The sequence below is a fragment of the Rhodococcus sp. MALMAid1271 genome, assembly GCF_049195265.1.
Taxonomy (GTDB): domain Bacteria; phylum Actinomycetota; class Actinomycetes; order Mycobacteriales; family Mycobacteriaceae; genus Rhodococcoides.
The window spans coordinates 1-56,126 of the sequence record NZ_JBMIRQ010000117.1; the positions used below are offsets into that span (position 1 = coordinate 1).

Sequence of the window (56,126 nt, forward strand, 5' to 3'; positions counted from 1 at the left end):
CAGCCTATCCCAGCTTGGTCTCGGACACAAGGCCCGACTCTTGGGGGATACAACCTGCCAAGCCACACGTCCAACCTCGTTCACCCAATCAACCAAGACCGGGTCGGTGTCCGTCGCTCTGACTCGACAAAAGTTACGCGACCGACCCCACCCGCGCAAATCGGCTGGTGAATCCGGCTGTCGACGGCATATGCGCAGGTCCGAGCGCGTATGTGCGCCCGTCTGCTCCGCCACGCGAACAGATCCTGCCGTGTGACGCCAGCCATATTTCGCGAAACGCCGGAGAATCGGGTTTCAGGCGCGCGCCAACGCGGCGACATGATCCGGCTCTACCAGGTGCGGTTCTACATCATCGGCACGTTCTGCCCGCCCGAGGCTTTCACCGATCGGAACTACTCCGGCCCACACTCCCCCGGCGGCAACGTCGGAGTCATCGTCGATCGGTCCGCCGGCACGTGCCTTCACCGAGGCTTCGTACAGCGGAAGCGCCAGCACGCTGGTCGCCGCAAGTTCCTTTCTGGAATGCGCCCGCAGGTGCGCACTCCTCCCAGGAACGACCTGATCGACGATCGCGTCCAACGCGCGTATGCGCTCGTCCTCGTCCGCGACTCGACGTGGCCGACCCACGACAACGGCACTTCGATAGTTCATCGAGTGATGAAACGCCGAACGCGCCAGGACCAGGCCATCGACGACCGTCACCGTCACACAGATGTCCTGCGTCGGAGCCTCCACCAGGCTTCGCGAGGCCACCGAACCATGGAGATACAGGGTGCCGGCCCGGTCCGGACCCTCCGGATCCACGCCGAACACCGTCGGAAGCACGCGCGGAAGATGATCCACCACCACACCGATATGGCAGAAGCGCGCAGAGCGAAGAACATCGAGCAGCGCCGCCCGCTCCTGCTGTGCGCGATGCCGACCCCGGATCACTGTGGTTCTGGGCGTCGGGGACAGCAGCAGCTCGTCATCGGTCATGCTCTTACGATGGACCGCATGTGGCTTTCTGTCACGGTCCAATATTGAAGAAAATAGCTAGGCCACTTACCGGGCCGGAACGGGGATCGTTCGATGGGAATGCCACCGAACTCACTGTCCGTAGCCGTCGATCGGTCCGACCGGCGAACGCTGCCCGTTCAGGTGGCCGATGGAATCCGTGCGGCCATCGATCGCGGAGCCCTCGTGCCGGGTGCCCGATTACCCAGTACCAGAGCACTTTCCGACGAACTCGGCTTGGCTCGAGCGGTAGCGGAGAAAGCGTACGAACAGTTGATCGCCGAGGGATGGCTCGACGCACGCCGCGGATCGGGAACCTACGTTCGAGACATTCCGCATGCAGTTCGGTCACGCCGCACTTCACGCCGAACCCCGCACACCCCTCTCCCTTCGGAGCGAATTTCGCTGCGCCCGGGAATACCGTGGACTCCACCCCGAGCGTCCGAGGCGTGGAGGCGGGCCTGGCGCGATGTCGGCACTGCGCCTCCGCCGGGTGCCTATCCCGATCCGGCAGGCTCGCTCGAACTGAGACGTCGCATCGCGGATCTGCTGGGACGTACGCGTGGACTGCACACCGACCCGGATTCGATCGTCGTCACCACCGGCAGCATTCACGGTCTCGATCTGGCGCTCGGCGCCCTGTCGACGACTGATTGCGTCGAACACGTTCTAGCACTGGAGAATCCAGGATATCGAGCGGCCGCCGCTCTCGCGGCGCATCGTGGTTGGGCCGTTCACGATGTCCCTGTCGATCGCGAGGGCCTCGTCATCGAAAGGCTCCGATCGGCGCCTCGCGGCACACCCGCCGTCTACGTCACCCCGTCACATCAGTACCCCACCGGCGGACTCATGCCCATCGGTCGCCGGCGTGCATTGGCAGACTGGGCACGACAGACCGGATCGACCATCATCGAGGACGATTACGATTCCGAATTCCGTTACGGCATAGCACCTTTACCCACAGTGACTGAACTCGTTCCGGACCGTGCCGTCTACCTGGGCACCGTTTCGAAGACCTTGGGTGCCGGTGTGCGGTTGGGATGGATGGTCGCTCCCCCGACATTGGTCGATCGCATCACCGAAACGCGACGCGCGATCGGCGACCACCCATCGGTTCCCATCCAGCACGCCATGACAGCCCTGCTGCGCGACGGCGAATGGGACCGATCCGTACGCGCTGCACGTCGGATCTATCGAGCGCGTGATCGCGTTGTTGCCGCCGCGCTCTCACGATTCGGCGAACTTCGGGGCGTCGGTGCCGGTCTGCACACAGTGCTCGTACTCGATCCCGCCGTCGCACGCGAGATTGCAGCCGTATGTGCCGACAACGGGGTCGACCTGCCCACTCTCGCGCACTCGACCCGCTCGCCGACTTCGGACGGCGGAATCGTCGTCGGCTACGGGGCTCTGGCGGAGGATCAATTCGAGCGCGCACTACAAGTGTTGGTCGACGCTCTCCACGACAGATCGGTCAGCTGACCCGTTCGATGCTCCCTCCGAGAGCAGTCAGATTCTCCACGAATCGTGGATAGCCCCTGTCGATGTGGAACACATCGTGCACCTCGGTCGTACCGTCCGCGACGAGCCCCGCAAGCACCAGACCGGCCCCGGCCCGAATGTCGGAGGACCACACCGGCGCGCTGGAAAGCTGCGGCACACCCCGCACCACGGCATGGTGGCCATCGGTACGAGCGTCGGCGCCGAGTCGGATCATTTCCTCGACGAACCGGAACCGGGCCTCGAACACGTTCTCGGTGATCATCGACGTCCCGTCTGCGACGGTCGCGAGTCCAATCGCCATCGGCTGAAGATCGGTGGGGAAACCCGGATACGGGAGGGTCGCAAAGTTCACTGCCCGTGGACGCTCGTGCTGAACGACGCGGAAACCGTCCGGTTCGCTGCTCACCTCGGCACCAGCAGATCGCAACTTGTCCAGTACCAGCGACAGATGCTTCGGGTTCACCCCGCGCACACGCACGTCACCCCGCGTCATAGCGGCCGCGATGCCCCACGTAGCGGCCACGATTCGATCACCGATCACCCGGTGAGTCGTCGGCTTCAGCGCGCTGACACCACGGATGGTCAGGGTCGAGGTACCCGCGCCGCGAACATCGGCACCCATCTCGTTGAGCATGTTGCACACGTCGACGATGTCCGGTTCGCGGGCGGCGTTGTCGATGACCGTCTCGCCTGTGGCGAGTACTGCGGCCATCAGAATGTTCTCGGTGGCTCCGACGGACGGAAAAGCCAGCCTGATGTTCGCACCCCGTAGTTCGTCTGCTTCTGCCACGACACACCCGTGCTGAATTTCGCTGCGCGCTCCCAGCAATTGCAGTCCGGACTGGTGCATGTCGAGTGGGCGCGAGCCGATCGCATCGCCGCCGGGTAGAGCTACGACGGCTCTCTTGCAGCGCGCGACCAGCGGACCCAGAACGCATACCGACGCCCGGAACTGCCGAACGGCCGCAAAATCGGCGTGATATTTCGGCATGGCAGGCGTTGTTATGTGAACGACCGAACCTTCCAGCACGACCTCGCAGCCGAGCCCGCGCAACACCTCGGCCATGAGCGGCACATCCAGGATGTCGGGGCAATTGGTGATCGTGCTGGTTCCTTCGGCGAGCAGCGCCGCGGCCATCAATTTGAGGACGCTGTTTTTCGCACCACCGACCGACACCTCACCGACGAGGCGGTTACCACCGTTGACCAAAAAGCGTTCACTCACTTCGACAGAGTAGCCAGCGGGACCGGCCGACACCCGCGCGGTACCGTAGCGGCCATGGCAGTTCATCTCACTCGCATCTACACGCGAACCGGCGACGACGGAACGACCGGCCTCAGCGACTTCTCGCGGGTGTCCAAGAACGACCAACGACTGGTTGCCTACGCAGATTGCGACGAGACCAATGCGAGTCTCGGAGTCGTACTGGCACTGGGCAATCCGCCAGAATCGGTGCAGTCCGTGATCCGGACGATCCAGAGCGATCTGTTCGACGCGGGGGCCGATCTGTCGACCCCGGTAGTCGAGAATCCGCAGTACCCACCGCTGCGGATCGACCAGAGCTACATCGACCGCATCGAAGGCTGGTGCGACGAATTCAACGAAGACCTCCCCGCGCTGACATCGTTCATCCTGCCGGGGGGAACGCCATTGGGTGCGCTGCTGCACGTGTCTCGAACGGTGGCCAGACGCGCAGAACGGTCGGCCTGGGCTGCGGTGCACGCGAGTCCGGAGACGACGAGCGAGTTGCCGGCGAAATACCTCAACCGTCTGTCTGACCTGCTGTTCATTCTGAGCCGATACGCCAATCCGGACGGCGATGTTCAGTGGGTTCCCGGATCGAGCCGTACATCCAGCGGGCCCACCGAGAACTCCTGATCAGACCGCCGGACGGGGGCGTCGCGAGCGTCCGGAGGGCCGAGACTCGACCCAGGACAGGAACGCGGTCAGTGCACTTCTGTCCAGCGCGATCTCGTACTGCTTTCCGCTGCCGGACAGTTCCAATACAGCGATGTCGGCTGTCATGATGTCGAATTCGGTATCCCGTGGGGACCGTCTATCCCCTACGTGAATATCCTGGCGACCCAGCCGATGATCCGGGCCCGGACGCAAACTCGACAGTTTGAAGAACACGAGTGTGTTGTCGCCGTAGCGAATGATGCCGTGCCGCCAGCCGGTGCCACCCTCGGAAGGCAACACCCGCATGATCGCTGCGGTGCCCCCACGTCGCAGAACCATCAGGCGGTACGCAAAAGCCGCGACGAGCCCCGCGAGCAGCACAACCAGAATGATCAGAACAATCAATCCGATGTGCATCGCAGGTCTCGTCGCGGCTTCTCGTGAACCTAGGACCGCTCGACAGCGCGGATACGACCCTTGGCCACAGCGATGGCCTCGAGGTCGTCACCGTTCTCTGCCACTACGGCCCGTGCCGCCTCGACATCGATGTCGTCGGCGAAATCGGCCGATTCTGCCAGCACGGTGACCGTCTTGCCCGTCACCGACAGGAATCCACCGTGGACGGCCGCAATGAGCTTCTCGCCGTCCGTGGTCGTGATCGACACCGTGCCGCCCTCGATCAACTGCCCGAGGACGGGCTCGTGGCCGACCATGATGCCGATCTCACCTTCGGTGGTCTGAGCGCTGACGATGGTCGCGGTACCGGACCACAGCTTTTGCTCCACAGCGACCAGAGAGACCTCCATGCCGCTCTTCTCGGAAGAAGTCACGTCGGTCTACTTTCCGGCCATCTTCTTCGCGGCCGCCTCGACGTCGTCGAGACCACCGCAGCTGTTGAAGGCCTGCTCGGGAAGGTGGTCGTACTCACCCTTGGTGACCTTGTCGAACGCCTCGATGGTGTCCGAGAGGGACACGACCGAACCGGCCTCGCCGGTGAACTTCTCGGCAACGATGAAGTTCTGGCCGAGGAACTTCTGGAGACGGCGTGCGCGGCCGACCAGAACCTTGTCCTCTTCCTGAAGCTCGTCCATGCCGAGGATGGCGATGATGTCCTGCAGCTCCTTGTACTTCTGCAGGATGCGCTTGACCTCGTTGGCCACGCGGAAGTGCTCGGCACCGACGATGCCGGGCTCGAGGATGCGCGAGGTCGAGCTCAGCGGGTCCACAGCGGGGTAGATACCCATCTGCGAGATCGGACGCGACAGCTCGGTCGTCGCATCGAGGTGCGCGAACGTCGTGGCCGGAGCCGGGTCGGTGTAGTCGTCGGCGGGGACGTAGATCGCCTGCAGCGAGGTGATCGAGCGGCCACGGGTCGAGGTGATGCGCTCCTGGAGCTCACCCATCTCGTCCGCCAGGGTGGGCTGGTAACCGACGGCAGACGGCATACGCCCGAGAAGGGTCGATACCTCCGAACCGGCCTGGGTGAAGCGGAAGATGTTGTCGATGAACAGCAGAACGTCCTGTCCCTGAACATCGCGGAAGTACTCCGCCATGGTCAGTGCCGACAACGCCACGCGCATACGGGTGCCGGGCGGCTCGTCCATCTGACCGAAGACGAGGGCGGTGTCCTGGAGGACGCCCATCTCTTCCATCTCGAGGTGAAGGTCGGTGCCCTCACGAGTACGCTCGCCGACTCCTGCGAACACCGAGGTGCCCGAGAACTCGCGTGCGATACGCGTGATCATTTCCTGAATCAGCACGGTCTTGCCGACGCCTGCACCGCCGAACAGACCGATCTTTCCGCCCTTGACGTACGGCGTCAGCAGGTCGATGACCTTGATGCCGGTCTCGAGGATCTCGGTCTTGCCTTCGAGCTGATCGAAGGCTGGTGGCTTCCGGTGGATGCCCCACTGCTCGCCGTCGCGGCCGAGTCCTGGGGTGTCCAGGCAGTCACCGAGGGCATTGAACACGTGGCCCTTGACGACATCGCCGACGGGAACCGAGATCGGCTTGCCGGAGTCGATGACGGCCGTGCCGCGGACGAGGCCGTCGGTGGGCTGCATCGAGATGGTGCGAACCAAGTTGTCGCCGAGGTGCTGTGCGACCTCGAGCGTCAGGGTCTTGGCCACGGTCGGCAGAGTGATCTCTGCGTTGAGGGCATTGAACAGTGCGGGAATCGAGCCGCGCGGGAACTCGACGTCCACAACGGGGCCGATGACCCGAACGACACGGCCGGACTGTGTGTCCGCTCCGCTCGCGTTCTCTTGGGCTACTGCTGCGGTCATTGCTTAGTCACTTCCTGCGCTGTCGGCCAACGCGTTGGCGCCACCGACGATTTCGCTGATTTCCTGGGTGATCTGGGCCTGCCGAGCCTGGTTGGCCTGACGGCTCAAGGTCTCGACCAATTCGTTCGCGTTGTCCGTCGCTGCCTTCATGGCGGTACGACGCGCCGCGGACTCCGACGCTGCAGCATCGAGCAACGATGCATAGATCCGGGTGCTGATGTACTTCGGGAGCAGGGCCGAGAGCAACGTTCCCGCTTCCGGCTCGAACTCGTACTGTGCCTGGATGTCCGCATCGGGTGCATCCGTCAGCCCGTCCGGTCCCTTTTTGATCTCCTCGTCGGTGTACGAGATCTCCAACGGAGCCATCCGGCGAACTTCCGGCTTCTGCGTCAGCATCGACACGAACCGGGTGTAGACGATATGCAGCTCGTCCACGCCCTCGACGGTGCCTTCACCGTTGGGGGCGTCGACCTCGGTACCCGAACCGGCCATGAACAGCTCGACCAGATGCTTGCTGGCCTTGGCCGCGTCGGCGTAGCCGGGCTCCTGGGAAAAGCCGGTCCAGGAGCCTTTCACATCGCGCTCACGGAACGTGTAGTAGCCGAGACCTTTGGCACCCAACACGTAGATGACCGGATCCTTGCCCTCGGAGCGAAGCAGCTGGAACAGCTCCTCGGACTCCTTGAGGACGTTGGAGTTGTAGCCGCCGCACATGCCGCGGTCACTGGTCACGACCAGAACCGCAGCGCGCTTGGGCTCGGCCCGCTCGTTGAGCAGCGGGTGGTCGAGCGCACTCGATGCACTTGCCAACGCGGAGAGCACCTTGGTGATCTCTTCCGCGTACGGCTTGGACGCAGCAACACGGGCCTGAGCTTTGGTGATCCGCGACGTGGCGATCAGCTCTTGCGCCTTGGTGATCTTCTTGGTCGAGTTGACCGACTTGATGCGGGAGCGAAGCTCGAGAATGCTTGCCATCTAGCTGTTCACGCTCCCTTCTGTGCTCGTGGTGTCACCTGTCATCGCCGGCCTACTTGCTGACTGTCTTGCGGGTGACGTTGACCTGCTCCTGGCTGACCTCGTCGGCGTCGAGGGTGTCCGCCTCCGCCTCGTTGACGACACGGTTACCCTCCGAGTCGACGAATCCGGCCTTGAACTTGTCGGTCGCCTCGACGAGCGCCTTCTGGTTGTCCTCGTCGAGCGCCTTGCCACCGGCGATGCTGTCGTACACGCCGCTTGCGTTGCGGTGCAGGTCCTCGAGCAGCTCGGTCTCGAAACGGCGGACGTCACCGACCGGCACCGAGTCGAACGTGCCCTGGCCCGCGAGCCAGATCGACACGATCTGATCCTCGACGGCAACCGGCGAGTACTGATCCTGCTTGAGCAGCTCCACCAGGCGTGCGCCGCGCTCGAGCTGCGCCTTGGAGGCCGCGTCGAGATCGGATGCGAACGCCGAGAAGGCTTCCAGCTCGCGGAACTGAGCGAGCTCGAGACGGAGGGATCCGGAGACCTTCTTCATGCCCTTGGTCTGCGCAGCGCCACCGACTCGGGACACCGAGATACCGACGTTGATGGCCGGTCGAACGCCCTTGTTGAACAGGTCCGACTCGAGGAAGACCTGGCCGTCGGTGATGGAGATGACGTTGGTCGGGATGTACGCCGAGACGTCGTTGGCCTTGGTCTCGATGATCGGCAGTGCCGTCAACGATCCGCCACCGAGCTCGTCGGAGAGCTTCGCCGAACGCTCCAGCAGACGGGAGTGCAGGTAGAAGACGTCACCGGGGTATGCCTCGCGGCCCGGCGGGCGACGCAGCAGCAGCGAGATGGCACGGTAGGCCTCGGCCTGCTTGGTCAGGTCGTCGAACACGATCAGGACGTGCTTACCCTGGTACATCCAGTGCTGGCCGATGGCCGAGCCGGTGTACGGGGCGAGCCACTTGAAGCCGGCGGAGTCCGAGGCGGGAGCAGCAACGATGGTGGTGTATTCGAGTGCGCCGCGCTCTTCGAGTGCAGCCTTGACGCCTGCAATCGTGGAGCCCTTCTGGCCGATGGCGACGTAGATGCAGCGAACCTGCTTCTTCTCGTCGCCGCTCTCCCAGTTGGCCTTCTGGTTCAAGATCGCATCGACGCAGACCGCGGTCTTGCCGGTCTTGCGGTCGCCGATGATGAGCTGACGCTGGCCGCGTCCGATCGGGGTCATGGCGTCGATGGCCTTGATGCCGGTCTGCAGCGGCTCCTCGACGGGCTGGCGCTCGAGCACCGACGCTGCCTGCAATTCGAGGGCGCGGGTCTCGGAGGACTCGATATCGCCGAGTCCGTCGATGGGCTTGCCGAGGGGGTCCACGACGCGACCGAGATAGCCGTCGCCCACGGGGACCGACAGCACGTCTCCGGTGCGCTTGACTTCCTGGCCCTCTTCGATGTGCTCGTAGTCACCGAGGACAACGGCACCGATCTCGGTGGCATCCAGGTTCAGCGCGACACCGAGGACTCCCCCAGGAAATTCCAGGAGTTCGTTGGACATCGCCGACGGCAATCCGGACACGTGAGCGATTCCGTCGCTCGTGTCCGTAACCGTGCCGACCTCCTCGCGGGAAGACTCCGGTGAGTAGCTCGCGGTGAAGTTATCGATCGCGCTACGGATCTCGTCGGAGGAGATCGTCAGCTCCGCCATAGTGTTTCCTGCTCTTCCTTCAAATGATCGCGGGGTGAAATGTCTCGAAAGTCGAGACGCTTCTTCTCGTTACTGTGTCCGTGTCGGACTATTTGAGCGTCTTTCGCAATGCAGCGAGGCGACCTGCCCCGCTACCGTCGATGACCTCGTCGCCGATACGAACGACAAGTCCGCTGAGCAGTTCGGTATCGACCTCTACGTGCACCGTGATCTGCTTGCCGTAGGTACGGGTCAAGGTTGCGGTCAGCTTCTCGAGCTGGCTCTCGTTCAGCGGGGCTGCGCTACGTACGTGAGCGACTGCCCGATCGCGCTGCTGTGCAGCCAGATCGGCGAGTTCGTTCAGCACATCGGCCGGAGCCGTCTTGCGCGGACGCGTCACAGCCTGAACTGCCAACGCCTCCGTGACCGCGGTGACCTTGCCGTAGAGCAGGCGACCGAGCAGTTCACGCTTGGCCTGTGACGGCTTCGAGCGATCCGACAGTGCCTGTTCGAGCTGCGGGTTGGCCGCCACGATGCGTCCGAGCCGGAACAACTCATCCTCGACCGTGTCCAGCTGATCCTGATCTGCTGCGGCGCGCAGCAAGGCCTCACGCCCCAGCTCGACGAGAGAGTTCAGCAGGTCGCGAGCCGTGGACCAGTTTTGACCGGCCGCAGCTTTGACGATCGTCGCCGTCACATCGGACACCTGGCCGGAGAAGACCTCTCCGGCCAGATCGCTTCGCCGAGCGCCCTCGACCGACGAATCGGACAGGGCGGTACGCAACGTGCGCTGCGCGTCGAGTGTCTCGACGACGGCGAACAACTCGGTACCGGTCTGCGCAGCGACGGCTGTCGCCTCGCCTCCCGACGCGGATCCCAGAGCTTCGTCGGCAGCCGACCGCGTGCGGGCGAGCGCCTCACGAGAGGTTGCGTACATGGTCCGACTCACTTTCCGGCTGCGGAGTCCGCGGTGACGGAATCCAGCTCATTGAGGAAGCGATCGATCGAACTGGATCGCTTCGCGTCGTCGGACAGCTGCTCTCCGATGACCTTCTCTGCGAGTTCGACGGCCGTGCGTCCCAGATCTCCACGAAGCTCGGTGACGATCTGCTGACGCTGGGCAACGAGCTGACTGTGACCGGCGGCCACGATCCGGTCGCTTTCTTCCTGCGCCTTTTCCTTCATCTCGGCCAGAATCGCCTGCCCCTGGGTACGCGCTTCCTCACGGATCTGCGCGGCCTCGGAGCGAGCGTCGGCCAGCTGAGCGTGGTACTGCTCGAGAGCAGCCTTGGCCTCGGCCTGTGCCTGCTCGGCCTTCTTGATTCCACCCTCGATCAGCTCCGAACGCTCGGAGAGGACCGTCTGAAAACGCGGAACCACGTACTTCCAGAAGAGGAAACCGATGACGGCGACACAGACGAGCGACCAAACGATGTCGTATGTTGCGGGCAGCAGCGGGTTGTAGTCTCCCTCACCCTCCGCTGCCAGCAGCTCAATCGCGTTTGTCATCGCGCTCTCAGAGAATGAAGCCGGCAACGAGGCCGATCAGGGCGAGGGACTCGGTGAATGCGATGCCGAGGAACATGGTCGTACGGAGCTGACCGGCCAGCTCGGGCTGGCGAGCGGTGGCTTCCATGTTCTTGGCGACGACGAGGCCGAGGCCGATACCGCCGCCGATCGCTGCAAGGCCGTAGCCGATGGCGCCGTATCCGGTGGCGTTGATTTCCTGCGCCTGGGCCAGAACTTCAAGGCTCATTGGGTTTTCCGTTCCCTTTCTTCGGTCCACATCCGGGTGTCGGAGGTGGCGGTGTAGCTGGTTCGGTCGGTTGGTCGGTCAGTGCGAGTCGGCGTGCAGCGACAGATCGATGTAGATCGCCGTGAGCAGCGCGAAGATGTACGCCTGTAGGAAGATCACCAGCATCTCGAACATGGTGAACAGGAAGCCCATGATCAACGAGGGTGCAGCGAAGATCTTCAGGCCTGCGGAGGCCTCGAAGAGGAAGAACTGCGTGGCACTGAAGAACAGCACGAGCATGATGTGGCCGGCGAGCATGTTGGCCAGCAGACGCACCGTCAGCGTGAACGGGCGAAGGACGAAGTTCGAGATGAACTCGAGCGGGATCAGCAGCACGTGCATGGCCGGCGGGATGCCGGGGATGACGATCGTGCCCTTGACGAACTTGCCGAGGCCGAACTTCTTGACACCGGCGTACACGAAGGCGACGTATGCGACCGCGGCCAGCACGATCGGCAGCCCGATTCGGGCGTTGGACGAGATGTTCAGGAACGGAATGATCGCACTGAGATTCAACGCGAACACCGTGAAGAAGATCGTCATGATGACAGGCAGGAATCGACGTCCCTGTTCCTTACCGAGCACGTCCTCCGCGACGTGGATCCGGACGAAGTCGAGAGCGATCTCGGCGACGTTCTGGACTCCACGAGGAACGATCTTGGGGCTGCGCAAGGCGATCAGCATGAAGACGATCAGCAGCGCCGACATCAGGATGCGAATGAGCATCAGTCGGTCGAGCTCGAACGGGGTTCCCTCGAACAGCACCGCGGGAGGAAAGAAATCGGATAGTGACGGCGGATGGAACTCCGCAGCCAGGTTGGTGACGCTCAGCGGTCTCTCCCGTGTTCGGGCCGCAGCCGGTGACGACTGCGGTTCGATCGGACAATGACGATCTATCAAGTCGACGAAAATCGGCTCGCAATCGTCAGAGGCTGAGGCCCGGTCTTCATCGGCCAAGCGTCTGTCGGGTGTCGGCGACTCACGTCGACTCGGCAACTCTCAGGGCAGAACCTTACGTTGCCGAAGTCGGTGACTCCGGGCCTACTGTAAGGAAGCTCACGCTGACTGCTACCTGCGGGGGTCGAGTCCGGGGAAAAAGTCTCTTTCGTCCCGGTCTTGCCCACCGCTTGATGCAAACTTTATCAACAGAACTACGACGTTGTGTAGGCGGGCCTCAGCTTAACCGATTACGACGCCTTGTCGTACTACGTGTTGTCGGTGGTGCCGTCACCGGGAACGCTGTCGACGTAGGCGACCTTGGTCTTGACGACGCCGAACACTTCGGCACCGAGGACCGCCACCAGAGCACCCAAGATGGTCAGCCCCAGTGAGTACTTGTTGTAGAAGTCTGCGTCCTTGAGTGCAACGAGCACGATCAACGCGATGACCATCTTGACCAACCATCCACCGAGCAGCAGCGCTCCGACTGCCGAGGCCGGAAAACGCGTGGTCAGAGCCACCGACAATGCAGTTGTGATGACGAATCCTCCACCGATCGCCAGACCGATGAGAGAACCCCACAACCCCGGTGTTCCCGCAGCAGCAACCGATATCCCGAGGCTCACCACCGTCAACACCACCAGGCCGATGAGGCCGTAGCGGACCGCGGCACGGAGCGGCGCGAATTGGTCGGGCATGGGCTGCGGGGTGAAGGTCACAGTTGTCGAGAGTACCCAGTGACCGGACGAGCCCGAGAATCGCAGAGCGAATCAGCGCCGTCGAGTGCTGGGACGATCGAATCCGCGCGATCGATCCACCCGCAAGGTCGGCACAGCGGTGACGACCAGGGCGAACACGAGACCCGCCGCGACCAGCAGCACGACGATGCGCCGGTCGAGCAGCGATGAACCGACCGCACCGAAGGCGAGAACTCCCACCCACAGGTAGATCACCAACACCACCCGACGATGCGAGTGGCCGATCTGTAGCAATCGATGGTGCAGATGCATTTTGTCCGGGCTGAACGGGCTCCGACCCGCCCGAGTGCGACGAATGACAGCCAGCAACAGGTCGAGGATCGGGATGAGCATCACGGCACCGACCAGCAGAATCGGCGACAAGAGTCCGAGCAGATCTCGCGGGCCGTATGCCGTGAGCGGAATCCGACCCGACGCGCTCGTCGAGATCGTGGCCAGCGTCAGCCCGATGAGCATCGAGCCCGAATCACCCATGAAAATGCGTGCGGGCTGAAAATTGTGTGGCAGGAACCCCAGGCACGCACCGGCCAGGGCTGCCGCGATCAACGCGGGAGGGTAGACGCCGACATCGCCGCCCTGTTCCTGCAGCAGTCCCACCGAGAAGATGCAGATCGCCACCGAGGAGATGAGCCCCAGCCCGGCCGCCAACCCGTCGAGACCGTCGACGAAATTCATGGCGTTGACGATCACGACGGTGATCAGCACCGTCACCAATCCGGCTTGCAGCTGGTCCAGTACGAGCGTGGTACCCGGCTGCCCCGGCTCACCGCCCCACGGCTGGTACAGCACCACCCAGCTCACGCCCATGATGACCAGTACACCGGCGGCGGTCACCTGGCCGACGAACTTGGTCAGGGCATCCAGACCCCACCTGTCGTCGATGACGCCGACCAATACGATCACGAAGCCCGCGACGAGTGCCGCCGGAATGTCGCGGTTGTATGCGACGTCGAAGCCACGCGCCAACGCCGGCAACTGTGACGCGAACAGCAGCGCGGCGAGCATGCCTGCGTACATTCCTACTCCCCCGAGCCTGGGGGTGGCCTGCACGTGGACGTCGCGATCACGAGGAACGGCCACGGCCCCGAACTTGATCGCCGCCACTCTCACTCCCCCGGTGGCGAAGAACGTGACCACGGCAGCCGTGAGGAAAACCAGCAGCAGCTCACGAATGGGAACACCTGCGCCCAAGTTCGACTGAGCAAGCACCTCGCCGCTCATGCGGGACGGTCGGTCATGTCAGGAAGCCCCCGGGACCAGGCTTTCGGCGGTGACACCGAGAACCTCGGCAATCTTTTCGGTGGGAATGGCGCCGACCCGAAGAATTCGGGCGCGATCACTCGTGAGATCGACAATCGTCGACGCGACCGCGTGCTCGGCCGCTCCACCGTCCAAATACACCGCAGCAGAACCACCGAGTTGCTCTCGAGCCTCGGCCACAGTGGTGGCAGGCGGGCTGCCCGAGATGTTGGCGCTCGAGACAGCGAGCGGTCCGACCTCACGCAGGAGCTCCAGAGCCACCGGATGCAATGGCATACGCAACATCACCGTGCCCTGCGCGTCGCCCAGATCCCAGGCCAAGGACGGCGCCTGTTGCACGACGATGCTCAATGCGCCGGGCCAGAACGCGCGTATCAGATCTCGGGTTCTGGGCCGAACGCCGGCGACCAGGCCGTCGATGGTGCTCCAGGAGCCGACGAGTACGGGGACCGGCATATCGCGCCCGCGGCCCTTGGCACGCAGCAAATCGGTGACGGAACTGCCGTCGAAGGCATCGGCCGCAATTCCGTAGAGGGTGTCGGTGGGCATCACGATGAGTCGGCCGGACTTGAGTGCACCGCGGGCTGCGGTCAACCCGGCAGCGCGCGCATCGGCTTCACGGCAGTCGTAAACGGTACTCACGGCCACCATCCTTCCACCTCCGGTAACGAAGTGATGTCAGGTGCCGCCCGCCTGCCGCTCCCGCCATCAGGCCGAAGGCGGTTGGGCCCTCGTTGCGACGACGAACCTGGGCCTGCCCGCCAGATCCGGATGGGCAGTGACCTCGGTGAACACACGCCGCGCCGAGAGCAGCGCTTCCACGGCGCTCCCGTTGGTGTCGTCGTGCTCGATCGCGACTCCGCCGCCGACCCGTAGCCAGCGAGCAATATTGCGCACCATCGGCTCGATGACCGACAGTCCGTCCGCACCACCGAAAAGCGCCATGTGCGGATCGTGATCGATCACCTCTGGGTCGAGATCGGTTCCTTCGGGAATGTAGGGCGGGTTCGCGACGATCATGTCGACTGCACCGTCGAGTTCGGTGAGCACATCGCGTGCTGTGACGTCGCCGTGGTGCAGCGTGATCGGAGTATCGCCTTCGCCGCTGCGCAGATCGGCGTTGCGCCGCGCCCATGCCAACGCCGATGGATCGAGTTCGACGGCATGAACGACGGCGTCGGGCCGAGCGTTGGCGATGGCGAGGGCGAGCGCTCCTGAGCCCGTGCACAGATCGAGAATCACCGGCGGATGATGATCGACATTTTCGAGAAATGCCAACGCCCAAGCCAACAACAACTCGGTTTCCGGTCGCGGAACGAACACGCCGGGTCCGACTTCCACGTCGATGTTCCCCAGCGAGGTTCTACCGGTGATGTATTGCAGCGGAATGCGTTTCGCGCGCTGAGCAACGGTACGGAAATACGCTTCGACGAGCTCGGGTTCGACGAGGGGCACCAGGCCGAGACGGCCACGATCGACGCCGACGAGGTGCGCAGCAAGTAGCTCCGCATCGACCCTGGCACTCGGCACACCTGCCTCCTCGAGTACAGACGTTGCTTCGAGGATGGCTAGGCGTAACGGCTTTCGGCTCACATGTACAGACTGCCACGAGCTACCGAAGGCCCACTCACACCCGCCCGAGCAGCTCGGCTTTCTTCGAGAAGAATTCGTCGTCGGTCAGAAAGCCCTTCGCATGCAGACCGGCGAGAGCCTCGATCGCAGCAGTGATATCGGAGATGTTCGCTCCGGCGTTGTTGTCACCGGACCCGGACGGGTTCGAGCCAGGCTGATTCGGAGACTGCGGGGCCGAGGACTGCGGGGCCGAAGACTGCTGGGCCGAAGACCGAGGCGGGGAGGACACCTGCGGCCCAGGCTGGATCTGCTGGCCGGTTCCCGTCGAGTGCAGATCGACCCGAGGCAAGCTTCCAGCACTGAACGTGCCGTACTGGCTGGTGAATTCCAGCGATCCCGGCCCGCCGCCCTGCTGTTGCTGAACTCCTCCGATGGAGTGATCGAGCGTGTCGTACACCGCCAACTCGCCGCCCGAGAGCACGGCGAGGCGCCTGCTCGAGGGGAACACCGCGTACTGCGAGCCGTTCTGACCACCGCTCGAGCTCGGCGAACCGAGCTCCGACGGCCACCACGAACCGGAGCCGAACGAGTTGCCGCCGAACGAACCGCCGCTGGTGTCCCTCGGTGGGTACACCTGATGTTGCGACAACACCTCGGACAGATCACGGCACAGGCCGTCGACCCGCGCCTTGAGGCCGTGGTCGAACATGTTGCCGACCATGGTCATCCCGCCGCGCATCCATTGGCCGCTACCACCGAGCTCGGGAATGTTGAACTGCGCCATGGTGCCGCGGCCGTTGTTGACGGCGTCGAGCATGGTGCGGACCGCATCGGTCGAGACGCCGTAGCGCGAGGACAGCTCGGACACGGCATTCTCGCCTGCGGGGGTAAGGGCCTGGTTCATTTCTGGTGTGCCTCTCGGGCGCTCGTACTGGGGTCGAACCTGGCCGCCAGGGTATCGCACCGAGCGGCGGACCGACCCGGTGAAATCCGTAAAGCCTTGTGCCGCAGCTACTCTGCCTGCATTCTGGCGTCACGGTCTGCTTTGGCGAGCGCGTCGAGCAATGCATCGATCTCACCGTCGAGCACCGCATCGAGATTGTGCGCTTTGAAGCCGATCCGGTGGTCGGTGATGCGGTTCTCGGGGTAGTTGTAGGTTCTGATCCGCTCCGAGCGGTCCACGGTGCGCACCTGACTCGCCCGGCCTGCTGCGGCCTCTTCGTCCGCTGCCTCTTCCGCAGCCGCCTGCAGCCGGGCGGCGAGCACCTGCATCGCGCGCGCCTTGTTCTGCAACTGCGAGCGCTCGTTCTGACAGGTCACCACGATGCCGGTGGGCAGGTGGGTGAGCCGGACGGCGGAGTCGGTTGTGTTGACGCCCTGGCCGCCCTTGCCGGACGACCGGTAGACGTCGATACGCAGATCGGCTTCGTCGATCTGGACTTCTTCCACTTCGTCGGGCTCGGGGTACACCAGAATGCCCGCTGCCGAGGTGTGCACGCGTCCCTGCGATTCGGTGACCGGCACCCGCTGCACGCGGTGGACGCCGCCCTCGAACTTCAGTCGTGCCCAGACGCCGTCGAGTGGGTCCTTGGCCTTGATCGACAGCGTCGCATCCTTGTATCCACCCAGGTCGGATACGTTCGCGTCGAGCACTTCGACGCGCCAGCCACGGCGTTCTGCGTAGCGCACGTACATCCGCGCGAGATCGGCTGCGAACAGCGCCGATTCCTCACCGCCCTCACCCGATTTGACCTCCATCACGATGTCGTCGCCGTCGTGCGGATCGCGCGGTGCCAACAGATCGGTCAGAGTCTGCTCCAGCTGCACCACCGTCGCCTCCAGGTCGGGAATCTCGGCCGCGAACGACGAATCGTCGGCGGCCAACTCACGTGCAGCGTCGAGGTCGTCCTGTGCGGAGGTCAACTTCGCGTGCGCGGACATGATCGGGGCGAGCTCGGCAAATCTCTTGCCTGCTCGGCGTGCCGCGGCGGGGTCGTTGTGCAGAGCGGGGTCTGCGAGTTGCTGTTCGAGGCCGGAGTGTTCGGCGAGGATGTCGTCGATTGCCGAAGGCTTGATTGTTCTCGCCATGTTGATGACTCACTCTCGAACGCCGGTGCAACTGGGAATGGACACAAAAAAGCCGACGCCCGCCCTGTGTGTTCACAGGGCGGGCGTCGGCGAAACAGCTAGCTGTCTGCGTCGGCCTTCTTGCCGGCGCGCTTGCCGTAGCGAGCCTCGAAGCGTGCGACGCGACCGCCGGTGTCGAGGATCTTCTGCTTGCCGGTGTAGAAGGGGTGGCACTGCGAGCAGACCTCGACGCTGATGCGCTCTTTGTCGGTGGTGCTTCGGGTCTCGAAAGTATTTCCGCAACCACAGACGACTGTCGTCAGTGTGTAGTCGGGGTGAATTCCAGCCTTCATGGTGTCCTTACCGTTCTTTGTAATGGTCGCCGGGTCGCCTTCGCCGATCGAAGACGTGAACCGGAACCGGACTCGGCCGCTCAGTATGCCAGAGCGTGCATCTGACCTGCTAATCGCCGGTACTTCTGTGCCGACAGATCCATACAACGCAGGCACCGGCCAGGTTGTTCCCCGGACGCAACGGCCGGGGAACAAGCCGGTCAGTCGTTGATGCCGCCCGGAGCCGTCTTCGATACTTCCATCAGGAACTCGAGGTTGTTCTTGCTCTTCTTCAAGCGGTCGACCAGCAGGTCGATGGCTTGATGCGAGTCGAGCCCGGACAACACACGCCGCAGCTTGTGCACCACGGCCGCCTCGTCGGGAGCAAGGAGCAATTCGTCGTGTCGAGTGCTCGACGGATTGATGTCGACGGCCGGGAACACTCGCCGCTCGGCGATCTTGCGGTCGAGCTTGAGCTCGGCGTTGCCGGTGCCCTTGAACTCCTCGAAAATCACGGTGTCGCCGGTCGATCCGGTTTCGACCATGGCCGTGGCGATGATGGTCAACGATCCACCGTGCTCGATGTTTCGAGCGGCACCGAGGAAGCGCTTCGGCGGGTAGAGCGCTGTCGAGTCGACACCACCGGACAGGATCCGGCCGGAGGCAGGCGAGCTGTTGTTGTACGCGCGTCCAAGACGGGTGATCGAGTCGAGCAGAACCACCACGTCCTGGCCGGCCTCGACCAGACGCTTGGCGCGCTCGATCGCCAGTTCCGCCACCGCGGTGTGATCGCCCGGCGGTCGGTCGAACGTGGACGCGATGACCTCGCCCTTGACGCTGCGCTGCATGTCCGTCACTTCTTCTGGACGCTCGTCGACGAGGATGACCATCAGATAGCACTCGGGGTTGTTGATGGCGATCGCATTGGCGATGGCCTGCAGAACGCTGGTCTTACCGGCCTTCGGCGGGCTCACGATCAGCGCACGCTGCCCCTTGCCGATCGGCATCACCAAGTCGATGATGCGCGTGGTGAGGATGTTCTGCTGAGTCTCGAGGCGCAGCCGCTGGTTGGGGTACAACGGGGTGAGTTTGCCGAACTCCGGACGCTTACGCGCGGCCTCGACCTCGCGCCCGTTGACGGTGTCCAAGCGCACGAGCGGGTTGAACTTCTGCCGCTGGTTGGACTGCTCCCCCTCGCGGGCCACTCGAACTGCGCCGGTGACCGCATCACCGCGCCGAAGACCGTTCTTGCGAACCAGGTTCATCGACACGTAGACATCGTTGGGGCCGGCCAGGTAGCCCGAGGTGCGGACGAACGCGTAGTTGTCCAGAACGTCCAGGATGCCCGCGACGGGCTGGAGGACGTCGTCCTCGCGGATTTCGGTATCGCGCTCGCGTCCGCCGCCGTCGTTGCCTTCGCCGCGGTCGCGACCACGACGCCGTTCACGGAACCGACGGCCCCGCCGACCCCGGCCCTCGCCCTCGTCGTCCTGGTTGTTGTCGCGGTTGTCGCGGGGACCGTTGTTGCGATCCTCGTTTCGTCCGTCACCCTGATTGCGGTTGCGGCCGTTTCGACCGCCGTTGTCGCGGTTCGAGTTGTCGCGGCCGGAGTTGTCGCGATTCGAGTTGTCGCGATTCGAGTTGTCCCGGTCGCCCTGGTTACGGCCGGAATTGTCCCGGTCGCCCTGGTTACGGCCGTTTTCACGGTTCGAGTTGTCGCGACCGGAGTTGTCGCGGTTCGAGTTGTCCCGGTTGGCGTCGGGCTCGCGCTGTTCGCGGTCGGAACCGTCCTGCCGGTTCCGCTCGCCGCGGCTGCGCCGTGGACGTTCGGTGCCCGCGTTGTCGCCGGCCTCGTCGGGCTTCTCGGACGGAGCGGAAGTATCCGACGCTGGGCGCTCGGATGCGGCGGCCTCGGCTCCAGCCGAGTCGCCACTGCCGTCGAGCGGAAGCTGATCGGGCGCACCTGACCGGCGGCCGGCAGCTCGGCGGCCACGTGCACGACGCCCGGTCTCGGGGGCCGCGTCGGAAGCATCGGCCGAGTTCGCCTCGGAACCGCCCGCAGACGGGGTCTCGGGGGCCGGTGCAGCCTCGGCTGCAGGTTTGTCTTCGACGGGAGGCGTCGACGCGGCAGCCCGACGCGACTTGGGCGCGTCGGACTTGGGTGCATCGGACTTGGCTGCACTGGACTTGGTCGACGCAGCACCCGCCTGACGCTCGGATATGGCTGCGATCAGATCGCCCTTGCGCATACCGGAGATGCTCTTGATTCCGAGTTCGCCGGCAAGGCTGCGCAGCTCGGTGAGAACCATTCCGGACAAGCCTGCACGTCGGGGAGACGTCTCGGGCGCAGAGATGAGTTCCGTATCGGTCACGGAGGTCCTTTCCTTCCCTCGCTCGCTCGATGCGCAGCCGAGGGTTCGTTCCGCAGCTCGACATTCTGCCGAACTCGGATATTGCCGTTCATGTTCGACGCACTCCGCCGACGACACCGTCGATCCGGGACCGCAGATATCCACGGGAGGATCGAGTCAGGAGCGTCACATCACTCGGACGTTCTGAAATCCCCCGAATACAGCGACCTGAATGCCCTGACGAAACCGGCGTCTGAAGCGCACGATGTACGGACAGGGTTCACCATAGCGCCGTTGTCCCCAGTCGGCAAGAACCCTACTCGCCGGTTGTCACCTGATCGTGACCCCATCGGCGACATCGAGGTCGAGCACCCGCCACCCCTCGGCGGCTGCGGCCTCGCGCAGATCGGACGGAAACGGCTCGGTACACAGCGCCATCACCGTCGGTCCGGCACCGGAGACCACGGCTGCGATGGATCGCGCCCGAAGGCGGGCGATCCAACGGGTGGTGTCGGGCAGTGCCTGCGCCCGTTGACCTTGATGCAACAGATCCTCGGTCGCGGACATCAGCAGGTCCGGCCGTTCGGTGAGAGCCACCACCGTGAGAGCACTTCGGCTGACGTTGAAGGCCGCGTCGCGGTGAGGCACCAACTCCGGCAACAGCCCCCGAGTGTGCGAGGTGGACGAGCGCTCGGACGGAACGAGCACGACGACGGTGATACTCGGGTGCACCTCGAGCCGCACAGCTGCGTACTTGCGCGCCGTCACACTGGCATTGGGCGGCTCGCTCCACGACACGACCGCTCCGCCGAGACAACTTGCCGACGCATTGTCCGGATGACCCTCGAACTCCGACGAGAGCTGAACGAGCTGAGCCTGCGACAACGTCGATTCCGGATCCACCTTCGCCGCCAACGCATTGGCGGCGGCCAGACCTCCGACCACAGCCGACGCCGATGAACCGAGCCCTCTGGAATGGGGAATCACGTTGCGGCACTGAATATCCAGGCCATCCGCCCACACTCCTGCCGCCTCGAGCCCCCGCTCGATGGCGCGCACGACGAGATGCGTCGGCCCCCACGGCACATCCGCCGAGCCCTCGCCGTCGACGTGGATCCGCAATCCCGACGCGGTGGTCGTGACCTCGATCTCGTCGTAGAGTCCCAAAGCAATTCCGAGACTGTCGAATCCGGGTCCGATGTTGGCACTGGACGCCGGGACGCGCGCGGTGACCGTGAGTCCGATGGGGAGTGTCGTCGTCATAGCCGGAGATTCCGTCAACTCAGGCCAGCTCGAGCGCAGCCGCGACAGCGACGGGATCGACCGAAATCGGTTCGACGACAGGCATTCCCGACAAGGCCGTGTCAGGATCTTTGAGACCGTTTCCGGTCACGGTGCACACGACGGTCAGGCCCGGTTCGAGCCAGCCTTCCTTTCGCGCCGCGAGCAATCCGGCGACGCTGGCCGCGGACGCGGGCTCGACGAACACTCCCTCGGTCTTCGCGATCAGTCGGTAGGCCTCGAGAATCTCCTCGTCGGTGGCTGCGCGGAATGCACCGTCCGATTCTTCCTTCGCGTTGACGGCACCGTTCCAGGACGCGGGCGAGCCGATGCGGATGGCGGTGGCGATGGTCTCCGGATCCTGCACGGGAGCACCATGAACCAGCGGTGCAGCGCCTGCCGCCTGGACTCCGAGCATGCGCGGCTTGCGGGTGGTGAGGCCGTCACGGAAGTACTCCGAGTAGCCGCGCCAGTACGCGGTGATATTGCCTGCGTTCCCGACCGGAAGAGCATGGATGTCCGGCGCGTCGCCGAGTGCATCGCAGATCTCGAACGCCGCCGTCTTCTGACCCTCGATCCGGACGGGGTTGACCGAGTTGACGAGACCGATCGTCGGGAACTCCGCGGTTGTCTTACGTGCCAGTTCGAGGCAATCGTCGAAATTGCCCTGCACCTGAATGATCTTGGCTCCGTGCATCACTGCCTGGGCGAGCTTGCCCATCGCGATCTTGCCCTGCGGAACCAGCACCGCACAGGTCATTCCGGCCTTGGCCGCGTAGGCAGCGGCGGAGGCGGAGGTGTTGCCGGTGGAGGCGCACAGCACGGCTTCCTGCCCACGTGCGAGCGCGTCGGTGACGGCCATGGTCATTCCACGGTCCTTGAAGGAACCGGTGGGGTTGAGCCCTTCGACCTTCAGATGCACCGTGCAGCCGGTCAGTTCCGACAGATGTCCGGCCGGTAGCAGCGGCGTCCCGCCCTCACGCAACGTGACGGTCTTCCAATCCGGGCCGATGGCCAGACGCGGACGGTAGGCCTCGATCAGGCCGGGCCAGGGGGTGTGGACGCTCATACGGTGGTGCCTTCCAATCTGAGGACGCTGGCGACGTGCACGACCACGTCGAGCTGCTCGAGAGATGCAACGGTTTCGGACAGGGCCGAGTCGGCCGCGAGGTGGGTGACCACCACGAGCCTGGCCCCGTCACCGGCCCCGTGCTGCCGCACGGTCGAAATGCTGACGTCACGCTTGGAGAACTCGGCCGCTACGGTGGCCAGCACACCGGGCCTGTCGGCAACCTGCATGCTGACGTAGTAGCGAGTGAGAATGTCACCCATGGGGGCCACCTTGAGCTTGGCGTACTTGGACTCGAGCGGGCCTCGTCCGCCGTAGAACTTGTTGCGCGCAGCCATCACCAGGTCGCCGAGCACCGCGGACGCGGTCGGCGAACCGCCCGCGCCCTGACCGTAGAACATCAGCCGTCCGGCTGCCTCGGCTTCGACGACCACGGCGTTGAACGCGCCGTTCACCGAGGCCAAAGGGTGATTCAGAGGCACGAGCGCCGGGTAGACCCGAGCAGAGATCCGCTCCTTGCCCTTGGGCGTCACGATGCGTTCGCAGATGGCCAACAGCTTGATGGTGCAGTCCAAGGACTTCGCGGTTTCGAGATCGTCCGAGGTGATCTTGCTGATGCCCTCGCGGTAGACATCGCCTGCGGTCACCCGGGTATGGAACGCGATGGACGCCAGAATGGCAGCCTTGGACGCCGCGTCGTAGCCTTCGACGTCCGCGGTGGGGTCGGCTTCGGCGTAACCCAGACGCCCGGCCTCGGCAAGCGTTTCGGCGTAGTCCGCTCCGGTCTCGTCCATGGCCGAGAGAATGAAGTTGGTGGTGCCGTTGACGATTCCGGCGACCTTGTTCACACGGTCACCTGCGAGGGACTGCATCAGGGGGCGAACGACCGGAATGGCTCCGGCCACGGCAGCCTCGAAATACAGGTCTGCGCGCGACTTCTCGGCCGCGTCTGCCAGCTCTCCGGTGTACTCGGCCAACAGTGCCTTGTTCGCCGTGATGACGGACTTGCCCTTCTCGAGGGCAGAGAGCACGAGGGTGCGGGGAATGTCGATGCCGCCGAGCACCTCGACGACGATGTCGACGTCCTCGCGACCGACCAACTCGGCCGGGTCGTCGGTGAGCAGTTCGGCAGGAACACCGCGATCGCCGTCCACCCGGCGCACCGCGATACCTCGAATTTCAAGTGGCGCACCGATTCTCGCCTCGAAATCCGCTGCGTTCTCGGTGATGATCCGGACGACCTCGCTGCCGACGTTTCCGAGCCCGAGTACCGCGACGCCTATCGGCTTCGATGTCATGACTGAACCTCCAAGCTGAGCAGATCTTCGATGGTTTCCCGCCGCAGGATCAGGCGCGACTGCCCGTCCCGGACTGCGACCACCGCGGGCCGCGTCAGCAGGTTGTAGCGACTGGACATGGAGTAGCAGTAGGCACCGGTGGCCGCGACAGCCAGCAGGTCACCGGGGCCGACATCGGCCGGCATCCATGTGTTCTTGATGACGATGTCGCCACTCTCGCAGTGCTTTCCGACCACGCGGGCCATGACTGCCTCGGCCTCGCTCGTGCGCGAGACCAATCGGCAATCGTATTCGGCCTGGTACAGCGAGGTCCGGATGTTGTCGCTCATTCCCCCGTCGACGCTGATGTAGCGACGGCGGGTCGCCTTGTCGACGGTGACATCCTTGATGGTCCCGACCTCGTACAGCGTCACCGTTCCCGGTCCGGCGATCGCGCGACCCGGTTCGACGGCAATGGTCGGCACCGGCAGACCCACTGCGGCCGATTCCGTCCGCACGATCTCGGTCAGCTTCGCGGCCAACTGCTCCACCGGCGGCGGATCGTCACTGGGCAGATACGAGATGCCCATGCCGCCACCGAGATCGAGTGTCGATATCTGCGCGGTCTTGTCGACACCGAACTCCGAGACGATGTCTCGAAGCAGGCCGATCACCTTGTGCGCTGCCAGTTCGAAACCGTCGACCTCGAAAATCTGCGAGCCGATGTGACTGTGCAAACCGACGAGGCGCAGATTGTCGGCCGCGAACACCCGGCGCACCGCCTCGAGCGCCGAGCCGTCAGCGAGCGAGAAGCCGAACTTCTGGTCCTCGTGCGCGGTCGCGATGAACTCGTGCGTGTGCGCCTCGACTCCGACGGTGATGCGAACGAGGACGTCCTGAACCACTCCCGCGGCACCGGCGACTGCGTCGAGACGGTCGATCTCGATGGTCGAGTCGAGAACCACATGCTCGACGCCGGCGCGCACGCCCGCCTCGAGTTCGGCAACCGATTTGTTGTTGCCGTGCATGGCAATTCGGTCGGCGGGGAATCCGGCTGCCAACGCGATGGCCAGCTCGCCGCCGGAGCAGATGTCGAGGGACAGTCCTTCGTCGGCAACCCAGCGAGCGATCTCGCCGCAGAGAAAAGCCTTGGAGGCGTAGTGCACCCGCTCGGGTGCCCCGAAGGCAGCAGCCATGTCGCGACAGCGCGAACGGAAGTCGTCCTCGTCGACGACGAACAACGGCGTGCCGTACTGCTCCGCGAGATCGGTCACCGAGACTCCGCCGAGCCGGACGGTTCCATCGCCGCCGCGCTCGGCGTTGCGGGGCCACACCTGCTCGGGCAGCGTCGTCATCTCCGACGCCACCGCCGGGCGCTCGGGCGTCGTCTGTTCGGCGGGACCACCGGCATGCTTGGGTCCCGCCGGATGTGCGCTCACATGCGCTCCGGTGCGGTGACCCCGAGCAGTTCGAGGCCGTTGGCCAGAACCTGCCGGGTCGCGTTCCCCAACGCCAGTCGTGCGGTGTTCACAGCTCCGGGCTCCTCGTCTCCTTGTGGAAGTACTCGACACGCACCGTAGAAACGGTGGTAGGCACCCGCCAACTCCTCGAGGTAGCGGGCAATTCGGTGGGGTTCACGTAGTTCGGCAGCACTGGCCACCACACGCGGGTACTCGCCGATCGTCCTGATCAACTCGCCCTCCTGCTCGTGCGTCAGCAGGCTCAGATCGGGATTGTCGGCCGAGATCCCCAGTTCGGCGGCATTGCGTGCGAGCGAGGCCAAGCGGGCGTGCGCGTACTGGACGTAGTAGACGGGATTCTCGTTGCTCGCACTCGCCCAGAGAGCGAGGTCGATGTCGATGCTCGAGTCGACGGACGATCGGATCATGACGTACCGGGAGGCGTCGACGCCGATGGCGTCGACCAGGTCGTCGAGGGTGATGACGGTTCCGGCGCGCTTGCTCATCTTCACCGCGACGCCGTCGCGCACGAGGTTGACCATCTGCCCGATGAGCACCTCCACGGTGCCCGGATCGTCGCCGAAGGCTGCCGCAGCGGCCTTGAGTCGTCCGATGTATCCGTGGTGGTCGGCTCCGAGCATGTAGATGCACAGGTCGAAGCCGCGCTGGCGCTTGTTCTGGAAGTAGGCGATATCACCTGCGATGTAGGCGGCGTTGCCGTCGCTCTTGATGACCACACGATCCTTGTCGTCGCCGTACTCGGTGGATCGGAGCCACCAGGCACCGTCCTCCTCGTACAGACTGCCCGACGTCTTGAGGTACTCGACCGATGCGTCGACGGCACCCGAGTCGAACAGCGAGTTCTCGTGGAAGTAGACGTCGAAATCGACGCCGAAATCGTGCAGGTTCGCCTTGATCCGGTCGAACATCAGCTCGGTTCCGATCGATCGGAACGTTTCTTCCTGTGCCTGCGGAGCCAGTTCGAGGGCCTGCGGCTCCCGGGCGAGCACCTGCGATGCGATCTCGGCGATGTACTCGCCCGCGTATCCGTTCTCCGGTGCGGGTTCTCCCTTCGCCGCGGCGATGAGTGAGCGACTGAAACGGTCGATCTGAGCGCCGTGATCGTTGAAGTAGTACTCCCGGGTGACCTCCGCGCCGTGAGCGGTCAGGATGCGACCGAGTGCGTCGCCAACAGCAGCCCACCGGGTTCCGCCGAGATGCACCGGGCCCGTCGGGTTGGCCGAGACGAACTCGAGGTTGACCTTCTTGCCCGCCATCGACGATCCGCTGCCGAAGGCCGGGCCGTCGGCCAGCACTCGGGCAACGATTTCACCTTGCGCTGCGGCGGCCAGCCTGATGTTCAGGAATCCGGGGCCTGCGACATCGGCGCTCGCGATTGCGGCATCGGCCGCGAGGGCCTCGGCGAGCCAACCGGCGAAATCGCGAGGGTTGGCTCCGGCCTTCTTCGCCACCTGCAGCGCCACGTTGGTCGCGTAGTCGCCGTGCTCGGGGTTGCGGGGACGCTCGACGGTCAGTTTCGCAGGTAGAACGGATGCGTCGAGGCCGCGGTCGGCGAGCACCTTCGCGGCGGTCGCATGCAGCAGTTCGGCAAGATCGGCGGGAGTCACAGGTAGCTATCCTATTGGCTGGTGCGCGGCGTGCTCGCATGCACTGCCCGTCCGCTTCCGCGCTCACCCGGTCGATGCGGACGCCGCAGGCTCTGAGCACGCTCTCAGGCAAAGAACGTACAGTAAGGGCGCTCTGCGGAGATGATGCATCGTTACCGCCGTCACCAGCAGAAACGAATCAACAGCGCCACCGACCACCCACTTTCCTCGACTGAGAGAGCAACCACAGCGATGCCAACGGGTCCCGACAAAGGCAACCAGAACAAGTCGGCTGCGAAGGCAAACAAAGCCATCAACGCGGCCAACAAGAAGTCAGCAGGCAAGAAGAAGAGCGGCGTGCCCGCCGCCAAGGGGCGGCAGATCCCCTGGCTGACCGTTGCCGGTGTCGTTGTGGTCCTCGGTCTCGTCGCGGGGCTCGGGTTCAACCTGTACCCGAAGTACCAGGACAGTGCCGAGGCGAAGAAGTTCTCGCCCAGCGAGAGCAATCAGGATCCGTCGACCGATATCGACGGGGTCGTGGTGAAGGACTATCCGGCGGCCCTGCACGTCGCACGCTCGCAGCGAGTCGCCTACGACCAGTCGCCGCCGTTCGGTGGACCGCACGATGCCGTGTGGGCCACCTGCACCGGAATTGTCTATCCCGAAGCCATCCGCTCCGAAAATGCGGTGCATTCGCTCGAGCACGGTGCCGTCTGGATCACGTACAACCCCGACGATCTGAGCGCGGACCAGATTCAGACGCTGGCCGATCGCGTCGACGGTGAAACTCAGATGATGATGTCGCCGTACCCCGGCCTCGACAGTCCGGTTTCGCTGCAGTCCTGGGGCCACCAACTCAAGCTGGACAGTGTGGACGACGCACGCATCAGCCAGTTCATCTCGGCCCTGCGCCTCAACCGTTTCGCCTACCCCGAGGTCGGTGCCAGCTGCGCATCGGTGCCCGGAACCGGCGACAACGCCTTCGACCCGGACAACCCGCCCCTGTTCGACGCCTCCGCACCCGGCCCCGACGCGGTGCCGATGGACGGCGGCGGCATTGCTCCCGATACGAGCGAGACCGGCGGAGCAGGCGGAATGCAGCTGCCGAGCGACCTGCAGATCCCGTCGAACTGATGACCGAGACGACGACCGACAACGCGCCGACGCCTGACTCCGCAGGCAAGCCCAGCCAACGCGTCGCGCTGGTGGCGCTTGCCCTGATTGCCGTCCTCGCCATCGGGTTCGCGTTGGGCTTTCTGGTCAAGAGCCCGTTCCGAGACGGCGACAACTCACCCGCAGCGGACTCGGTGGATGTCGGCTTCGCTCAGGACATGACCGTGCACCACGAGCAGGCGATCGAGATGGCCGCGGTGGCATTGACCAATGCCTCCGACCAGGCAGTCAAGAGCTTGGCGTTCGACATACTCACATCTCAGCAAAACCAGGTGGGACAGATGCAGGGCTGGTTGGCTCTGTGGGATCGCGCACCGATCTCCACCGACGGTTACATGGGGTGGATGAGCGAGGACGACGCACACGGACACGCGGCGAACGGGATGTCGATGGATGCCGGATCTGCCGATCCCACCAGGGCGATGCCGGGCATGGCCAACTCGACCGAACTCGCAGCGCTTCGACAGGCCACGGGCTCGGACGTGGACGTGCTGTTTCTGCAGCTCATGCTGCGCCACCACGAGGGCGGCCTGGCGATGATGGAGTACGCCACCACCCACGCGCAGTCACCTGCGGTGATCAACTTGGCCAAGTCCATGGTCGAAACACAATCCGGCGAGTCGACGCTGATGAAGCAGATGCTCGCCGCGAAGGGTGCGCAGCCACTGCCCCTGGGGTGATTTCGACTCCGGCCGCGTATACGCTAGTCTTTCGTACAGCCCAACAGGCACACCGGCCTCGCCGGTGCGCCCCCGTAGCTCAGGGGATAGAGCGTTCGCCTCCGGAGCGAAAGGCCGCAGGTTCGAATCCTGCCGGGGGCACACATTTTTCACGCCGGCCACCTGCTCCGGGTGCCCGCTCGACCGAGACGGTGGACTCCCATGTCGGAGGATCTCCCCCATATCGAGTCGGTCGTCGACACCCTGTACTCACTTGCGCCCGCCGATTTCGTCGCACGCCGGTCCGCGTACGCCACCGAGTTCAAGAAGGCCGGAGACAAGGCCGGAGCCGCCAGGATCGGTGCCCTCCGCAAGCCCACCGTCGTGGCGTGGTTGGTCAACAATCTGGCCCGGCAGGACGAGTCGGCCCTGGCCGAACTGTTCGACCTCGGCGAGCAACTCGAACGGGCCCAGCAGCGCGGCGACGGGCGTCGATTACGTGAGTTGTCCACTGCTCGAAGCACTTCGATACGCGCCCTCACCGAAACGGCCGTCTCGCTCGGACACGATCTGGGCATCACCGTCGGTGACAACGCTGTGCGCGAGATTGGCAACACCCTGAACGCGGCGATGGCCGACCTCGACGTTCGCGACCGCGTTCGCGCGGGCAGGACCGTGGCGGCCGAAACCTACAGTGGCTTCGGACCTGCCCTGCTCTCGCTCGTTCCGGATGCCCCCGAGGATGACGACACAGAGCAGGACGACGCACGGGAGACCGAGGATGAGCACGAGGACGATCGGTCGACCATCGACGAAGCAGAACGGAACCGTCTGCTCGCCGAACTCGACTCGGCCGAGGCCGAGCTCGATACCGCGCGAATCGACGCCGAGGAAGCCACGGCCGAGCACCAACGATGCGAGGCCGAACTACACAGCGCTGCAGCAGAGGTCGCGCGGATCGAGTCCGAACTCGATGCGGCGAAAGCCCGGGCCCGACAATCACGGAAGGCATCGAAGGCAAGCTCGGTACACGTGCGTTCGGCGATGGACGTGCACGAGGCTGCCCGCGCTCGGGTCGCCGAAGCCCGGTCGGCACTCGATGCCCTGACCTGACCTACCCTGGCGTGGTGACCACACGATGGCAGGCCGAGAACTCTGCAGCCGATTCCAAGCGATACATCGAAAGATTCGACCGCCTGGCCGAGCGAGGCGTGGACCTGCACGGTGAGGCCCGGATGGTCGATGCGCTGGTCTCCCCTGCGTCGAACATCCTCGATGCCGGATGCGGCACAGGCAGGCTCGGTGCCGAACTCGCTCGCCGCGGACACCGGGTGACCGCGGTGGATCTCGATCCGGTTCTGGCGGAGGCCGCGCGAGCACACCCCGAACTCGACGTGCATGTCGCCGATCTGACGACGCTGGATCTGGGACGGACGTTCGATGCAGCCGTGGCAGCGGGCAACGTACTGGTCTTCATGAAGCCCGGTACCGAACGCGCAGCGCTCCAACGTATCTGGGCCCACCTGACCGACGGCGGGGTGTTCGTCACCGGGTTCGCCACCGATCGGGAGTACACGGTGGACATGCTCGACCAGGATCTGGCTGCGACCGGGTTCGATGTAGAACATCGTTTCGCGACGTGGGATCTTAGGCCCTGGCGAACCGACGCGGACTGGGCTGTCACGGTGGCACGGAAGGCCGCATTGTTGGCATGAGAGTTCGAACGATCGCGTGATCGCGATCAAATCTCGACTCATACGACGGGCACGCGAACCGGACACCGTGGGAGGATGGTCGGTATGCCTGCACCGTCTCCGCTTCCACTCGACCCCATTGCAGAGGCCCACCGACAGTGGACCGAGCACGGGTGGCCCGAGGCCGCCGACGGTATGGCGGCCGTGACGTCGTTGATGCGCGCTCAGCAGATCATGCTGGCACGGGTCGAGGAAGCTCTCAAGCCCACGGGACTGACCTTCTCGCGGTACGAGCTGCTGACGTTGCTGACGTTCACCAAGAACGGTGCGCTACCGATGGCGAAGGCCAGTGCGCGTCTGCAGGTGCATCCCACGAGTGTGACCAACGCTGTCGACCGTCTCGAATCGGTGGGATACGTTCGGCGCATTCCGCATCCGAGCGATCGACGCACCACTCTGGTCGAAATCACCGATCAGGGACGCACGTTGGCGCTCGAGGCCACCGAGCGTCTGAACTCGTTGGTGTTCGCCCAACCCGGCCTCGCGCGCGACAAGTTGCTCGGGCTCATCCGCATCTTGGCGGAACTGCGTTCCGATGCAGGCGATTTCGACAGTGATGACATATCCACATCGTTCTGAGTTCTGTGGTGACTGATCACAAATTAATGGCACACCCGTACCGCTCGTGGTGGAATGTCCTTGCGAACAGGGCGGAGTCGATCTGCTGAAGGGCGGGGCCGGGTGCTGGTGTTGGGGGTCGGAGCGGGTGCGCACGGTGCACGCGCAATTCTGACGTATCTGGACAGCCCGCACCGCACGCCCATCGTCTCTCGTACGGTGCGCCGCGCGCCCGGGCAGTCCTTGGCCACCACGATTGCCACCGGCGTCGACGCCATCCACTCCATCGCCGGAGCCATGTCACTACCGGTGCAGTTCTCCGCCATCGCATACCGAGTGGCGACCGATCCGGGTACGGTCGCCACCAGCGGCACTGCTCGCACTGCGTCACTGGTACCGGAAACCGCTGCGCAAGTGCGCTACCTACGTTTCATCGGACTGGTTCCCAATCACGGGGTCACGGTGCTGTGCGATATCGGTAGTACCGGCACCACGGTCACCGTCATCGATCTCGCGTCCTCCCGCACACTCATGGCGCGGCGCACTGCCACATTCTGCGGAGACGATCTCGATCATTCGGTTCGCCGACTGCTCTCATCGAACGGCGTGCGTGTCGACATCGATGCAAGCCGTGCCATCAAGGAGCAACTCAGCGTCGACTCCGTCGTCAGCACGACGGACACCGCAGGCGCGGCGCGGCATGTGTTGACCCGGCGCGACTTCGACGATCTCATTGCCGGGCCGGTGCGGTACGCAGGCATGCTGGTGGAGCAGACGCTCCAATTGTCCGGAGCCAGAGCGCAGTCCATCGTCGTGGTGGGCGGCGGTGCGAACATCACGTCGATAGCTCGGTTACTGGAGAAGCGAACTGGCTTGACCACTCTGGTGCCGTCGATGCCGGAGTTGGTCTCGGCCCGCGGTGCCGCCCTGCTGTCTCCCGACAGGTAGAGCGGCACCTCGGAAGACCGGAAACTACCGGTGCTTGAAGTCCGGCGTCCGCTTCTCGATGAACGCCGACATGCCTTCCTTCTGATCCTCGGTTGCGAAGATCGAATGAAACACCCGGCGCTCGAACAGCACGCCCTCGCGCAGGCTCGACTCGAACGATCTGTTCACCGCCTCTTTCGCCATCATTGCCACTGGCAGCGACATCTCGGCAATGGTCGTCGCCGTCGCGATGGCGTCGTCGAGGAGATCCGCGACCGGCACGATGCGCGAGACGAGGCCGGCTCGCTCGGCCTCGTCGACCTTCATGTTGCGGCCGGTCAAACACATCTCCATGGCCTTCGCCTTGCCTACCGCGCGGGTCAGCCGCTGTGACCCACCGATTCCCGGAATGACGCCCAGCTTGATCTCCGGTTGCCCGAATACCGCTGTGTCGGAGGCGATCAGCACATCACAGAGCATCGCCAGTTCGCACCCGCCGCCGAGCGCGTACCCGGACACCGCCGCGATCAGCGGTGTTCGAGCCGAGGCCAACCTGTCCCATGCTGCGAAGAAATCCTCGAGGTAGACATCCATGTAGGACTTCGGCTGCATCTCCTTGATATCGGCACCAGCGGCGAACGCCCGCTCGGATCCGGTGATCAGAATTGCACCGATGCCCGAGTCGGCGTCGAGCTCCTCGACCACCGAGACGACCTCCCGCATCAACTGAGAGTTGAGCGCGTTGAGCGCCTTCGGGCGGTTGAGCGTGATGATGCCGACGCGTCCCCGACGCTCGAGCAGAATTGTCTCGAAATCACTCACAGGTCGGCTCCATTCGATCGTTCGCGGATGTCGTTGATGATCCCGGAGAAGTCGACATCGGCACCGCCCCCGGAGGTTCCCTTGAATCGCGCGTACAGTTCGGCGGCCTGCAAACCGAGAACGCCCTCGACGCCGTTGTCCCGCAGCGCGTTGGCAGCCAGGCTCAAATCCTTGTCCATCAACGCGGCAGCGAATCCGGGCTTGTAGTCGTTGTTCGCCGGGCTCGTCGGAACAGGACCAGGCACAGGGCAATTGGTGGTCAGGGCCCAACATTGACCGGATGCAGTCGAGGCCACGTCGAACAGTGCCTGGTTGCTCAGTCCGAGCTTCTCCCCCAGGACGAACGCCTCGCTGATCGCGATCATCGAGACGCCGAGAATCATGTTGTTGCAGATCTTGGCGGCCTGACCGTTTCCTGCGGCCCCGCAGTGCACGACCTTTCGGCCCATGACATCGAGAACTGCTGCAGCAGAGGCGAAGTCTTCCTCGGAACCGCCCACCATGAAAGTCAACGTCCCGGCTGTCGCCCCGCCGACGCCGCCCGAGACGGGCGCATCGATGCTGCGGTGGCCGGCCTCGCCTGCAAGGCGATGTGCGGCATGGGCGTCGGCGACATCGATGGTCGAGGAGTCGATGAACAGCGTTCCGGGCGCGGCCTCGGGTAGCAGGTCTGCATACAACCCGAGCACCAGCTTGCCGTTGGGCAGCATGGTGATGACGGTGTCGGCACCGGCGACGGCAGCGGCCGCCGATTCCATGACGGTGACGCCGTCTTTCGCGGCTTGCTCGAGAGCGGCGGGCACCAGATCGAAGCCCTGCACCGTGTAGCCCGCCGCAGCCAGATTGGCGGCCATTGGTCCACCCATGTGGCCCAGGCCGATGAAACCGATCGTCTTCTCGCTCATCACTGCTCACCTTCTGTATGTGCGTTCGACAGGCCGAGCTCCGCGTCCCCGAGAGGCGCGAAGTACCGGTCGACGTCCTCGGGTGTGACCTCCGCCAACGTACGCGGTTGCCACTGCGGATTGCGATCCTTCTCCACTACCTGCGCCCGAATCCCTTCGACGAGGTCATGGCTGCTCAGCGACGCGACCGACACGCGGTACTCGTCGTCGAGCACCGCCTCCAGCGTCGGAAGTGTCGCTGCGCGTCGCAGAGATCTCAGTGTGACGGCCAGCGCGACGGGCGATTTGGATGCAATGTCCTGTGCGGCCTGCTGGGCCTGCGGCACCGAACTGGCAGCGAGAGCATCGATGATGGCCTGAACGTCGTCGCCGGCGTAGCAGGTGTCGATCCAGTCCTGCTGGTCGACGGTCGAGTCCGGTGCAGGCTCGCTGAACGTCGAGACGGCCTCACCGACACTGACGGTTGCCAGTGCCGAGTAGAAGTCTTCGAGCTTGTCCGATGGAATGTAGTGATCGGCAAAACCGGACGCGATGGCATCCGCGGCGTTCATTCTCGCTGTGGTGAGCGCGAAATGAGTGCCGATCTCACCGGGAGCACGGGAGAGCAGATACGTTCCACCGACATCGGGGACGAAACCGATGCCGACCTCCGGCATCGCGATCTTCGAGCGTTCGGTGACGATTCGGGTGTTGGCGTGGGCCGAGAGTCCGACGCCCCCGCCCATCACGATGCCGTCCATGACGGCCACGAACGGCTTCGGGAATCGGGCTATCGCGGCGTTGAGGATGTACTCGTCACGCCAGAAGTCCTTGCTCGCACTGCCACCCTCCTTGGCGTCGTGGTAGATCGAGACGATGTCGCCGCCCGCGCACAGTCCACGCTCGCCTGCTCCGGTGAGCAGTACGACATCGATGTCGTCGTCGGTTGCCCACTGCGTCAACGCCGGTGCGATCTCGCGCACCATCGCGTGATCGAGCGCGTTGATGGCTTTGGGACGATTGAGCACGATCCGGCCGATACCACCGGAGACTTCGACGATCACATCGCTCATGCCGCACCCACGATCGATCGAGCAACGACGACGCGCATGATTTCGTTCGTCCCTTCCAGAATCTGATGCACGCGAAGGTCGCGAACAATTTTCTCGATGCCGTACTCGGACAGATATCCGTATCCGCCCAACAATTGCAGCGACCCGTTGGCAACGTCGAAACCGGTGTCGGTTCCGAACCGCTTTGCCATCGCACACATTTCGACCTTGTCCGGAGCGTTGCGCTGCAGAGCATCCGCAGCGCGCCACAGCAGAGTTCGGGCCGCCTCCAGTTCGGTTCTGAAATCGGCCAACCGGAACTGCAGGGCCTGCGCATCGAGCAGCCGAGCTCCGAATGCCGTGCGCTCGGCCAGGTATGCGACGGCCTTGTCCAGAGCCGACTGCGCGCCGCCGATCGAACACGCGGCGATGTTGATGCGGCCTCCGTTGAGACCGTTCATCGCGATCCGGAAACCGCCGCCCTCGCTACCCAGCAGATTCTCGGCCGGAACACGAACTCCTTCGAGCACGACCTGTCGGGTGGGCTGGGCATTCCAACCCATCTTCTTCTCGTTCGCTCCGAACGAGAGCCCGTCGGTGCCCTTGGGCACGATGAACGCCGAGATTCCGCTCGGCCCCGGAGCCCCGGTACGCGCCATGACGACGTATACCGCTGATGTCCCTGCACCGGAAATGAACTGCTTGACGCCGTCCAACACGTACTCGTCACCGTCGCGAACGGCCTTGGTGCTCAGCTGTGCTGCATCCGATCCAGCGCCAGGCTCGGTGAGGCAGTAACTGCCCAGCTGATCCATCGCACACAGGCCGGGAAGCCATGTCCGGCGCTGCTCGTCGGTGCCGTAGGTGTCGATCATCCAGGCAACCATGTTGTGGATGGATATGTATGCAGCGATGGACGGATCGCCCGTAGCGAGTTGCTCGAATATTCGTACCGAGTCGACTCTGGTCAACCCCGATCCACCCACATCCTCGCGAATGTAGATGCCACCCATACCCAGATCGGCCGCCTTGCGCAGGACGTCGACCGGGAAGTGCTTGTTCTGATCCCACTCGACGGCGTTGGGCGCGAGAAGTTCGTCGGCGAATTCGCGAGCGGTGTCGTTGATCGCTCGCTCGTCCTCGTTCAGTGTGAACATCACGCCGTCAGTCCATGTTCGGGATGACGAAGTGATTCTGCGAGAGGGATTCCTTGGTGCCCGACGGCCACCGCTGGGTGACGGTCTTGGTCTTGGTGTAGAAGCGGATCGAGTCCGGTCCGTGCTGGTTGAGATCGCCGAATCCGGAACGCTTCCAGCCGCCGAACGTGTGGTACGCGATCGGAACCGGAATCGGCACGTTGACGCCGACCATTCCCACCTGAACGCGCGAACAGAAGTCGCGGGCGGTGTCGCCGTCGCGGGTGAAGATGGACACTCCGTTGCCGTACTCGTGCTCGGTGGGCAGACGAAGTGCGTCCTCGTAGTCCTTGGCACGGACAACGATCAGGACAGGTCCGAAGATCTCTTCCTTGTAGATCCGCATGTCGGTGGTGACCTTGTCGAACAATGTCGCCCCGGCGAAGAATCCGCCCTCATGGCCTTCCAGGCTGAAGCCGCGACCGTCGACGACCAGCTCGGCACCCTCGTCGATCCCGATCTGGGTGTAGCTGTTGACCCGCTCGAGTGCATCGCTGCCCACGAGCGGACCGAAGTCCGCGGTTTCGTCGTCCGAGCGGCCGATCTTCAGCTTCGCCACCCGCTCGGTCAACTTGGCGACGAGCGCGTCTGCGGTCTCCTCACCGACCGGAACGGCAACGGAGATCGCCATGCAGCGTTCGCCCGCCGAGCCGTATGCGGCACCGAGAAGGGCATCGGCCACCTCGTCGAGATCGGCGTCGGGCATCACCAGAGCGTGGTTCTTGGCTCCGCCGAAGCACTGTGCGCGCTTACCGTGCTGGGCCGCGGTCTCGTAGATGTACTGGGCGATGGGGGTCGAGCCGACGAAGCCGATGGCCTTGACGCGGTCGTCGGTGAGCAACACATCGACGGCGTCCTTGCCGCCGTTGACGACGTTGAACACACCCGGCGGCAGTCCGGCTTCGAGGAAGAGCTCGGCGAGCTTGAGCGGAACGGAGGGATCGCGCTCGGACGGCTTGAGAACGAAGGCGTTGCCGCAGGCGATGGCCGGGCCTGCTTTCCACAGCGGAATCATCGCCGGGAAGTTGAACGGGGTGATTCCGGCGACGACACCGAGTGGCTGCCGCATCGAGTAGACGTCGATGCCGCCGCCTGCGCCTTCGGTGTACTCGCCTTTGAGCAGGTGCGGAACCCCGACGGCGAACTCGACGACCTCGACGCCGCGCTGGACATCGCCCCTCGCGTCCGCGATCGTCTTGCCGTGCTCGGAGGACAGCAAGCGTGCGAGCTCGTCCATGTCTCGGGTGACCAGTGCGAGAAATTTCATCAGCACGCGGGCCCGCCGCTGAGGGTTCCAGGTGGCCCACTCGCGTTGCGCCTGCTCGGCGTCGGCGATCGCTGCCTCGACCTCGGCGGCATCGGCCAGCGGCACCCGGGCCTGCACCTGGCCGGTGTTGGGATCGAAGACGTCCCCGAACTGTCCTGAAGTGCCTGCGACGTGCTTGCCGCCGATGAAGTGCGTGAGTTCGCGAGTCATGAAGTCCATCCTCGAACGTGGGAAATGAAGTACGCCCATCCTATAGTTGGATGTCCATGCAAGTCCACAGCACGTCACATTCGGTCGTAGAACTGCCTCAGATCGGCACACGCACGACTGACCTCGCCCTCGGAGGAGCCGTCGGCACGAAATATCCGACGCAGAATCAACGGATCCAGATCGTCCATCGCCGGAGCGAACGACACCCGAGGAAGATCAGGGAACGACGCGCGATCGGCGAACCAGTCATCGGCGTCGAACCGATCGTCCCCGTCGCCCACCCCCTCGATCAGCTGATCGAGATCCACTCCGCGCAGCGTCAGGATGGTGGCCGCCGACGAGTCGATGTGTTCCGCGGCGATGTACATCAGCGCCGCCGCATGTTTGCACGGCCACCCGTCGTCGGGGCACGTGCAATCGAAATCGAGCTGCCCCTTGTCGTGCGGAAGCAACGTCGACGCCAACGCCTGCGGAATGGCATTGGAGGCCAACTCGGCCAACATTCCGGGATTGGATCGCACCCGATCGACGAGCGCGGCCACCTCACCCTGCGTCAGCGGCTCGACGGTGACCGAGGCCGAGAACGGCTCGAGCTGACTGCCCTGCACCTCGCCGTAGATCTGCCCGCGCTCCACCCCGAGAGTGAGCACCTGCCCCTGACGGGCATAGGTCCGCCCCCGTGCGATACGGCCCGGATCAGCAAGGTCTTCCATCGCCGCGACGAAGTGCCTGCCCCACCACGTCTGCCCGAAGGCTCCGCGCTTGTTCCTCGACTCGATGCCGCCCTTGGCTTTGCGCCGCTTACCGTACTGCGAGAAGTCGACCATCACTCACCCACCGCATCCTCGCTGAGGCGAAAGAGCTCCTGCAGTTCCGCAGTATCCATTTCGGTCACCCAACTCTCACCGGTGCCCACCGCCAGGTCCGCCAGGTCCTGCTTGGAGACGAGCATCGAGTCGATCCGCTCCTCCACCGTGCCGACACACAGCAGTTTGCGCACTTCGACGTTCTTGCGCTGCCCGATCCGAAATGCGCGGTCGGTCGCTTGATTCTCCACCGCCGGGTTCCACCAACGATCCAGATGCACAACATGATTGGCAGCGGTGAGATTCAAACCGGTACCGCCGGCCTTGAGCGAGAGCAACATGATCGGCGGACCGTCCTCGCTCTGGAACTTCTCCACCATCGCATCGCGCTTGGTCTTGCTCACACCGCCGTGCAGAAACGGCACCTCGGCTCCGAAACGATCTCCGAAGTACGGTGCCACGAGTTCGCCGAACTCCCGAAACTGCGTGAACAGCAACACCTTCTCGTTGTCACCCAGAATCGAATCGAGCATGTCCTCTACCAACCCGATCTTGCCCGATCGGTGCTGGCCCCTCTTGAGCACCGGAGAGCCGTCGGACAGGAAATGGGCGGGATGATTGCAGACCTGTTTCAGGCGAGTGAGAGCAGAGAGCACCGCACCTTTGCGCTTCATTCCCTTCGCGTCGGCGATCTGCGCCATCATCTCGTCGACAACGGCCTTGTACAACGCGGCTTGCTCGGCGGTGAGGTTGGCGCGCACCGTCATTTCGTTCTTGTCGGGCAGATCCGAGATGACCGTCGGATCGGTCTTGACTCGGCGCAGAATGAACGGCGAGGTGATGGCACGCAGCCGCGACACTGCGCTCTCGTCGTTCTCACGCTCGATCGGTACGGAGAATCGCTTCCGAAAGTCGGACGGGCGCCCCAGCATGCCCGGATTGGCGAAGTCGAGAATGGACCGGAGCTCGTCGAGCCGGTTCTCCACCGGAGTTCCGGTGAGCGCCAACTTGTGTTCCGCCGGAATCGCCAGCGCCGCCTTGGCCTGAACCGTGCCCGCATTCTTGATGTGTTGCGCCTCGTCGAGCACCACACGTCGCCAGAGCTGCTCCGCCAATTGCACGCGATCTTTGGCCATCAACGCATACGTGGTGACGATCAGATCGTGTTCGGCGATCGCCCGGTCGAGCTCGTCGCCCTTCGCCCGAGCCGGACCGTGATGCACGAGCACTCTCAGTGCGGGCGTGAACTTGCCCGCCTCGCGCTGCCAGTTGCCCACCACCGACATCGGTGCCACCAGCAGAGTCGGCTTCGAGCTCTGTTCGTGAGCAAGCAGTGTCAGCACCTGCAGTGTCTTGCCGAGACCCATGTCGTCGGCGAGTACGGCTCCGAGTCCGAGCCGGCTCATGAACGCGAGCCAGTCCAGCCCGCGCTGCTGGTAGGGCCGAAGAACTGCGTTCACGCCGTCGGGCACCGGTATCGACTCCGGCACCGCACCGGGCTCGAGCAGCGTGGCCGCCCAGCCGGTGGCGCGAATGTCCTGAATCGGTGCCGGCGGAGGATCCGCCAACGTCATCTCGCGCATCAACGTGCTCAGCGCAGTCCCGTCGCCGTGATGCTCCGCGACGTACTTCGCGGCCCGAGCGAGCTGCCCACCGTCGGCCAATACCCACTGACCCCGAAGGCGAACGAGATCCCCCTTGGTGGCGGCGAGCTTGTTCATCTCCGCTTCGGTGAGCACCATGTCGCCTAGTTGGAGCTGCCAGTCGTACGACACCAACTCGTCCATGCCGACCGCGCGGTCGGCGGCCGCCTTGGTCACGGCAGGAGAGTCGACACGCAAGCGCATCGAGGGGTCCAACCTGGTCCAGGCCCGCGGCAACAACACGGTCGTTCCCGTGGCCTGCAGAGCCGTCGCCCCGTGTTCCACGAGATCGATCACGACCGACGTCGGCAGCAGAAGGTCGAGGGTGCCGTCCTGAGTCGGCACATCACGCAGCCTCGGGTACGCCGCGACCGCCTCGCCGAGCTTGCGCACCGCGATCGAGAGCAGCGCAGCATCGACCTTGCGGCTCATCGGCACTGGACGTGGCGCTTCACCGTCGGCCCGCAGACACACCTGGAGGGTCCAGAACGACTCCGCAGACTCGTCGGCGAGCTGGACGCGCCCCGGTTCCTCGACCCCTGGTTCCTCGGCCACTTGTTCGTCGGCCACTTGTTCGTCGTCATCGGGTTCGAGCAGGCGGAGCACCAACGAGGGCTCGTCCACGGTGAGACTTGCGCGCCAGTTCTCCAGCAGTGTCGAGACCTGCTGTGTGCCATCTGCATACGGATCGTCACGGACCAGAGCCGAGAGCAGTGGATGCTCCGCGTCCGGTCTGCCCAGACGGGATCGGACGATCGGATCGGTGAGCTCCTCGACCATGTCGTCGAGAATCTTCTTCGGCCGGTCCGAGGCACGCTGGACGGACGGCATCGACACGGCGAGTTCGCTGAGCCACGCACGCTGTCGCTCACCGCCGACCAGACGCCACCGTGGCCACCACTGGCCGTCGATCGACTTCAGTGCGGGTACGACCCGCCCACCGCGGACCCAGCGTTCGATCCCGTGGGCGACGTGCGCCAGAAAGAGCAGATCACCGGAGATCAGCGCGTGCGCGGGTGGCGTCCGCAGCAGCAGATCCGCTGCATCGTTCGGTGCGAGTGCGATCGCGGGAATTTGGACAGGAGCCTGCGCGGCCGTGTGATGGTCCGCCGAGGGAAACGACACGGACGCACGGTGCCGGAAAGTCCTGGCAAGGGTCTGCGCATGAATCGGCGGGAGATCGGGTTCGTCGCCGGAGGCGAGTTCGTCGTCCCACAGCATCAGTCCCGAGCCGGGGGACCACAGACCGTGCAACATCGGTCCATCCAATCAGGGCGCACCGACACCACCTCGGCGAGGCAGTCCGGAGACGGTCCGGCCCGGAGCGCGCCGAGCGCGCGAGCCATCAGGCACCGAGCGCGCGAGTCATCGGGCACAGTGGTCACATGATCGCGTACGGCTTCAGCGAATACGGCGGACCCGAAACCGAGTACCTTCTCGACGTGCCCATGCCCGAGCCCGGGGCCGGTCAGATCCTCGTCGCGGTGCATGTGGCCGGGGTCAATCCTGCCGATTGGAAAGTGCGGGCAGGTAACCGCAAGGACACTGTGCCGATCACGTTGCCTGCGGTGTTGGGGCGAGAAGTGTCGGGAACTGTCGTCGAAACCGGCTCCGGGGTGGACGAGTTCACGGTAGGTGACGAGGTGTTCGGGGCGACGGCGTCAGGTCACGGCGGCTACGCCCAGTACACCGTGCTCAATGCGTCGAGCTCCGCCCACAAACCCGATTCGGTGTCGTGGTCGGCGGCGGCCACTCTGCCCGTCGCGGCCGGCACTGCCTATGACGTACTGCGCGGACTGGCGTTGGTCTCCGGCAGCACGCTGCTGGTGCTGGGCGCTGGAGGCGGCGTGGGTTCGTCGGTGCTGCAGCTGGCGCGCGCGAAGGGTATCGAGGTTCTCGCTGTCGCCGGCGCCGGCAAGCAGGAATGGGTCGAGTATCTCGGGGCCGAATTCGTCGCCGCGGGACCGCAGTACATCGATTCGATTTCGCGACCGGTCCACGGCATCGTCGATCTCGTCGGCGGCGAGACGCTGCGCGCGGCCGCCGAGAAGACCGGCGCACCGGTGGTGAGCGTCGCCGATCCCGTGCAGGCCACGCAGTGGGGTGGGTCAGGAGCCCATCGTGACCGCACCACAGCCGCATTCACACATTTGGCAGAGCTGGTCGCGACCGGGGTGCTGAGCCCACGCATAGACCACGTGTTTCCGCTCGAACGCGCGGGCGAGGCACTCGCTCTCGTCGAGGACGGCCACACGCTCGGCAAGGTCGTCGTCCAGGTTCGCTGAATCCGATGTCCCGATGTCCCGGTGTCCCGATGTCCCCGTGGACCTCGACGTCACTGTCGGTGCCCTACGGCAGACTGCTACCACGACGGGTGACTGCAGAAGACCGATGATGGGGCGTGTGTGAAGAATCTGTGGGTGGCGGTAGCTCTGGTGATCAGCGCGGTGGTCCTGGCTGCGATCGGATCCTGCGATCGTTCCGTCATTCCCGGCATCTCCCCCGCCGCGCCTGCCCCTGGCAGCCCTACCCGGGTACAGATCGAGCAGTTGCTCGCTCAGGTGAACGTGGTCGCTGCCCGGCCCGATGTCCTCGGATACGAGCGCGGATGCAAGAGCGGTCAGGGCTGCGTGTTCGGCCCTGCGTGGACGGACGACTACGACGGGCCGGGCGGCCACGATGGCTGCGGCACCCGCGACAATGTGCTGGCAGTGTCGATGACGGAGGTCGAGTTTCGCCCGGGCACCCACGACTGCGTCGTACTGTCCGGTCGCCTCGCCGACCCGTATTCCGGTGAGCTCCTGCAGTTCACCAAGTCCGATGCGGGGAAAATTCAGATCGACCATGTCTATCCGCTGTCCGCCGCCTGGGACATGGGAGCGAACGCCTGGTTGCCCGACAAGCGCATTCGGTTCGCCAACGATGTCGCCTTCAATTTGTTGGCGGTCAACGGAGGGGACAACCAGAGCAAGAGCGACAAGACTCCATCGCAGTGGATGCCGCCGAATGCGGCGTACCACTGCTTCTATGCGGGCAAGTATCTCTCGGTTGCCGCTCAGTACGAGCTGCCGATCACCGAGGCAGATCGCAGCGTTCTCGGCTCGGTCGCATCGACGTGCCAAGAGTAGGGTGAGGGCAATGTCAACGGCACACTCGCGCAGCTTTCTCGATCGCGACACGCAACTGTGTATGTCTCTGTCCGGTCGCCCCAGCAATATCGGCACCCGCTTCCATAACTACCTCTACGACGAGTTGGGCCTCAACTTCGTCTACAAGGCGTTTACCACCACCGACCTGGCTGCCGCTATGGGTGGCGTTCGCGCGCTGGGTATTCGAGGCTGCGCGCTGTCCATGCCGTTCAAGGAAGACGTCATCGACATGGTGGACGTGATGCACGGCTCCGCCAGCGCCATCGCATCGGTCAACACCGTCGTCAACGAGGACGGCGTGCTGCACGCGTACAACACCGACTACCAGGCCGTGGCCAATCTGCTCGCAGCACAGTCGCTTTCGACCGACATGTCGGTGGCCGTCACCGGAAGCGGCGGTATGGCCAAGGCTGTGGTTGCCGCACTGCGAGATTCGGGCTTCACCCGGGGCACCGTGGTCGCCCGTAACGCAGATACCGGCCCTGCCCTTGCCGACACCTACGGCTACGCCTGGTCCGAGCGGGCCGTGTCCGCCGACCTGCTGGTGAACGTCACACCGGTCGGGATGGCCGGCGGACCCGACGAAGCGTCCACCCCGTTCACCGACGAACAGATCCGTGCGGCGCACGCGGTGTTCGACGTCGTCGCCATGCCCTCGGAGACGCCTCTGATCGTCGCCGCCCGCGCAGCCGGCAAGCCGGTGATCACCGGAGCCCAGGTCATCGCCCTGCAGGCCGCAGAACAATTTGTGCTCTACACGGGCGTCCGACCATCCGAGGAGCAGATCGCGCGGGCGTCGCGGTTCTCCCGCAGCTGACTCGGAGGATGTGCCACCGAAGCGTGGTTCTCCCCCCGGCACTCCACGGAATCGGTGCTACGTGCGCGCTCAGCGCGTCCACGGGGGCGTTATGGTTCCGCCGTCGGCAGTGGTGGCGGTCAAGCCCACCGACGTCGTCACCCACAGTGCGGCGGCGCTGCCACCCGGGTTGTCGAGCTGAACCGTCGCCGACTCCGGAACCAACACGACATCTCCGGCCGAGAGTTGGATTCGCTTGTCCTCCAGGGTGATCGACGGTGAGCCAGCGAGCACGAGGAATATCTCCTCGTGCGAGACCGCGTGCGGTGCGCCGGTGGTACCCGGCTCCAGTTCCGTGCGCCAGGCGCACAGCTGTCGACTGCCGCGAGAGGGTGCCACGTAGGAATGGAATTGAGCGCCGTGCATTCGGTGGGTGTAGTGATCCTCGCTTGTTCGGATCGGCATGTCTGCTCCTTTTCGTCAGTTCAACTGTCTTTATTGGACAGGTAGACTGACGACATGTCAAGGGATGAACCACGCGCCGATCTGTTGATGTTGCTGATGCGCAGCGCATCCGCCTTGGCCGAGCAGATCAACGCCGCCGTCGTCGCGAAGGGCCATCCGACGCTCCGACCCGCGCACGGCCTGGTCTTTCAACGAGTCGCCGGCAACGGAGCCACCGTCAGCGAAATCGCCGCCCACCTGGGCATCACGAAACAATCCGCTGCGGTGATCATCGAGGAATTGGCGGCCTCCGGCTACGTGAACAAGCAGCCGCACCCGCACGATCGCCGGTCGCAGCTCGTACGACTGACAGCCAAGGGCGTCGACGTGACCGAGGCGGCCACCGATTCGGCCCTCTCCCGATGGAACGCAGCGAGCATGACACTGGGCGCAGACACGATGGCGTCGCTGGTACGTGCACTCGAAGAAATCGGGAGAGACGGCACACCACGCCCCGTGTGGTGAGCTGAATCAGGGCCGAGCGGCCACGACGACCGTTCTTCCGCAGCCGACTCAGAGGTGTTGCCACCGAGGCTTGTTGGCGTACGCGTACCGGTAGTAGGGCGCATGAGCGAGCGAGGACGCCGCAGCCTCGTCCAACAGCACGCTCGCATGGGGATGCCATTGGATCACCGACGCCGGGCAGTGCGCCGACAACGGGCCCTCGACGGCCGCTGCCACCGCGACCGCCTTCGACTCCCCCGTCGCGATCAGCACGAGGTGACGCGCCTCGTCGATAGTGCCGAGACCCTGCGTCAGTACATGATGTGGCACGTCCTCGGGAGAATCGAAGAAGCGCGCATTGTCTGCTCGCGTTTGTTCGGTGAGCGTCTTGACGCGCGTCCTGGACCGCAACGAGGAGCCCGGCTCGTTGAATCCGATGTGTCCGTCGGTACCTATTCCCAGGATCTGAACGTCGATGCCGCCCGCCGCCGTGATCGCCGCGTCGTACCGCCGCGCCTCGGCTGCGATGTCCTCCGCTTCACCGTCCGGCGAGAACACTGCGGAATCGTCCAGATCGACGTGGTCCACGAACTCCGCACGGATGAACGAAAAATAGGATTGCTCAGCAGTTTTCGGCAACCCGATGTACTCGTCGAGCAGAAATGCCCGGCATCGGGCGAACGACAGAGACTCCTCGCGATGCCGTCTGGCCAACTCGCGATACGTGCCCACCGGTGTGGATCCGGTCGCCAACCCCAGGACCGTCCGCGAATCACGAACCGACCGTTCGACGATGTCCGCAGCCGTTCGGTCCACATCGGCTACCCCGTCGTGGATCACGATCTCCATCTACTCGTCCTCCTCGATTGCAGTTCCACCTCTGATCACCTGCACCGGCTCGAACTTCTCGTCGACCACCAACACATCGGCCCGCATCCCCTGTTGCAAGCGGCCGATATCGGAACCGAGCCCGATCGACGTGGCGGGAGTCGACGCCCCGGCCCGCACCGCCTCGACCAACGACACCCCGGCGTTCTGCACGGCCCGACGGACCAGATCCAGCACGGTCGAGGTTCCGCCCGCGATCGGTGCCGTCTCGGGATCGGTATCGCGGGACAACCGTGCGACGGAATTCTGCACGGTGACATCCAGTGGTCCGAGTCGATATCGCCCGTCGGACATACCGGCCGCGGCCATCGCGTCGGACACCAGCGCGATCCGTGCGCCGCCGACGAGGTCGAAGACCGCACGTACCGTCTCGTCGGCGAGATGCACACCGTCACCGATCAATTCGAGCACCATCACCCCTCGTGCCGCAGCCGCCAAACATTCGCTCACCGGCCCCGGCGCCCGGTGATGCCAGGTCGGCATTCCGTTGAACAGGTGCGTAGCCGTGATCGGCCCGATCCCCAGCGAATCGATAGCGCGGCGGGTGGTCGGCGCATCGGCGTCCGTGTGGCCGATGCTCGGCAGCACCGCGTTCTCCCGCAGCAGCTCTGCGACGGCGACGAACCCGTCCACCTCGGGCGCGAGCGTCATCGACCGGACTGCGCCGCGGCCAGCGCCGAGCAGGTCCTTCAGCAACCCCGGATCACCGCTGCGGAGCGAGGCCGGATCCTGTGCGCCGCAGCGAGCGGCGGACAGGAACGGTCCCTCGATGTGTACCCCTGCGATGTCGCCGGACTCGTAGAGGTCTGCCAGTAGTGAGGTCTGGCCGATCAGCCGTTCGGGCGGTGCCGACACCAGAGAGGCGAGCATCGTCGTGGTGCCGCGCGAACGGTGATGCAGCACCGCCGTCCTGAGATCGGCGGAAGCCGAATCGGGAAACGACGCCCCCGCCCCGCCGTGGCAGTGCACGTCGACCAAACCCGGAAGGATCGTCGTCGCGGACTGCGGTACCGCATCCCCTGCCCATCGGGAGGCAGAGCCGACCCACGAGATCCGATCTCCGGTCAGCGCGACGACGCCGTCCTCGATCACCGCCGTGTCGGTGACCACTCGCCCGCGTAACGTCGTCGTGATCGACGCGGTCATGCCTGGGTCGGTTCGGCGACCACGTCGTCCTCACGGCCGGGGGTGCGCAGGTTCCACTTCTTGATGACGAAGCTGAACAGGAAGTAGTAGATCACGGCATACACGAGCCCGATCGGTATGAGCAACCATGCCTTGGTGGCGATTCCGTAGTTCAGCAGGTAGTCGATGCCACCGGCGGAGAAGAAGAACCCGTCGTGGATTCCGAGCGCGTTGCACAGCGCCATCGAGGTTCCGGTCAGCACTGCATGGATGATGTAGAGCGGCCAGGCGACGAACATGAACGAGTACTCGAGCGGCTCGGTGATGCCGGTGACGAACGCAGTCAGGCCGGTGGACAACATGATTCCGCCGACGAGCTTCTTCTGCGACGGCTTGGCATTGCGGTAGATCGCGAATGCCGCAGCGGGAAGCGCGAACATCATGATCGGGAAGAATCCGGTCATGAACACTCCGGCGGACGGGTCGCCTGCGAAGAACCGGTTGAGGTCGCCGCGCACCAGCTGCCCGCCGGCATCTTGGTAGTCGCCGACGAGGAACCAGACCACCGAATTCAGAATGTGGTGCAGCCCCGTCGGAATCAGCATGCGGTTGGCGAAACCGTAGATGCCGCTACCGACCACACTGTGGTCGGCGACGGTGTTTCCGACCCAGTTGAGGGCGCTGTAGAACAACGGGTACACGAAAGACATGACCACCGCGACCACGAGACCGGTGATTGCCGTCAGAATCGGAACGAGTCGACGGCCGCTGAAGAAGCCCAGGTAATCGGGCAACTTCTGCCGATAGAACCGCTGCCAGAGAATGGCCGAGAGCAAACCGATCACGATGCCGGCCAGCACGCCGTAATCGATCACGGCGGGGTCACCGTTGGCGTCGACCTCGCCCTCGAGCACCACCGGCGACATCGCCGTGAAAACACCGTTCATCACCATGTAACCGACGACTGCGGCCAGTGCCGTCGAACCGTCGGCCTTCTTGGCCCAGCCGATGGCGATTCCGACTGCGAAGATGAGGGGAAGCCAGGTGAACACCGCTTGGCCCGCGGCCGAGATGACCGAGGCGGCGGTCCCCAGAGCACTGAATCGGCCGAGCAGATCGTCCTGACCGAGTCGCAGCAGAATGCCGGCGGCCGGCAGAACGGCGATCGGCAGCATGAGACTGCGACCGAAGCGCTGCAATCCGGCCAGAGATCTGGATTCTTTCTTCGGTTTGGCTTCGGCCGAGTCCGTCTTCTTCGGGGTCATGGCGACCTTCTCTTCGACTCTGGTCCTTCGAGGATGGATTCCGTTGTTGTGACCGGGTGTCATCAGGGGTACTGTCCGGTCATTACCAGTTGTAGTTTGACCAGGTGGCGACCTCATGTCAACCCAGACATGTGACCCAGCCGACAGCAATCGAGGCAGCAGAGAGAGTAGGAAGAATCCATGTCCAAGGCGGATGCGATCGTGAAGGGCCTCGGCGGTGCCGACAACATCGTCGAGATCGAAGCATGCATCACTCGGCTTCGCACCGAAGTGAAGGACGGCTCGTTGGTCGACGAGTCGGCACTCAAGGCGGCAGGTGCGCACGGGGTGTTCCACAAGGGCACAGCCGTTCAGGTCATCGTCGGCCCCGAGGCGGACACGCTGGCAGAAGACATCGGCGACATCCTGTGAACGGAAGCCGGGTCGTCCTCAGTCCCGTTGCCGGCCAAGTACTCTCGCTCGACGACGTGCCCGATCCCGTGTTCTCGGCGCAGATGGTCGGCTCCGGGGTAGCACTGCGTCCGGCTCCGAGTGCAGGATCGGTCGAGGTTCGTTCACCGATCGCAGGCACCATTGTCAAACTGCACCCACACGCGTTCGTCGTTCTCACCGAAGACAAGGCGGGCGTGCTGGTACACATCGGCATCGACACCGTGAAGATGAAGGGCGAGGGCTTCGCGCTCGTAGCAAGCGAAGGAGATCGCGTCCGGCCCGGTGACCCGGTGGTCACCTACGATCCCGCTGCGATAGCCGAGGCCGGGTACTCGGACGTCGTACCCGTCGTCCTGATGGATTCGAAGCCCGGCTCCATCACGACCGATGCCGTCGGAACCGCTGTGGAACAGGGTGATTCACTGTTCGAATTGCCCTGAGCTAACGGCGCTGACTGATGCGTCGCTCGCCCTGCACTTCCATCGAGAGCTGGTACCGATCGCATCGATACCAGCTCTCGGTGTGCTCGAGCGGCTCGTCGCCGCTGAAGGACACCCGGTCGAAGTAGAGCACCGGTGCGCCGCGCTTGGTGCCCAGCAACGTCGCGGTATCACTGTCGGCCGCAGTAGCTTTGACGGTCTGCTCGGCCCGGTCGATGGTCAAGCCGTAATGGGTGTGCACTGCCTCGTACACGGAGCTGCTCAGATCGTGGTCTATCAGACCGGGGAGCAGGGTCGCACGAAACCAACCGTCGTCGACGCTCACCGGCTCCGCGTCCGCCAGCCTCAGACGCTTGATGTGGTAGGTCTGCTCGCCGTCGGCCAGGCCGAGAGCTCGGCTGGTCGCCGCCGATGGTTTCTCGAGCTGCGCGAACAGCACCACCGTCGTAGGTGTCAATCCTTGTGCGCGCATCTCCTCCGAGAACGACGCCAGATGCAGACGCGATTGCACGGTACGGCTGGCGACGAAGGTACCTTTTCCGCGGACACGGACCAGATGCCCGTCGTTGACGAGCTGTCCGATGGCTTCCCGGACGGTGATCCGGCTGACGCCGTAATCCTCCATCAATTTGCGCTCACTCGGCATCAGGTCGCCGGGTTGGAGCTCCTTGGTGCAGCGGTGCAACAGAATTGCGCGCAGTTGTTCGTGCTTGGGGACCTGACTGTCCCTCAGATGTACGGGGATCACCACTGCGCCGGCCCTTTCGGTCACTCGCCGAGCCAGCGGTACGGACTGGTCCGGTCCAACCAAAGACTACGTCACTGTGGTGGCGTGCCGACAGCATTCGGCTGTCGGGAGGCTCCCGCGTCGGTCGGACCGCCTGCCGCGCGACAGCCGCGGGCCCACAGTGCATCATCGACATTCGTGACCACTGCCGACGCGTCCGACAGACCCACGCCGCTCTCGACCCCTGTCAGCGCCGGCATCGTAGCCTCGCTGGTCGGCTTCACCAGCTCGTTCGCCGTGGTCTTGACCGGCCTGCGTGCGGTCGGTGCCAGCCCCACCGAGGCCGCGTCGGGTTTGTCGGCACTGTGTCTCACTCAGGCGTTGGGCATGATGTGGCTGGCCCGTAGGTACCGGCAACCCATCACGCTGGCGTGGTCGACGCCGGGGGCCGCGTTGCTCGCAGGCACCGGCGTCGTCGTGGGAGGTTGGCCCGCCGCGGTCGGCGCATTCGTCACGGTCGGCGTGCTGATCGTGCTGACGGGCTTGTGGCCGACGCTCGGCGCGATCGTCTCGAAGATCCCGATACCCCTTGCGCAGGCAATGCTGGCAGGGGTGCTTCTCCCCCTGTGTTCGGCACCGGTGGCTGCCTTCGCCGAGTCCCCTACGCGAATCGCGCCGGTGGTGATCGTCTGGCTCGTCGTTCTTCGTTTCAGCGCACGCTGGGCTGTACCCGCCGCATTTGCCGCTGCAGCTGCCATCATCGCTGCGGACGTGATCGCCGGTGGCACCCCGATCGCAGGTGCCGAGCTGATTCCGCGGGTCGACTGGACGATTCCGCAGTGGAGCTGGCAGGCCACGATCGGTATCGCGGTGCCGCTGTACATCGTCACGATGGCGTCGCAGAACATCCCGGGCACGACGGTCATGGCCTCGTTCGGTTTCCGAATCCCGTGGCGCGCATCGATGGCCGTCACCGGCACCGGCACCGTCCTGGGTGCCTTCGCCGGCGGCCACACCATCAATCTCGCTGCGATCAGCGCCGCTCTGTCGGCGAATCCGGCTGCCCATCCGGATCCGACGCGACGATGGACCGCCGCCTTCACCGCAGGATGTTCGTATCTGGTCCTCGCTCTGCTCGCCACCGCCTTGGCAACGTTGGTGGCCGCAGCACCTGCCGGAGTGGTGGAAACAGTTGCCGGACTCGCCTTGTTGGGCACGCTTGCGGCCTCGCTGTTCGGTGCGCTCGAACATGCGTCGGACCGGGAAGCGACCGTTCTGACTTTCCTCGTCGCCGCGTCCGGCCTGACGTTCGCCGGTATCGGATCGGCGTTCTGGGCTCTGGTCGTCGGACTGGTGGTCCGTGCGGTCTTGCGGCGGCAGTCCCCGACGCCGACCGATACCCGGGCAACTGATTAGTCTCACGTGCATGACAGAGCAGGTGAACGAACGCACCGAGTTGTCGAATGCGTCGGATTTTCCGGCGTTGTGGCCGGTGCCGACCCGGTGGGACGACAACGACCACTACGGCCACGTCAACAACGTGACGTATTACGCCTACTTCGATACCGCCGTCAACGGTTGGTTGATGGCGGAAACCGGCGTGGATATCAGAACCCTCTCGGCCATCGGCGTCGTGGCGGAAACCTCGTGCCGGTACCTGTCGGAATTGAGTTTTCCGGATCGCCTGCAGGTCGGCCTCGCCGTCGAGAAATTGGGGACTCGAAGCATCGTGTACTCCCTCGCGCTGTTTCGGGAGGCCGACAACGACGCGTTGGAATTGGCAGCTCGGGGTCGATTCGTACACGTCTACGTGGACAGCGTCACCCGCAGACCGGTCCCGATCCCACCGGAAATCGAGACCGCGGCGGCCACCCTGGTGATCGGGCCGGGCCCGAGCTGAGAGCTCTACAATCCGATCTCGTCGGCTCTGCCGAGTGCTCGAGCGACGATATCGTCGATGAGGGTCGCGGTCGGTCCACCCGATACGCCCCGGTTGCGTGAGTCCGCTTCCATGCGGCGCATCACGCCCTCGGCGATGATCGCGAGCTTCCACAGCGCCAGGACTTCCCAGAATCCGACGTCGGACACACCGCGTCCAGTGTGCTGTGCATATGCCTCGACGAGCTCGGCCCTGGTCGGGAAGCCCGGAAGCGTCGATGCCATGAACGGTCCGGCGACGCCGTCATCGGCTTGCGGCCAGTAGGCAAGCAGGCCGCCGAGATCTGCCAGCGGATCCCCCAGCGTGCACAGCTCCCAATCGACGACTGCAGCGACCGTTCCGTCGTCGCGGTCGGTGATCACGTTGCTCAGGTGGAAATCTCCGTGCACGAGGCTCAGTTCTTGCTGCTGCGGAATGTTGGCACCCAGTCGTACGGCAAGAGAATCGATACCCGGCACGTCCCGGGTACGGGAGGATTCCCACTGCTTGGTCCACCGGGCGAGTTGACGGGCGGCGTAGGGCTTGTGGCTGGCCAGATCGCTGAGCCCCGAGGAGTCGAGATCGACACCGTGGATGTCGGCCAGCGCATCCGTGAGACCGAGACCGACTCGGCGACGGTGATCGGTGTCGAGTGATTCTGCCGTGGCAACCGAGTCGATCACCACGCCGTCCACGAAGCTCATCAACACGAGAGGGACGTCTGAGATCGCCGAGTCCTCGGTCATTGCAATCATTGCCGGAACCGAGACCGCAGTGTTCTGCAGCGCTGACAGAATCCGATGCTCGCGCACGACATCGTGTGCAGATGCCAGCAGGTGTCCCAGCGGTGGACGACGGAGCACCCAGGTGGCGGAGCCCGCGTCGTTCACCGCATAGGTGAGGTTGGACTGCCCGTTACCTATTCGCCGGAAGCTCAACGGAGACGTCGCGCCGATACCCAATCCTGCGATCCAGGTCGACACCGCATCTTCGTCCAGTCCCACCGTGGCCATCCAGCACCCTCATTTCGCTCTTCGACAATCGATCGTCGGCTGCGCTCATCCGAGTCGACCGATCGTAGCGAAGCGGCGTCCGGACGCCGGGAGGACGAGTCAGCTGGCGCGACCGAATGCCGAGATCAGTGCAGGCGTGGCGCTCGCTGCAGCAGGTGTCGCCGCACCGTGACGCTTGACCGCAACCTCGTCGACGTCCCCGATCAGCAGAGAAGTGAGTGTGTTCGGCTCTGCGGCCCAGACCGAGGCGATGTTGCGCACTTCGGCGGGGGCGAAGAGTCCACTGGTAGCCAGTGCATCGACCCACTCGGCCACAGCCTCGGCCGTAGGCTCGGGCACAGTGGATCGATCGAGCGAGTCCGCTTGGAACTCGTTGCAAAAGAACGCGCGGACCATGTCGAGCTGTCCCTGAGACATTGCGGTCATGTTCTTCTCCTTCGAGTTTCTGACGTTCGTAGGTGTCGAGTACCCGCCTTCGGCGGGCACCAAATACCGTGTCCAGATCGTTATGATTCTGACTGTAACGAGTCAACACAGCTTTCCGATGCGGCTGAAACTACGCTCATTTGAACGGTCTCGCCCGGGATGAACTGGCTTCTGTGACCATCGTCACACACTTCGACCCATCCATTCAATGACTTGCAACGAAGTCATAGTTCGCTTTACGAATTGCTGTGAACGCGAACAAACCGAGCGTATAAACGCAGGTAGATGCCCACCCTGGGCATCGAGCGCCTGCTGCGACCCTGCCCGGCGTCCATCACCGGACAAAACACCCACCGGCACAATCAGGTGCACTTCCTGCTCAGGGCATCAGAAACAATCTTTCACCCTGGTACGCCCCGGCTTCGCGAACTCGTGGCGCTTGACAGCAGGCCGCCGATACGCTCCGCCCGCGACACCCTTCGAGAGCGACGACCGTGATCGAATCGTGACCGTGAAAACCATCAGGGGGTTCCGAAGTTCCTCACATCCGATGTTCAGTCTCGTAGGGCACTGTGACGGTCATGTCACCACCGAGTCTCGACAGCGGACCGATCCGAACCCCCTCAGGGCTGGGAAAGCCGACGGAATCGGCACGCAACCAGAGCTCGTCCAGGCGGAGAGCGGTCGTCACACGGATGGCAGTCGCGAGTTGCTCGGCGAGTGTGTTGCTGGTGCTGCTGGTGTCGGCACCGCACCGTGCGTCGCCCGTACGTACGGACCCGAGTTCTGCAACCGCTCTGGCCGAGCGAGCACTGTCCGCGATCGATGTGACCACGGTGCTGATCGCGGTCGCGGCGTTGACCATCGTGGCGGTGCTGCGCAAGCTGCCGTACGGAATCGGAGCGGTCATCGCCTGCACCATCGGGGCCGTCGTGACCGGCGAGGTCATCCGTGAGGCCGTCGGACTGTCCCTCTCGTCCACGGACCTGCCGTACGGGCCGCTCGTCGCTGTCGCGGCACTGCTCGGTGCCGGTTCGATGGTCGCCGGTGCGAGATGGCGACCGGTGGTACTCGGCCTGGGAACAGTGGCGACGTTCGCCGTGGCAGCGGCCGCGATGTTCACCGGCGCTGCATCGATCATCGGGGTCGTCGGTGCGTTGTCGATCGCGTTCGTGTGGTGGCCTGCCTGCTCGATCGTGATGCTCTATTCCGCCGACGCTGCCGCTCGCGAAGCACGCAACCCCCTCGATACCGCTGCGATGGCAGTGCAACGCAAGACGGGGCGCACCCGTTGATGCCGGGAGCGCCCCATCTGTGCTGTGCGGGTGGAGGCTAGAGGGCTTTGAGCTCCTCGGTGACCTCGGCGACGGACTTCTTCGCGTCGCCGAAGAGCATCGAGGTGCCCTCGGCGAAGAACAGCGGGTTCTCGATCCCCGCGAACCCACTCGACATCGACCGTTTGAGCACGATGACCGACTTCGACTGATCGACGTTGAGGATCGGCATCCCGTGAATCGGCGAGCTCGGGTCGTTACGCGCGGCGGGGTTGGTCACATCGTTCGCGCCGATGACCAGCGTGACGTCGGTGCGGGAGAACTCGTCGTTGATGTCGTCCATCTCCTTCATCGCGTCGTACGCGACGTCGGCCTCGGCGAGCAGCACATTCATGTGACCGGGCATGCGGCCGGCGACGGGGTGAATGGCGTACTTGACCTCGACACCCTTGGCCTCGAGCAACTTGGCCATGTCCTTGACCGCGTGCTGGGCTTGTGCCACGGCCAGTCCGTATCCGGGGACGACGATGACCTGATTGGCGTAGGCCATCTGAATCGCAGCATCGGCCGCCGAGGTGGCCTTCGCGGTTCCACCACCTGCACCGGCGGGCCCGGCAGCAGCGTCACCGCCGCCGAAGCCACCGGCGACGATCGCCGGTATCGACCGGTTCATGGCCTTGGCCATGAGGTTGGTCAGGATCGTTCCGGACGCACCGACGATCATGCCGGCGACGACCATGGCCGTGTTGTTCAGTGCCAGACCCGCAGCCGCCGCAGACAACCCGGTGAGTGCATTGAGCAGTGAGATGACCACCGGCATATCGGCACCGCCGATGGGCAGCACCACCGTCAAACCGAGAATTCCGGCGAGGACGAGCACTGCCACGATCCACCACTGCGACACCCCGCCGCCCGGGGTGGCGTTGACGCCGATGACCACCGCGGCTGCCACTGCGCCGATCAGCAGCAGAGCGTTGAGCGGCTGCTGCAACTTGCCGATGGTGATCGGCGAACCGGGCAGAGTCTCCTGAAGCTTGAGGAATGCGATCAGCGAACCCCAGAAGGAGATCGACCCGATGATCGCAGCGAACAATGATCCGATGACGATGTGTACCGTCGGCGACTCACCGTGGTTGAAATGCGAGAAGCCTGATGTGTCGAGGAATTCGGCCCAGGCGATCAATGCGACGGTGCCGCCGCCGACACCGTTGAACAGGGCCACCAGCTGCGGCATCGCAGTCATTTTGACTCGGCGGGCCGGTGGGATCCCGAGTGCGACACCGACCACGAGTCCGACGACGATGATGAGCCAGTTGTCGGTCTCACGCACCGATATCAGCGTGGCGACGACGGCGATGAACATGCCGACGGCGGCGATCTGGTTGCCGCGCACCGCGGTCTTCGGGCCGGTCAAGCCCATCAGACCGTAGATGAACATGCCGAAGGCGACGATGTAGAGAACGTTGACGAGATTGTCCATCAGGAATCAGCCCCCGTCGTGGTCTTGGCGGGGACGGGCTTGGACTTGAACATGCCGAGCATGCGGTCGGTGACCACGAAACCACCGATGACGTTGACGGTTCCGAACACCAACGCAACGAACAAGATCACCTGCAGCCCGATGGAAGGGTCCTCGACCTTTCCGAGAACCACCAGCGCACCGAGGACGACGATG

General features: G+C 64.4%; 57 protein-coding genes and 1 tRNA gene (1 of these 58 running past the window's edge). 18 read left to right on the forward strand and 40 right to left on the reverse strand.

Going from position 1 to position 56,126, the window contains the following annotated elements; all coding sequences use genetic code 11:
* Positions 1-294: 294 nt before the first annotated feature.
* Entirely contained in the window at positions 295-978 is a 684-nt protein-coding gene (locus tag ACOQFP_RS22100; protein ID WP_421585536.1) for a pyridoxamine 5'-phosphate oxidase family protein, read from the reverse strand.
* A 93-nt stretch (positions 979-1,071) separates the two neighbouring features.
* On the opposite strand from ACOQFP_RS22100, the gene ACOQFP_RS22105 reads away from it, so the two are divergent.
* Positions 1,072-2,475 (forward strand): PLP-dependent aminotransferase family protein, encoded by a 1,404-nt coding sequence (locus ACOQFP_RS22105; RefSeq protein WP_421585537.1) that lies wholly within the window; start codon positions 1,072-1,074, stop codon positions 2,473-2,475.
* On the opposite strand, the gene murA is transcribed toward ACOQFP_RS22105, so the two are convergent.
* On the reverse strand, positions 2,468-3,721 hold the full coding sequence (murA, locus tag ACOQFP_RS22110; protein WP_421585538.1) for a UDP-N-acetylglucosamine 1-carboxyvinyltransferase: 1,254 nt from the start codon (positions 3,719-3,721) through the stop codon (positions 2,468-2,470). The two genes, ACOQFP_RS22105 and murA, sit on opposite strands and share 8 nt — an antisense overlap.
* Before the next feature lie 54 nt (positions 3,722-3,775).
* Between murA and ACOQFP_RS22115 the strand changes: the two genes are divergently transcribed.
* Complete coding sequence (locus tag ACOQFP_RS22115) at positions 3,776-4,375, forward strand: cob(I)yrinic acid a,c-diamide adenosyltransferase (protein ID WP_341244981.1); 600 nt, start codon at positions 3,776-3,778, stop codon at positions 4,373-4,375.
* Here the strand turns inward: ACOQFP_RS22115 and ACOQFP_RS22120 are convergent, their stop codons facing one another.
* From ACOQFP_RS22120 to argS, 22 genes are all read right to left on the reverse strand, one after another.
* Positions 4,376-4,813 (reverse strand): DUF2550 domain-containing protein, encoded by a 438-nt coding sequence (locus ACOQFP_RS22120; RefSeq protein WP_341244980.1) that lies wholly within the window; start codon positions 4,811-4,813, stop codon positions 4,376-4,378.
* A gap of 29 nt (positions 4,814-4,842) precedes the next feature.
* Positions 4,843-5,202 (reverse strand): F0F1 ATP synthase subunit epsilon, encoded by a 360-nt coding sequence (locus ACOQFP_RS22125; protein WP_206489647.1) that lies wholly within the window; start codon positions 5,200-5,202, stop codon positions 4,843-4,845.
* Positions 5,203-5,232: 30 nt separating this feature from the next.
* Complete coding sequence (atpD, locus tag ACOQFP_RS22130) at positions 5,233-6,681, reverse strand: F0F1 ATP synthase subunit beta (protein WP_094638681.1); 1,449 nt, start codon at positions 6,679-6,681, stop codon at positions 5,233-5,235.
* 3 nt (positions 6,682-6,684) lie between these two features.
* Positions 6,685-7,656 (reverse strand): F0F1 ATP synthase subunit gamma, encoded by a 972-nt coding sequence (locus ACOQFP_RS22135; protein WP_206489450.1) that lies wholly within the window; start codon positions 7,654-7,656, stop codon positions 6,685-6,687.
* A gap of 52 nt (positions 7,657-7,708) precedes the next feature.
* Entirely contained in the window at positions 7,709-9,352 is a 1,644-nt protein-coding gene (atpA, locus tag ACOQFP_RS22140; protein WP_206489451.1) for a F0F1 ATP synthase subunit alpha, read from the reverse strand.
* A gap of 88 nt (positions 9,353-9,440) precedes the next feature.
* A complete protein-coding gene (locus tag ACOQFP_RS22145; protein WP_421585539.1) occupies positions 9,441-10,268 on the reverse strand; it encodes a F0F1 ATP synthase subunit delta in 828 nt (275 codons plus the stop codon).
* An 8-nt stretch (positions 10,269-10,276) separates the two neighbouring features.
* Positions 10,277-10,840: a F0F1 ATP synthase subunit B gene (locus ACOQFP_RS22150; RefSeq protein WP_206489453.1), complete on the reverse strand. Its 564-nt coding sequence runs from the start codon at positions 10,838-10,840 to the stop codon at positions 10,277-10,279.
* A gap of 7 nt (positions 10,841-10,847) precedes the next feature.
* Positions 10,848-11,087: an ATP synthase F0 subunit C gene (locus ACOQFP_RS22155; protein ID WP_128645511.1), complete on the reverse strand. Its 240-nt coding sequence runs from the start codon at positions 11,085-11,087 to the stop codon at positions 10,848-10,850.
* Between the two features lie 78 nt (positions 11,088-11,165).
* A complete protein-coding gene (gene atpB / locus ACOQFP_RS22160; RefSeq protein WP_421585540.1) occupies positions 11,166-12,026 on the reverse strand; it encodes a F0F1 ATP synthase subunit A in 861 nt (286 codons plus the stop codon).
* Between the two features lie 305 nt (positions 12,027-12,331).
* Complete coding sequence (locus tag ACOQFP_RS22165; protein ID WP_206489649.1) at positions 12,332-12,763, reverse strand: hypothetical protein; 432 nt, start codon at positions 12,761-12,763, stop codon at positions 12,332-12,334.
* A gap of 72 nt (positions 12,764-12,835) precedes the next feature.
* Entirely contained in the window at positions 12,836-14,044 is a 1,209-nt protein-coding gene (locus ACOQFP_RS22170) for a glycosyltransferase family 4 protein (protein ID WP_421585541.1), read from the reverse strand.
* Between the two features lie 18 nt (positions 14,045-14,062).
* The gene (locus ACOQFP_RS22175) at positions 14,063-14,725 is read right to left on the reverse strand and encodes an L-threonylcarbamoyladenylate synthase (RefSeq protein WP_421585542.1); all 663 of its coding nucleotides are present in this window, start codon (positions 14,723-14,725) and stop codon (positions 14,063-14,065) included.
* 66 nt (positions 14,726-14,791) lie between these two features.
* Positions 14,792-15,676: a peptide chain release factor N(5)-glutamine methyltransferase gene (gene prmC, locus ACOQFP_RS22180; protein ID WP_421585543.1), complete on the reverse strand. Its 885-nt coding sequence runs from the start codon at positions 15,674-15,676 to the stop codon at positions 14,792-14,794.
* A gap of 34 nt (positions 15,677-15,710) precedes the next feature.
* Positions 15,711-16,559 (reverse strand): SHOCT domain-containing protein, encoded by an 849-nt coding sequence (locus ACOQFP_RS22185; RefSeq protein ID WP_421585544.1) that lies wholly within the window; start codon positions 16,557-16,559, stop codon positions 15,711-15,713.
* A gap of 107 nt (positions 16,560-16,666) precedes the next feature.
* Positions 16,667-17,743 (reverse strand): peptide chain release factor 1, encoded by a 1,077-nt coding sequence (gene prfA / locus ACOQFP_RS22190; protein WP_206489458.1) that lies wholly within the window; start codon positions 17,741-17,743, stop codon positions 16,667-16,669.
* Between the two features lie 98 nt (positions 17,744-17,841).
* On the reverse strand, positions 17,842-18,075 hold the full coding sequence (gene rpmE, locus ACOQFP_RS22195) for a 50S ribosomal protein L31 (protein WP_008715081.1): 234 nt from the start codon (positions 18,073-18,075) through the stop codon (positions 17,842-17,844).
* A gap of 200 nt (positions 18,076-18,275) precedes the next feature.
* Positions 18,276-20,426 carry a transcription termination factor Rho gene (gene rho / locus ACOQFP_RS22200; RefSeq protein WP_421585545.1) on the reverse strand — a complete coding sequence of 717 codons (2,151 nt, stop codon included), beginning with the start codon at positions 20,424-20,426 and terminating at the stop codon, positions 18,276-18,278.
* 309 nt (positions 20,427-20,735) lie between these two features.
* Positions 20,736-21,668, reverse strand: coding sequence for a homoserine kinase (gene thrB, locus ACOQFP_RS22205; protein WP_421585546.1), 933 nt, complete (start codon positions 21,666-21,668; stop codon positions 20,736-20,738).
* A 19-nt stretch (positions 21,669-21,687) separates the two neighbouring features.
* Positions 21,688-22,755: a threonine synthase gene (thrC, locus tag ACOQFP_RS22210; protein ID WP_206489461.1), complete on the reverse strand. Its 1,068-nt coding sequence runs from the start codon at positions 22,753-22,755 to the stop codon at positions 21,688-21,690.
* On the reverse strand, positions 22,752-24,053 hold the full coding sequence (locus tag ACOQFP_RS22215; protein ID WP_206489462.1) for a homoserine dehydrogenase: 1,302 nt from the start codon (positions 24,051-24,053) through the stop codon (positions 22,752-22,754). Before ACOQFP_RS22215 ends, thrC begins: the two co-directional genes overlap by 4 nt.
* Positions 24,050-25,471, reverse strand: coding sequence for a diaminopimelate decarboxylase (gene lysA / locus ACOQFP_RS22220; protein ID WP_421585547.1), 1,422 nt, complete (start codon positions 25,469-25,471; stop codon positions 24,050-24,052). The genes ACOQFP_RS22215 and lysA overlap by 4 nt, the downstream gene beginning before the upstream one ends.
* Complete coding sequence (gene argS, locus ACOQFP_RS22225; protein WP_421585548.1) at positions 25,468-27,120, reverse strand: arginine--tRNA ligase; 1,653 nt, start codon at positions 27,118-27,120, stop codon at positions 25,468-25,470. The genes lysA and argS overlap by 4 nt, the downstream gene beginning before the upstream one ends.
* Before the next feature lie 231 nt (positions 27,121-27,351).
* On the opposite strand from argS, the gene ACOQFP_RS22230 reads away from it, so the two are divergent.
* The 7 genes from ACOQFP_RS22230 to ACOQFP_RS22260 all read left to right on the forward strand — a co-directional run bounded on the left by ACOQFP_RS22230 (position 27,352) and on the right by ACOQFP_RS22260 (position 32,191).
* Positions 27,352-28,233 (forward strand): DUF3105 domain-containing protein, encoded by an 882-nt coding sequence (locus ACOQFP_RS22230; protein WP_206489465.1) that lies wholly within the window; start codon positions 27,352-27,354, stop codon positions 28,231-28,233.
* Entirely contained in the window at positions 28,233-28,952 is a 720-nt protein-coding gene (locus ACOQFP_RS22235) for a DUF305 domain-containing protein (RefSeq protein ID WP_341245442.1), read from the forward strand. The genes ACOQFP_RS22230 and ACOQFP_RS22235 overlap by 1 nt, the downstream gene beginning before the upstream one ends.
* Before the next feature lie 68 nt (positions 28,953-29,020).
* Positions 29,021-29,093: transfer RNA gene (locus ACOQFP_RS22240), tRNA-Arg, on the forward strand.
* Between the two features lie 60 nt (positions 29,094-29,153).
* The gene (locus ACOQFP_RS22245) at positions 29,154-30,044 is read left to right on the forward strand and encodes a hypothetical protein (RefSeq protein ID WP_421585549.1); all 891 of its coding nucleotides are present in this window, start codon (positions 29,154-29,156) and stop codon (positions 30,042-30,044) included.
* Between the two features lie 11 nt (positions 30,045-30,055).
* Positions 30,056-30,646 carry a class I SAM-dependent methyltransferase gene (locus ACOQFP_RS22250; RefSeq protein WP_307830775.1) on the forward strand — a complete coding sequence of 197 codons (591 nt, stop codon included), beginning with the start codon at positions 30,056-30,058 and terminating at the stop codon, positions 30,644-30,646.
* A gap of 84 nt (positions 30,647-30,730) precedes the next feature.
* Positions 30,731-31,264 (forward strand): MarR family winged helix-turn-helix transcriptional regulator, encoded by a 534-nt coding sequence (locus tag ACOQFP_RS22255; RefSeq protein ID WP_206489468.1) that lies wholly within the window; start codon positions 30,731-30,733, stop codon positions 31,262-31,264.
* Between the two features lie 102 nt (positions 31,265-31,366).
* Positions 31,367-32,191, forward strand: coding sequence for a rod shape-determining protein (locus ACOQFP_RS22260; protein ID WP_206489469.1), 825 nt, complete (start codon positions 31,367-31,369; stop codon positions 32,189-32,191).
* Between the two features lie 24 nt (positions 32,192-32,215).
* Here the strand turns inward: ACOQFP_RS22260 and ACOQFP_RS22265 are convergent, their stop codons facing one another.
* The 7 genes from ACOQFP_RS22265 to ACOQFP_RS22295 form a co-directional block, all read right to left on the reverse strand.
* Positions 32,216-32,992: an enoyl-CoA hydratase gene (locus ACOQFP_RS22265; protein ID WP_421585550.1), complete on the reverse strand. Its 777-nt coding sequence runs from the start codon at positions 32,990-32,992 to the stop codon at positions 32,216-32,218.
* Complete coding sequence (gene mmsB, locus ACOQFP_RS22270; RefSeq protein ID WP_206489471.1) at positions 32,989-33,897, reverse strand: 3-hydroxyisobutyrate dehydrogenase; 909 nt, start codon at positions 33,895-33,897, stop codon at positions 32,989-32,991. Before mmsB ends, ACOQFP_RS22265 begins: the two co-directional genes overlap by 4 nt.
* Positions 33,897-34,949 (reverse strand): enoyl-CoA hydratase/isomerase family protein, encoded by a 1,053-nt coding sequence (locus ACOQFP_RS22275; RefSeq protein WP_206489472.1) that lies wholly within the window; start codon positions 34,947-34,949, stop codon positions 33,897-33,899. Before ACOQFP_RS22275 ends, mmsB begins: the two co-directional genes overlap by 1 nt.
* Complete coding sequence (locus tag ACOQFP_RS22280) at positions 34,946-36,085, reverse strand: isobutyryl-CoA dehydrogenase (RefSeq protein WP_421585551.1); 1,140 nt, start codon at positions 36,083-36,085, stop codon at positions 34,946-34,948. The genes ACOQFP_RS22275 and ACOQFP_RS22280 overlap by 4 nt, the downstream gene beginning before the upstream one ends.
* A gap of 7 nt (positions 36,086-36,092) precedes the next feature.
* Positions 36,093-37,601 carry a CoA-acylating methylmalonate-semialdehyde dehydrogenase gene (locus tag ACOQFP_RS22285; protein WP_206489473.1) on the reverse strand — a complete coding sequence of 503 codons (1,509 nt, stop codon included), beginning with the start codon at positions 37,599-37,601 and terminating at the stop codon, positions 36,093-36,095.
* Between the two features lie 74 nt (positions 37,602-37,675).
* Positions 37,676-38,428, reverse strand: a complete 753-nt coding sequence (locus ACOQFP_RS22290) for an SWIM zinc finger family protein (RefSeq protein ID WP_206489651.1) — start codon at positions 38,426-38,428, stop codon at positions 37,676-37,678.
* Complete coding sequence (locus ACOQFP_RS22295; protein ID WP_421585552.1) at positions 38,428-41,307, reverse strand: DEAD/DEAH box helicase; 2,880 nt, start codon at positions 41,305-41,307, stop codon at positions 38,428-38,430. Before ACOQFP_RS22295 ends, ACOQFP_RS22290 begins: the two co-directional genes overlap by 1 nt.
* A 128-nt stretch (positions 41,308-41,435) precedes the next feature.
* Between ACOQFP_RS22295 and ACOQFP_RS22300 the strand changes: the two genes are divergently transcribed.
* The 3 genes from ACOQFP_RS22300 to ACOQFP_RS22310 all read left to right on the forward strand — a co-directional run bounded on the left by ACOQFP_RS22300 (position 41,436) and on the right by ACOQFP_RS22310 (position 44,016).
* The gene (locus ACOQFP_RS22300) at positions 41,436-42,335 is read left to right on the forward strand and encodes an NADP-dependent oxidoreductase (protein ID WP_341243694.1); all 900 of its coding nucleotides are present in this window, start codon (positions 41,436-41,438) and stop codon (positions 42,333-42,335) included.
* A 120-nt stretch (positions 42,336-42,455) separates the two neighbouring features.
* Entirely contained in the window at positions 42,456-43,178 is a 723-nt protein-coding gene (locus ACOQFP_RS22305; RefSeq protein WP_421585553.1) for an HNH endonuclease family protein, read from the forward strand.
* A gap of 10 nt (positions 43,179-43,188) precedes the next feature.
* Positions 43,189-44,016 carry a shikimate 5-dehydrogenase gene (locus ACOQFP_RS22310; RefSeq protein WP_421585554.1) on the forward strand — a complete coding sequence of 276 codons (828 nt, stop codon included), beginning with the start codon at positions 43,189-43,191 and terminating at the stop codon, positions 44,014-44,016.
* Between the two features lie 69 nt (positions 44,017-44,085).
* Here ACOQFP_RS22310 and ACOQFP_RS22315 read toward each other — a convergent pair whose 3' ends face one another.
* Complete coding sequence (locus ACOQFP_RS22315) at positions 44,086-44,460, reverse strand: cupin domain-containing protein (protein ID WP_421585555.1); 375 nt, start codon at positions 44,458-44,460, stop codon at positions 44,086-44,088.
* A gap of 54 nt (positions 44,461-44,514) precedes the next feature.
* Here ACOQFP_RS22315 and ACOQFP_RS22320 point away from each other — a divergent pair, with 54 nt between their 5' ends.
* Positions 44,515-44,964: a MarR family winged helix-turn-helix transcriptional regulator gene (locus tag ACOQFP_RS22320; RefSeq protein ID WP_421585556.1), complete on the forward strand. Its 450-nt coding sequence runs from the start codon at positions 44,515-44,517 to the stop codon at positions 44,962-44,964.
* A 48-nt stretch (positions 44,965-45,012) separates the two neighbouring features.
* Here ACOQFP_RS22320 and nagB read toward each other — a convergent pair whose 3' ends face one another.
* From nagB to ACOQFP_RS22335, 3 genes are read right to left on the reverse strand one after another with little or no spacing between them, the layout of a single operon-like run.
* Positions 45,013-45,792: a glucosamine-6-phosphate deaminase gene (gene nagB, locus ACOQFP_RS22325; RefSeq protein WP_421585557.1), complete on the reverse strand. Its 780-nt coding sequence runs from the start codon at positions 45,790-45,792 to the stop codon at positions 45,013-45,015.
* The gene (locus ACOQFP_RS22330) at positions 45,793-46,977 is read right to left on the reverse strand and encodes an N-acetylglucosamine-6-phosphate deacetylase (protein WP_421585558.1); all 1,185 of its coding nucleotides are present in this window, start codon (positions 46,975-46,977) and stop codon (positions 45,793-45,795) included.
* Positions 46,974-48,221, reverse strand: a complete 1,248-nt coding sequence (locus tag ACOQFP_RS22335) for a PTS transporter subunit EIIC (protein ID WP_421585580.1) — start codon at positions 48,219-48,221, stop codon at positions 46,974-46,976. The genes ACOQFP_RS22330 and ACOQFP_RS22335 overlap by 4 nt, the downstream gene beginning before the upstream one ends.
* Positions 48,222-48,401: 180 nt before the next feature.
* Between ACOQFP_RS22335 and ACOQFP_RS22340 the strand changes: the two genes are divergently transcribed.
* Both ACOQFP_RS22340 and ACOQFP_RS22345 read left to right on the forward strand, forming a co-directional pair.
* Positions 48,402-48,632, forward strand: coding sequence for a glucose PTS transporter subunit EIIB (locus ACOQFP_RS22340; protein WP_206489482.1), 231 nt, complete (start codon positions 48,402-48,404; stop codon positions 48,630-48,632).
* Entirely contained in the window at positions 48,629-49,093 is a 465-nt protein-coding gene (locus ACOQFP_RS22345) for a PTS sugar transporter subunit IIA (protein ID WP_421585559.1), read from the forward strand. Before ACOQFP_RS22340 ends, ACOQFP_RS22345 begins: the two co-directional genes overlap by 4 nt.
* A 1-nt stretch (position 49,094) precedes the next feature.
* Here ACOQFP_RS22345 and ACOQFP_RS22350 read toward each other — a convergent pair whose 3' ends face one another.
* Positions 49,095-49,841 (reverse strand): GntR family transcriptional regulator, encoded by a 747-nt coding sequence (locus ACOQFP_RS22350; protein WP_421585581.1) that lies wholly within the window; start codon positions 49,839-49,841, stop codon positions 49,095-49,097.
* Between the two features lie 177 nt (positions 49,842-50,018).
* Here ACOQFP_RS22350 and ACOQFP_RS22355 point away from each other — a divergent pair, with 177 nt between their 5' ends.
* A complete protein-coding gene (locus ACOQFP_RS22355) occupies positions 50,019-51,236 on the forward strand; it encodes a benzoate/H(+) symporter BenE family transporter (RefSeq protein ID WP_421585560.1) in 1,218 nt (405 codons plus the stop codon).
* Positions 51,237-51,246: 10 nt separating this feature from the next.
* The gene (locus ACOQFP_RS22360) at positions 51,247-51,720 is read left to right on the forward strand and encodes an acyl-CoA thioesterase (protein ID WP_206489485.1); all 474 of its coding nucleotides are present in this window, start codon (positions 51,247-51,249) and stop codon (positions 51,718-51,720) included.
* A gap of 5 nt (positions 51,721-51,725) precedes the next feature.
* Here ACOQFP_RS22360 and ACOQFP_RS22365 read toward each other — a convergent pair whose 3' ends face one another.
* Positions 51,726-52,751: a phosphotransferase family protein gene (locus ACOQFP_RS22365; RefSeq protein WP_421585561.1), complete on the reverse strand. Its 1,026-nt coding sequence runs from the start codon at positions 52,749-52,751 to the stop codon at positions 51,726-51,728.
* A 99-nt stretch (positions 52,752-52,850) separates the two neighbouring features.
* Positions 52,851-53,177, reverse strand: a complete 327-nt coding sequence (locus tag ACOQFP_RS22370; RefSeq protein WP_421585562.1) for a hypothetical protein — start codon at positions 53,175-53,177, stop codon at positions 52,851-52,853.
* 695 nt (positions 53,178-53,872) lie between these two features.
* Here ACOQFP_RS22370 and ACOQFP_RS22375 point away from each other — a divergent pair.
* Complete coding sequence (locus ACOQFP_RS22375) at positions 53,873-54,472, forward strand: hypothetical protein (protein WP_341243683.1); 600 nt, start codon at positions 53,873-53,875, stop codon at positions 54,470-54,472.
* A 37-nt stretch (positions 54,473-54,509) separates the two neighbouring features.
* Here ACOQFP_RS22375 and ACOQFP_RS22380 read toward each other — a convergent pair whose 3' ends face one another.
* Both ACOQFP_RS22380 and ACOQFP_RS22385 read right to left on the reverse strand, forming a co-directional pair.
* The gene (locus ACOQFP_RS22380; RefSeq protein ID WP_421585563.1) at positions 54,510-55,931 is read right to left on the reverse strand and encodes an NAD(P)(+) transhydrogenase (Re/Si-specific) subunit beta; all 1,422 of its coding nucleotides are present in this window, start codon (positions 55,929-55,931) and stop codon (positions 54,510-54,512) included.
* Positions 55,931-56,126 carry the 3' portion of an NAD(P) transhydrogenase subunit alpha gene (locus ACOQFP_RS22385; protein WP_206489490.1) on the reverse strand. 128 nt of this gene lie beyond the right edge of the window, so only the last 196 of its 324 coding nucleotides appear in the window; the start codon falls outside the window, past its right edge; the stop codon is at positions 55,931-55,933. The genes ACOQFP_RS22380 and ACOQFP_RS22385 overlap by 1 nt, the downstream gene beginning before the upstream one ends.

What these genes read in the sequence shown, in the direction of transcription:
- ACOQFP_RS22100 (WP_421585536.1), bottom strand. Translation starts at nt 978, where the DNA reads ATGACCGATGACGAGCTGCTGCTGTCCCCGACGCCCAGAACCACAGTG.
- ACOQFP_RS22105 (WP_421585537.1), top strand. Translation starts at nt 1,072, where the DNA reads ATGGGAATGCCACCGAACTCACTGTCCGTAGCCGTCGATCGGTCCGAC.
- ACOQFP_RS22115 (WP_341244981.1), top strand. Translation starts at nt 3,776, where the DNA reads ATGGCAGTTCATCTCACTCGCATCTACACGCGAACCGGCGACGACGGA.
- ACOQFP_RS22120 (WP_341244980.1), bottom strand. Translation starts at nt 4,813, where the DNA reads ATGCACATCGGATTGATTGTTCTGATCATTCTGGTTGTGCTGCTCGCG.
- ACOQFP_RS22125 (WP_206489647.1), bottom strand. Translation starts at nt 5,202, where the DNA reads ATGGAGGTCTCTCTGGTCGCTGTGGAGCAAAAGCTGTGGTCCGGTACC.
- atpD (WP_094638681.1), bottom strand. Translation starts at nt 6,681, where the DNA reads ATGACCGCAGCAGTAGCCCAAGAGAACGCGAGCGGAGCGGACACACAG.
- ACOQFP_RS22135 (WP_206489450.1), bottom strand. Translation starts at nt 7,656, where the DNA reads ATGGCAAGCATTCTCGAGCTTCGCTCCCGCATCAAGTCGGTCAACTCG.
- atpA (WP_206489451.1), bottom strand. Translation starts at nt 9,352, where the DNA reads ATGGCGGAGCTGACGATCTCCTCCGACGAGATCCGTAGCGCGATCGAT.
- ACOQFP_RS22145 (WP_421585539.1), bottom strand. Translation starts at nt 10,268, where the DNA reads ATGTACGCAACCTCTCGTGAGGCGCTCGCCCGCACGCGGTCGGCTGCC.
- ACOQFP_RS22150 (WP_206489453.1), bottom strand. Translation starts at nt 10,840, where the DNA reads ATGACAAACGCGATTGAGCTGCTGGCAGCGGAGGGTGAGGGAGACTAC.
- ACOQFP_RS22155 (WP_128645511.1), bottom strand. Translation starts at nt 11,087, where the DNA reads ATGAGCCTTGAAGTTCTGGCCCAGGCGCAGGAAATCAACGCCACCGGA.
- ACOQFP_RS22165 (WP_206489649.1), bottom strand. Translation starts at nt 12,763, where the DNA reads ATGCCCGACCAATTCGCGCCGCTCCGTGCCGCGGTCCGCTACGGCCTC.
- ACOQFP_RS22170 (WP_421585541.1), bottom strand. Translation starts at nt 14,044, where the DNA reads ATGAGCGGCGAGGTGCTTGCTCAGTCGAACTTGGGCGCAGGTGTTCCC.
- ACOQFP_RS22185 (WP_421585544.1), bottom strand. Translation starts at nt 16,559, where the DNA reads ATGAACCAGGCCCTTACCCCCGCAGGCGAGAATGCCGTGTCCGAGCTG.
- prfA (WP_206489458.1), bottom strand. Translation starts at nt 17,743, where the DNA reads ATGGCGAGAACAATCAAGCCTTCGGCAATCGACGACATCCTCGCCGAA.
- rpmE (WP_008715081.1), bottom strand. Translation starts at nt 18,075, where the DNA reads ATGAAGGCTGGAATTCACCCCGACTACACACTGACGACAGTCGTCTGT.
- thrB (WP_421585546.1), bottom strand. Translation starts at nt 21,668, where the DNA reads ATGACGACGACACTCCCCATCGGACTCACGGTCACCGCGCGCGTCCCG.
- thrC (WP_206489461.1), bottom strand. Translation starts at nt 22,755, where the DNA reads ATGAGCGTCCACACCCCCTGGCCCGGCCTGATCGAGGCCTACCGTCCG.
- ACOQFP_RS22215 (WP_206489462.1), bottom strand. Translation starts at nt 24,053, where the DNA reads ATGACATCGAAGCCGATAGGCGTCGCGGTACTCGGGCTCGGAAACGTC.
- ACOQFP_RS22230 (WP_206489465.1), top strand. Translation starts at nt 27,352, where the DNA reads ATGCCAACGGGTCCCGACAAAGGCAACCAGAACAAGTCGGCTGCGAAG.
- ACOQFP_RS22235 (WP_341245442.1), top strand. Translation starts at nt 28,233, where the DNA reads ATGACCGAGACGACGACCGACAACGCGCCGACGCCTGACTCCGCAGGC.
- ACOQFP_RS22245 (WP_421585549.1), top strand. Translation starts at nt 29,154, where the DNA reads ATGTCGGAGGATCTCCCCCATATCGAGTCGGTCGTCGACACCCTGTAC.
- ACOQFP_RS22255 (WP_206489468.1), top strand. Translation starts at nt 30,731, where the DNA reads ATGCCTGCACCGTCTCCGCTTCCACTCGACCCCATTGCAGAGGCCCAC.
- mmsB (WP_206489471.1), bottom strand. Translation starts at nt 33,897, where the DNA reads ATGAGCGAGAAGACGATCGGTTTCATCGGCCTGGGCCACATGGGTGGA.
- ACOQFP_RS22275 (WP_206489472.1), bottom strand. Translation starts at nt 34,949, where the DNA reads ATGAGCGATGTGATCGTCGAAGTCTCCGGTGGTATCGGCCGGATCGTG.
- ACOQFP_RS22280 (WP_421585551.1), bottom strand. Translation starts at nt 36,085, where the DNA reads ATGTTCACACTGAACGAGGACGAGCGAGCGATCAACGACACCGCTCGC.
- ACOQFP_RS22285 (WP_206489473.1), bottom strand. Translation starts at nt 37,601, where the DNA reads ATGACTCGCGAACTCACGCACTTCATCGGCGGCAAGCACGTCGCAGGC.
- ACOQFP_RS22290 (WP_206489651.1), bottom strand. Translation starts at nt 38,428, where the DNA reads ATGGTCGACTTCTCGCAGTACGGTAAGCGGCGCAAAGCCAAGGGCGGC.
- ACOQFP_RS22295 (WP_421585552.1), bottom strand. Translation starts at nt 41,307, where the DNA reads ATGTTGCACGGTCTGTGGTCCCCCGGCTCGGGACTGATGCTGTGGGAC.
- ACOQFP_RS22300 (WP_341243694.1), top strand. Translation starts at nt 41,436, where the DNA reads ATGATCGCGTACGGCTTCAGCGAATACGGCGGACCCGAAACCGAGTAC.
- ACOQFP_RS22310 (WP_421585554.1), top strand. Translation starts at nt 43,189, where the DNA reads ATGTCAACGGCACACTCGCGCAGCTTTCTCGATCGCGACACGCAACTG.
- ACOQFP_RS22315 (WP_421585555.1), bottom strand. Translation starts at nt 44,460, where the DNA reads ATGCCGATCCGAACAAGCGAGGATCACTACACCCACCGAATGCACGGC.
- ACOQFP_RS22320 (WP_421585556.1), top strand. Translation starts at nt 44,515, where the DNA reads ATGTCAAGGGATGAACCACGCGCCGATCTGTTGATGTTGCTGATGCGC.
- nagB (WP_421585557.1), bottom strand. Translation starts at nt 45,792, where the DNA reads ATGGAGATCGTGATCCACGACGGGGTAGCCGATGTGGACCGAACGGCT.
- ACOQFP_RS22330 (WP_421585558.1), bottom strand. Translation starts at nt 46,977, where the DNA reads ATGACCGCGTCGATCACGACGACGTTACGCGGGCGAGTGGTCACCGAC.
- ACOQFP_RS22335 (WP_421585580.1), bottom strand. Translation starts at nt 48,221, where the DNA reads ATGACCCCGAAGAAGACGGACTCGGCCGAAGCCAAACCGAAGAAAGAA.
- ACOQFP_RS22340 (WP_206489482.1), top strand. Translation starts at nt 48,402, where the DNA reads ATGTCCAAGGCGGATGCGATCGTGAAGGGCCTCGGCGGTGCCGACAAC.
- ACOQFP_RS22360 (WP_206489485.1), top strand. Translation starts at nt 51,247, where the DNA reads ATGACAGAGCAGGTGAACGAACGCACCGAGTTGTCGAATGCGTCGGAT.
- ACOQFP_RS22365 (WP_421585561.1), bottom strand. Translation starts at nt 52,751, where the DNA reads ATGGCCACGGTGGGACTGGACGAAGATGCGGTGTCGACCTGGATCGCA.
- ACOQFP_RS22370 (WP_421585562.1), bottom strand. Translation starts at nt 53,177, where the DNA reads ATGACCGCAATGTCTCAGGGACAGCTCGACATGGTCCGCGCGTTCTTT.
- ACOQFP_RS22375 (WP_341243683.1), top strand. Translation starts at nt 53,873, where the DNA reads ATGGCAGTCGCGAGTTGCTCGGCGAGTGTGTTGCTGGTGCTGCTGGTG.
- ACOQFP_RS22380 (WP_421585563.1), bottom strand. Translation starts at nt 55,931, where the DNA reads ATGGACAATCTCGTCAACGTTCTCTACATCGTCGCCTTCGGCATGTTC.